Genomic DNA, 57,671 nt, shown 5'->3' with positions numbered 1-57,671 from the left:
GACCACGTGGCCAAGGACGGAACATCGAAGATCGTGGAGAAATGCGACCTGCCGCTGACCGGAGTCGGCGTGGTCAACCGCATCATCACCGATCGAGCAGTGTTTGATATAGAGGACTCGAGCTTGACCCTGCGTGCAGTAGCCCCGGGGGAAAGCGTGGAAAGCATCAAGGAAATCACGGCAGCGGAATTTGTCGTGGATATTGTGGAGGATCTGAAAGCATGACCGCAAAGATTGTGGGCTACGCCCGCACCCCGTTCGTGAAGTTCAATGGCGTTTTCGCCGCGGTTCCCGCCACCGAGCTGGGCGCGCACGCCGCCAGGGCGGCACTGGAAGGCGCCGGAGTAGCACCCAGCGAGGTGCAGCAGGTCGTCGTCGGCCAGGTGCTGCAGGGCGGCGCTGGCCAGAATCCGGCCCGCCAGTCCGCTGTGGGCGCCGGTGTTCCATTGGAAGTTCCGGCTATCGCGGTGAATGCGGTGTGCCTTTCAGGTGCCGAAGCAGTGGTGGCAGGTGCCCGCTTGATCAACAGCGGCGAAGCTGATGTCGTCCTGGCCATCGGCCAGGAATCGATGTCGCTGGCTCCGCACGTGCAGCGCGCCCGTGCCGGCGCCAAGTACGGTGCCATCGAAATGATCGACACCTTGGAATACGACGGCCTGACGGATGCCGCCGAGAAGCGTTCGATGGGTGCTTCCACCGAGGAGCACAACGCCAAGCTGTCGATGACCCGCGAGGCCCAGGATACGGTTTCGGCCGCTTCCCACCAGCGCGCTGCCGCTTCCCGCGATTTCGCAGCCGGCGAGATTGCGCCTTTCACCATTTCCAGCCGTCGTGGCGACACCACCATCAGCGAAGATGACGGCGTCCGCGCAGACACCACAGTGGAGTCCCTGGGCAAGCTGCGCCCTGCCTTCGCCAAGGAAGGCACCATCACCGCAGGCAACTCCTCGCAGATCACCGATGGCGCCGCGGCAGTGGTGCTGGCCAGCGACGCGGCCATTGAGCGACTGGGTCTGAAGCCGCTGGCGGAAATCCTCTCTCATGCTTTTGTTGCCGGTCCGGACCGTACCCTGCACGAGCAGCCATCCAACGCAATCAGCGCAGCCCTGCAGAAGGCAGGTGCCGAAGCGAAGGACCTGAAGGCGGTTGAAATCAACGAGGCCTTCGCTGCCGTGTCGGTGCAGTCCACCAAGGCGCTCGGCCTGGATGCCTCCATCGTGAACCCGCATGGCGGTGCCATCGCCCTGGGCCACCCGATCGGTGCTTCCGGTGCACGAATCGTAGGCACCCTGGCCCGTCAGCTGCATGAACTGCCTGCCGGTTCGCTGGGTGCCATCGGCATCTGCGGCGGCGGCGGCCAGGGCACCGCATTGGTCCTGCGCTCGCTGTAGCCACCTGCTAACAAGCCGGTGCGGCCAGGTCCTGCTGGGATCAGGCCGCACCGGCTTTTTCGTTGTCCCAGTGGATCAAGAGCAAGAATTCTCGAGCTGACCGCTTGATGTTTCGATGCTGTGCCTTGCGCTTTGTTTCTAATGCCAGAGCGGCTCACGCGATACGTGATTGATCAGCAGCTGCGGATCCAGTTCGACATAGGTTCCATTGGCCATCCGCGGGTTGCTTTCTGCGGTAAGCGCGGCAATCACCGAGCAGATCAAGGCGCTGTGGCTGACTACCAGCACATACTGTCCCGGATGCTGATGGCAGATCTTGAACAGCGCATTCACTGCACGGCCCACCAGGTGCTCCTCGGTTTCGCCGGTGCCCACCAGCAGCTGGCGCTGCTCATCGGCACCATCGGCAACCAGGGTGCCTTCCAGATTGCCGAAGTCCTGCTCCATCAGTTCCGGGTTCTCGTGCAGGGCGCGGATGCCCATGCTGTTGGCAATGATCTGCGCGGTTTGGCGGGCACGGAACAGCGGTGAGGAATACACCGCATCCCACGGTCCCTGAGGTGCCAGCTCGGCGGCGAGCTGCTGGGCTTGGCGGATGCCCGTGTCGTTCATCGGCAGGTCGCTGCGTCCATGCAGTCGTCCTGCCTTGTTCCATTCGGTCTGTCCGTGGCGGATCAGTACTAGTTTCTGTGCACTCATCGTCTTCTTCTTTCTGGCTTGCACCGCAGCGACACGCGCCCGGTGCTCAGTTCTGTTCTTCGAGTCAGTTGCTGGTCTGCGAACTCTTGACTGGCGCGGGCAGCGCCGGGCATTCGTTCAGCGCAGAGCACTGATCGCTGGACGCAGCGAACGCGTCCACTGTTTTTGCCCCGACATTGATGACGTTGAATGCCGCCGCGGGCTCGGCAACGATCTGGGTCGGGGCGAATGGATTCATGTTGTAGGACACTGCAGGAGCCATGAACACCGGGGTGTTCACCAGCTGGCTGGTGGACGCCTGGTGGTAGTGGCCGCAAAGGATCGCACGGATATCGCTACCGGCGGTAATGGCCGCCAGCTCCATGGGGTCCTGCAGTCCACGTCCGGCACGGGCCTCATTGGTGGCCTCCACCGGAGGATGGTGCAACAGCAGCAGGGATCCGCGCGGTGCTGGCGCCGCCAGGAGCATGGAAAGCCAATCGAGCTGCTCGCGTTCAAGGTTCCCCTGGGCCAGTTGGAATCCCCCGCTATCCAGGCCGATGATTCGAAGCCCGTGGACCTCGTGCACCGTGTCGGCTGGACGGGGACCGGTGGACAGGCGCCTGGTGTTGAAGGATTCCCCCACCGTTCCCAACGGGTCATGGTTGCCCGGCACGCTGATGACCGGGCAATCCAGTACACGCTGCGTCCGGTTGAACAGCTCGGCGGCCCGCTCATGGACGGGCGAACCGCGATCGGCGATATCGCCGGTCACCACGATGGCATCCGGTTCCAGGTATGCGGCCGCTTCCAGCGCCTGCTCGGTGCGCTGCCACGAATCAATGGTCCCGTGAAGCAGCTGCCCTTCGGGGTGCAGGTGGGTGTCGCTCAATTGGATGATCGTCAGAGGCTCCATCTTCTTCCCTCCCGTGCGGCTGCTGCATTTCATCCCATTGAACGCCGGAGGTCTGGCCAGCAGGTGAACAGGGCGCCGACACCATATGAAGTCCTGAAGAATCAAGGTTCCTCGAATACCGGACAAATGGGCTATCCAAGACAGGGAAAACCCCGTATTACATGCTTTCTGGCGCATATGAACAGCGAGTAGCATTCAAAACGACTAACCTTGAAGAGAGAAGTTTTGAATCCACCGAGGAGCTATATCCATGACCGGCAGCAAAGTCGTCGCCTTTGGCCACTTCCAGCCAGAGCGCATCGTCCCGAATACCGAGCTGGAAAAGCTGGTGGAAACCAGCGACGAGTGGATTACCCGCCGCGTCGGCATCGAGGAACGCCGCTGGGGCACCGGTGTTGAAACCGTCGACTCCATGGCCATCAAGGCCGCAGAGATGGCTTTCGGCAATTCGGCAGACATCAAGGCAGCAGATATCGATTTGATTGTTGTCGCGACCTGCACCGCCACCGACCGCTCGCCGAATATGGCGGCCCGTGTTGCCGAGGCACTGAACATGGAGCAGGGCCCTGCCACCATGGATGTCAATGTGGCCTGCTCTGGCTTCGCCCATGCAGTGGGCATCGCCCAAGGCGCTATCGCGGCAGGCACCGCCACCAACGCTCTGGTTATCGGCTCCGAAATGCTCACCGATTACACCGACTTCACCGATCGCACCACCTGCGTGCTCACCGCCGATGGCGCTGGCGCCTTCGTGATCACCGCTTCGGAAGACAATGGCATTTCGCCAGTCGTCTGGGGTTCGGTCCCGTCGCTGTCCGATGCCGTGCGCATCGAGGCCGAGAACGACATGAAGTTCGCGCAGAACGGCCAGAGCGTCTACCGCTGGACCGTGACCCAGCTGCCGAAGATCGCTTCGCAGATTATCGAGCGTGCGGGCATGAAGCCGGAAGAGCTGGATGCCATCGTCCTGCACCAGGCCAACCTGCGCATTATCGAGCCGCTGGCTGAGAAGATCGGCGCCCCGAACGCACGCGTGGCCACCGACGTGGTCTACTCAGGCAACACCTCGGCCGCCTCGGTGCCGCTGGCACTGTCCAAGCTGATGGCTTCGGATGAGCCGCTGCCTTCGGGGTCCAAGGCGCTGCTGTTCGCCTTCGGCGGCGGCCTGGCCTACGCAGGCCAGATCATCACCATTCCTTAAGCATTTTCCTCGCGAAAGGCGCACCGGCAACTTGCCGGTGCGCCTTTCGCGGTTAATCTCCCGGCAGCCCTTATGCAATGCGTAGCAACGGCTAACCTATTGCACATGCTCGATGTACTGGAGGTCGCCGCTGAACCGACGCGCAAGCGCCTGGTACAGCTGCTCGGCTCCGGTGAACGAACGGTGACGGAGCTGGCCAGGCATTTTCCGGTCAGCAGGTCCGCAATCTCCCAACACTTGCTGCTGTTGATCGAAGCCGGTTTGCTCGACGCCCGGAAGGACGGGCGCCAGCGCTACTATTCGCTCACCCGTGCAGGCATCGCCCGGCTCAAGAAAGAAATCGAGTCGTTCTGGAATACCGAATTGGATCTGCTTGCAGCCGAGGCCAGCCAGCTGGCCGCCGGCGGGCAGCCCACCGCTTCCCCGATGGCACACCCAGGAGAACAGCCATGAGCTCCGAGAGAACCGTCATCCTCCCTGTCAACCCGGACACCGCCTTCACCCTGGTCACCGATCCCGAACGCCTGCGCCGCTGGCAAACTGTCGCCTGCCGCATGGACCTGAGGGTCGGTGGCAGCTACCGATTCACCATGGGCCCCGGCCTCCATGCCGCAGGCACAGTCACCGAAATCGAGCCAGGCCGCCGGCTGGTGCTCAGCTGGGGCTGGGAATGCTCCGACGCGGTGCCTCCCGGTGATTCCGCCCTCTACATCACCATGGAAGCGCATGCGGAAGGCACCGCGCTCACCCTGCGCCACGAAGGCCTGGACGCCGGGCAGCCCTCCGGCCATGCCGAGGGCTGGAACCACTTCCTGGACCGCCTGGTGCCCTTCGCGAAAATCGGCCATGCCGTCCCCGATGAATGAAACGCCACGCCGGAACCCGCAGATGCCATCACCGCGGCCGAGGCCTCCCTGGCCGCGCTGCAGCTGGTGCTGCACCACCTTCAGGAAAAGGACCTGCAGCGCCCAACCCCCTGCACGGAGTTCAACGTCAGCCAGCTCGTGGACCACTTGGCCGGCAACCTCGCACTGGCTTGCAAGGCGATGGGCTCTGAACAAGCAGATGACCCGTCGCTGGCACCGGAACCGCGCATTGCCCAGCTCGCGCAGGCGGCCCTGGAGTCTTTCTCCGCACGTGGGCTGGAGGGCACGCTCGATCTGGGCTTCGCAGAGGTTCCGGCCAGCGTCCTGTCCGGCATCCTGAACCTCGAATCCATGGTCCACGGCTGGGATTTCGCCCAGGCCACGAGCCAGGAATTCGACGTGGATCCGGGCCTGGCCGAGTACGTCCTGGAACTGGCGCGGGCCACGGTTGGCGAACAGCAGCGCGCTTCGGGCTCACTCGGCCCCGAGACGGCCATCGCCGAATCCGCCGGCAGCCTGGAACGGCTGATCGCCTTCACCGGCCGCGTGCCGGCCGGCGCCCGAGCGGCACCGATGGTTGATGCCGCCACCAGCATCGTGATCCGCCGGCCGCTGCACGAGGTGGCCGGCTCCACGATGGATCCGCTCAATGCCCCGGTGTGGTATCGGAACATCAGCACCGCGCGCCGGCTCGATGAGGGCAACTTCGGCATCGGAGCGCGTGCCGCCTTCGAAGCCCGCTTCCGGGGCCGGGCCCTGTCCTACACCTACGTGTTCAAGGAATATGTGCCCGGCCGGCTGCTGGTCATGGCCACCGCGCAAGGACCGTTCCCGATGCGCACCAGCTACCGCTTTAAGGCGGTGGATGGCGCCCGCACCCGGGTGCACCTGCGCAATGACGGGCGGCCCTCGGGATTCAGCAAGCTGCTGGCACCGCTGATGGCCCCCGATGATGCGCCGGGCGAAGACCGCCGATCTGCGGATGCTCAAGCGCGTCCTGGAGGCAGGACAACGCTCAGCCAGGCCGGGGATGCAGATGTTTTTCTCCTGCGCTCCATTCCTGCACTCCGTCGCTGACTTGAGTGTTCCCAGTCACCAAAAACTCGACTTGACGTTAAGTGGCTCACAGTCGCACACTGGTACACGTGAACCTGTCAGACAGCTGGACACCCGGACAACAGCCGATCGAACGCCGATCCGCTGCCGAAGGCGTCTTCCATGCACTCCGCTTAGCCATTGAAGCCCGGGAAATCGCCATTGGTGCGAAACTCGGATCCGAAGCAGCCCTCGCGGCCGACTACGGCGTGAGCCGTTCGGTCATCCGCGAAGCCCTGCGCTCCTGCGCAGCCCTGGGACTGACCCGCACCGAAACCGGGCGCGGCACCTTCGTGGTCTCCCACCGGCCCACCCGCGAGCTGAAGCTGGGCAGCTTCTCCTCCGATGACCTGCACGAGGCCCGCCCGCATATCGAGATCCCGGCCGCCAGCTTCGCCGCCACCCGGCGCACCGCCGAGGACCTTGAGCGGATCAGCGGCCTGATCGAGGCCATGGAGCAGGAAGATGACCCGGCCGCCTGGGTGGAGCTGGATGCCGCCTTCCATGCGGCAATCGCGCAAGCCAGCGGCAATTCCGTGTTCACCAAGGTGGTCGCCGACATCCGCGAGGCCATGGCCCGCCAGTCCGAGACCGTGAACCTGGTCGCCGGCCGCCGCGCCCCTTCGAACACGGAGCACCAGGAGATCTACCAGGCCATCGCAGCACAGGATGAGCAAGCCGCCACCGCTGCCATGGCCAAGCACCTCAACGCAGTGCAGCACGCAGTATCCACCATAGTCAGGAGCAAGAAGTGACCCCCGCCGATCCCCAGACCCTGCGCGCATCGCTGGCCAATCAGGCACTGCCCCAGCACGAACCGCTGGTCATCGCCACCCGCGGTGACGCCGTCGAGTCCATCCACTACGGCTCGGCAGTGCTGCTGGATGCCTCCGGCTCCATCGCCGCCAGCCGCGGCGATGCCCAGGCCGTGTTCTACCCGCGCTCGGCGCTGAAGCCGCTGTTCGCCGTGGGAATGCTGCGCGCCGGGCTGCAGCTCGATGACCAGCAGCTGGCCCTGGCCTCGGCCAGCCACTCCGGCGCAGAACGCCACCAGCAGGTTGCCGCCTCGACGCTGGCAGCGGCCGGGCTGGACGAACACGCGCTGCGCAACTCCACCGACCTGCCCTACGGCGCCGCCGAGCGCCAGCGCCACCTGGCCGCCGGCGGCAAGGCCACCCAGCTGGCGCAGAACTGCTCGGGCAAGCACGCGGCACTGGCCGCCCTATGCCAGCTCAAGGGCTGGGACACCGCAGACTACCTGAATGACCAGCGCCTACTGGATCTGCTGCAGGACACCGTCGAGGAGCTGGCCGGCGAAGAGATCAGCGGGGTGAGCACCGACGGCTGCGGCACCCCGGTATACCGGATGAGCCTGGCCGGACTGGCCCGCGCCTTCGGCAAGCTGGCCAGCGCCGCCGAAGGCACCGCTGAGCACCGCGTGGCCGCGGCCATGTCCGGCTACCCGGAACTGGTGGCAGGCGAGGGCCGCGATGTCACCGAGCTGATGCGCGTGCTGCCCGGCGCCGTGGCCAAGGACGGCTTCGAAGGCATCCAAGCCGTGGGCCTGCCCGATGGCAGCGCGCTGGCCGTGAAGATCGCCGATGGCTCGGACCGCGCCCGGATGCCGATCACCGCCAAGCTGCTCGCCGAGCACCTTGGCTCCGAAGCGGCTCTGGCCCTTGAGCCGCTGGCCACCAGCCCGGCCCTCGGCGGCGGACAGCCCGTAGGCCTGCTGGCCGCACTGTGAAGTTTCCCGTTCCCACCCATTCAATGAACACTGGAGAAGAATCCACCATGCCTGAAACCTTGCTCAGCGGCACGTACCGCACCGAGCATGACCTGATCGGCGACCGCGAGATCCCGGCGGAAGCCTATTGGGGCGTGCACACCCTGCGCGCCAAGGAGAACTTCGACATCACCGGCACCGCGCTGTCCGGCAACCCGCACCTGATCCGCGCATTGGCGCGCGTGAAGCAGGCTGCCGCCCGGGCCAACCACGAGCTCGGCCTGCTCGACGCCCAGCGCGCCGCGGCCATCGACTCAGCCTGCGAGCGCATCGCCGCCGGCGAGCTGCATGACCAGTTCATCATCGACCCGATCCAGGGCGGGGCTGGCACCAGCACCAACATGAACGCCAATGAGGTCATCGCCAACCTGTCGCTGGAGATCCTCGGCCATGCAAAGGGCGAGTACCAGCACCTGCACCCGAACGACCATGTGAACCTGTCGCAGTCCACCAACGACGCCTACCCGACCGCGGTGAACATCGCCACCCACTTCGCTACCCAGCCGCTGCTGGCGGCCATCGAGGTGCTGCAGGATTCCTGCAACGCCAAGGCCGCAGAATTCCGCACCGTGGTGAAGATGGGCCGCACCCAGCTGCAGGATGCCGTGCCGATGACCGTAGGCCAGGAGTTCCGCGGCTGGGCCGTGACCCTGGGCGAGGACCGGGCACGGCTGGAGGAATCGCTGTCGCTGGTCACCGAGATCAACCTCGGCGCCACAGCCATCGGCACCGGGCTGAACGCCCCGGCCGGCTACGCCGAGGCCGCCTGCCGCCACCTGCGCGAGCTGACCGGCCTGCCGCTGACTACCAGCCCGGATCTGATCGAGGCCACCAGCGATGTGGGTGCCTTCGTGCACCTCTCGGGCGTGCTCAAGCGAGTGGCGCTGAAGATCTCCAAGATCTGCAACGACCTGCGCTTGCTTTCCTCCGGACCCCGCGCTGGCCTGAACGACCTGCAGCTGCCGGCCGTGCAGTCCGGCTCCTCGATCATGCCCGGCAAGGTCAACCCGGTGATCCCGGAAGTGGTCAGCCAGATCGCCTACCAGGTGGTGGGCCACGATTTGACCGTGACCATGGCCGCCGAGGGCGGGCAGCTGCAGCTGAACGCCTTCGAGCCGGTCATCGCCCACTCGATCGGGCTCTCGCTCAAGCACCTGGCCAACGGCTGCCTGACGCTGGCACGCAAGTGCATCGACGGGATCACCGTGGACGAGCAGTCGCTGCGCCGCGAAGTGGAGAACTCCATCGGCCTGGTCACCGCGCTGAACCCGCGCCTGGGCTATGCGGCGTCCACCTCGGTGGCCCTCGAAGCGCTGCACACCGGACGCGGCGTGGCCGAACTGGTGCTCGAACGCGGCCTGCTTTCGGCCGAAGACCTCAATGAGCTGCTCTCCCCCGAGCGGCTTGCCAACCTCACCGACTAGATCCAAGGAATCCTATGGATAATTCCACCCCGCACGCCACCGCGGCGCACGTCCCCGATGCCGCGCTGACTGCCGGCGACAACGATTACCACAAGGGCCTGTCCTCCCGGCAGATGCAGATGATCGCCATTGGCGGAGCGATTGGCACCGGCCTGTTCATGGGCGCCGGCGGTCGCCTGGCCCAGGCTGGCCCGGGCATCGTGATCAGCTACGCGGTCTGCGGCTTCTTCGCCTTCCTGATCCTGCGGGCGTTGGGCGAACTGGTCATGCACCGTCCGTCGACCGGCTCCTTCGTCTCCTACGCCCGCGAGTTCTACGGCGAGAAGGCGGCCTTCGCCACCGGCTGGCTGTACTGGCTGAACTGGGTGATGACGGCCATCGTGGACATCACCGCGGTCGCCCTGTACATGGGCTTCTTCGGCAAATACGTGGGGTGGATCAGCTCGGTGCCGCAGTGGCTCTGGGCGCTGGCGGCGCTGGCCGTGGTGCTCACCATGAACCTGATCTCGGTCAAGGCCTTCGGCGAGATGGAATTCTGGTTCGCGCTGATCAAGGTCGTGGCCCTGGTGGCCTTCCTGGTTGTCGGCTGCTACTTCGTCATCTTCGGTACCCCGCTGGACGGGCATGAGGTCGGCTTCTCGCTGCTGGCCGATAATGGGGGGCTGCTGCCCAACGGCCTGCTGCCGGTGCTGGTGCTGATGCAGGGCGTGGTCTTCTCCTACGCATCCATCGAGCTGATCGGCACCGCCGCAGGCGAAACGGCAAACCCGGAAAAGGTCATGCCGAAGGCGATCAATACCGTGATCATCCGCATCGCCGTGTTCTACGTCGGCTCGCTGGTGCTGCTCTCGCTGCTGCTGCCCTATTCGGCCTACAGCGCCGGGGAATCGCCGTTCGTGACCTTCTTCGGATCCATCGGCGTGCAGGGCATGGACGTGGTGATGAACCTGGTGGTGCTCACCGCGGCGCTGTCCTCGCTGAACGCCGGGCTCTACTCCACCGGGCGCATCATGCGCTCCATGTCGTTGAACGGGTCGGCACCGAAATTCGCCGGACGGATGAACAAGGCAGGGGTGCCCTACGGCGGCATCGTGATCACCGCCGTGGTGGCAGTGCTCGGCGTGGTGCTCAACGCCGTGGTCCCGGCCAAGGCCTTCGAGATCGTGCTGAACTTCGCTGCCATCGGCATCATTGCCTCCTGGGCGATGATCGTGCTGTGCCAGATCGCCCTGATGAAGTCGGCCAAGCGCGGGGAGCAGGATCGACCGAGCTTCCGGATGCCATTCGCCCCGGTTTCCGGCTGGGTCACCCTGGGCTTCCTTGCCCTGGTGCTGGTGATGATGGCCTTCGACAATCCGGTGGGCACCTGGACCATTGCCTCGCTGGTGATCATCATCCCGCTGATCATCGGCGGCTGGTACCTGTGCCGCGGACGGATCAACGAGATCGCCGAGGCACGGCTGCGCAACGAGCAGCCGGCCAACCAGCCGTAGCAGGATCACCGAACCGGCCTGGATGCAGCATCGCGCAGCGTCCGGGCCGGTTTTCTTCGTTCCGAGCCTGTCTAGCCGGTGATCTTGGCCTTGAGCAGCACCTGCGCCAGGTGCATTCCGCGGGCCTCTGTGCCCTCGGCGATCTGCGTGCGGCAGGAGAATCCGTCGGCGAGCACCACATCGTCCTGCGCACGATTGCGGATGGCCGGGAAGAGCTCGCGTTCGCCCAGCGAGCGGGATAGTTCCGCATGTCCGGGTTCGAATCCCCAGTTGCCGGCCAAGCCGCAGCAACCGGTTTCGATTTCGCGCTCGTCAATGCCGATGCTGCGCAGCACGGCCGAGGACGAGCCATGGTCGCCCTGCGAACGCTCATGGCAGTGGACCTGCGACACCGCGCCGACATTCAGCTGTTCGAAGGGCCAGCCGGCGCTGGGCTTGCCATCGGCCGGAACGTGCTTGGCGATCAGATCCGCGAACGGCACGACGGCTGCCGACAGCGCAGCCGCGCGCGGGTCCTCGGGAACCAGCTCGGTGATTTCGTGGCCGAGCATAACCGTGCATGACGGTTCCAGGCCGATCACCGGGTAGCCTGCCTTGACCAGGGGTTCCATGACGTCCAAGGTGTGCTTGATGACCTTGCGCGCGGTATCCAGCTGGCCGGTTGAGTGCCAGGTCAAACCGCAGCAGACGAATCCTTCGGGAATGATTACCCGGTAGCCGAGGGTTTCGAGCACTTCGACTGCCGCCTGGCCCGGCCCGGTATCCAGGTGGTTATTGAAGGAATCTGGCCAGAGCACCACGGTGCCCTGCGGCGATTCGGCTTCTGTTTCCTTCCGCTTGGCCGCCCAGCGCTGCAGCGATTCGCCCGAGAACGTGATCATCTTGCGTGTCGGTTCAATGCCGCCAACCTTCTTGACAAGCCGTTGCACCGCGTCGATGCGCAGCACCGTGTTGGCCAAGGATGCCGCACCTGGCACCTTGTGCATCCAGTGGGTGAGCTTGGGTAGCCACCCCATGGTGTAGTGCGCCATCGGGCGGATGCGACCCTCGTAGAACTTGTGCAGGAACTCCGACTTGTAGGTCGCCATATCCACATTGACCGGGCATTCGGAAGCGCAGGCCTTGCAGGACAGACAGAGGTCCAGGGCGTCCTTCACCTCTTCGGACTTGTAGGCATCGGGCAAGGTGGTGCCGCGGAACATCTCGGAAAGCACCCGGGCACGGCCGCGCGTGGAGTTGACCTCGTCATGGGTGCCCTGGAAGGACGGGCACATGGCCCCCTCGTCCGAACGGCACAGGCCTACGCCCACGCAGCGGTTGACCGCGTTGACCAAGGAACCCTTGTCGCGCGAGAGCGCATGAACCGGCGTCAGCTCGAAGCTGCGCTGCCCGGGTCCGGGACGCAGCGACTCATCGATGCGTTCCGGATTGACCAATACCCCGGGGTTGAACAGGCCCTCGGGGTCAAAGGCCGCCTTGAAGCTGGCGAATGCCTTCATCATCTTCGAGCTGTACATGCGGGTGAGCAATTCCGAGCGGGCCCGGCCGTCCCCGTGTTCGCCGGACAGGGAGCCGCCATGCTTGGCCACGGTGTCGGCGGCCTGTTCCATGAACTGGCGGAAGATCGCCACGCCTTCATTGGTGCCCAAGTCGAAGGAGATGCGCACGTGGACGCAACCCTCGCCGAAGTGCCCGAAGGGGATGCCGCGCAGTCCATGGGCGTCCATGAGCGCGTACAGATCGCGCAGGTATCCGGCAAGATTCTCCGGCGGTACGGCTGAATCTTCCCAGGACGGCCAGGCCTCGCCGCCATCTGGCAGGCGGGTGACAATACCGGCGGAGGCTTCGCGGATCTTCCACAGCGTGCGGGCCTCGGCATGGTCCGTAACGACCACGGCATCGATCGCGGCCCCGGCCGCTGCATCATACGCTGACTGCACCAGCTCATCGGCGATGCTTCGTGCTTGTTCGATAGTTTGCCCGGCTGTCTCGCAGAAGAGCCAGCCGCCGGCCTTGGCGACGCCACCGCGGTTGGCGGCACCCATGCCAGGCAGATTGGATCCGGCACTCTGCTGACCGGGGCGGCTGCGCAGCGCATCGAGCAGATCTCCGCCCATGCCTTCCGCAGTGGCAAGACCGGGACGGCGCAGGGATGCTGCCGCGGCCGCGGCATCGAAAACAGTTTCAAAAGCCAGGACTGCCAGCGCAGTATGCTTCGGCTTCTCGACAAGGCGCACCACCAGCTCGGTGATCACCCCGAGGGTGCCTTCGGACCCAGCCAGCGCCTTGGCGACATTGAACCCGTTTTCCGGGAGCAGATAGTGCATGCCGTAGCCGGAGACCTGGCGGGCGAAGCGGCCCAGTTCGGTGCGCAATTCCTTGAGGTTCGCATCGCGAAGCGCCTTGAGCTTTCCGTCAAGCTCTTCGCTGCTGGTGCCATCGGAGTTGACCTCGACCACGGATCCGTCGCCCAGCATGATCTTCATGGACACGACGTTGTCCGCGGCGGTGCCCCACGCCAGCGAGTGCGAGCCGCAAGCGTTGTTGGCCACCATGCCGCCTACGGTGCAACGGCTATGGGTCGACGGGTCCGGGCCGTAGGTCAGCCCGTATTCAGCAGCCGCATCACGCAGCTGGTCGCAGATGACCCCAGGCTGGATGCGCGCGGTCTTCGCCTCGGGATCGATGTCGAGGATCTTATTGAAATAGCGGGAGGTGTCCAGCACCAGACCTTCGCCGATGGCATTGCCCGCAACCGAGGTGCCTCCACCTCGCGACGTGATCGAAAGGCCTTCGGCCTTGGCATACTCGATGCCCAAGGCGATGTCGGCCTCACTGCGCACTTCAAGTACAGCCTGCGGCACCCGGCGGAAAATCGAGGCATCGGAAATATATGCAGCCCGAGTCGTCAGATCGGTCCGTAGCCGTTCCCGCATCTCAATTGCCTCAGGGGTCAGGGTCTGGATGCTCGACTGAGCTGACATGGTGAGCGCCTCTCGTTGATTCGTCTCATCAGAGTAACATGTTACACACTGTTTAGGTTCTTGATTACGTGAAAACTCCGCAGTCGATTTCAATGAGAGAATCAGTTCATGACCTCCGATCCCCAAGTCCCCGCCCAACATGGGCGCACATTGACCGAACAAGTGATGGACTATGTCCGTTCAGCTGTCATTTCTGGGGAATTGAAGACCGACACCCTCTACAGCGTCTACCAGCTGGCTGATCGCCTGAAGATATCCCGCTCACCGGTGCGCGATGGCTTGTTGCGCCTGGAGGAAGCCGGCTTGGTTGAATTTGCTCGTAATCGCGGCTTCCGCATCATTCCGACCCAGCCAAAGGATGTCGCAGAAATTTTCTCGCTCAGGCTGGCGCTGGAGGTTCCCGCCGCATTCAGGGCCGCGCAGGCCTGCACCCCGCAGATCGCGGCGCGGCTCAATGACATCGTAGCCGGCTTGGCCCGATGCGCCGAAGCGGATCTGACCGAAGAGTTCTTCGATCTGGACCAGCAGCTGCACGACTTCATCCTTGAGGTCGCGCAGTCGAACCGCGGGCGCAACATCGTGAACCGCCTTCGTGTCGCAACGCGGCTGCTTGGTGTTTCCACCGCAGGCAAGCAGCGCACCCTGGGTGACATCATGGCCGAGCATGAACCGATCATCACCGCCATCTCCAGCGGCAATGCCCCGGCGGCTGCGCTTGCCATGCGCCAGCACCTGGTCGCGACAGGAAAGCTACTGCTTGTACAAGCAGTTCAGGGCCAAGGCTTGGACCTTGACCCTGAAAACTTGTGGACTGAACTGACAGCTGGCTACTAGTCCTGCTCGTCTTCCTTGTATTCCTTTGAATACTGCAGCACGAAGGCGCACAGTGCGCACGCGGTCGCAAAACTGAAGGTCCACGGATACAGGATCTGCTTGGCTCCGCTGACCAGATCACCATTCAGTGACAGCACACCGGCCAGCTGGGTACCGACGATTGCAGTGCCGCCGATCATGAACAGCGCCAAGAAGACCAGGAATAGTATTTTCATGAGTCGCATGTTTTTCTCCTACGAAATCGGAATCGGCAGCCAGCCCATGCCGACAAGCCAGGCAATGACGATCATTGGCAGCACGAAATAGCCCAGCAATGGCATGAACATCTTGGTTGGATTGGTTTCGGCAAAGCCGGCAGCCAGATAGATCGGCGCACCGACCGGTGGAGAAGAACCCTCTGTCGAGGTGCACAACAGGACCGTCACCACGGCGATGACTGGATCGATACCCACGCTGGTCAACGCCATCACTGCCGGCGCACCCACGGCCGCGGCGGTTGCCGTCGAGGACAGCGGGGTGGCTACGACAACGGCCATGACACAGACGATTGCGACAATCGCCGCCTTTGGCATATCCAGAGAACCCAGGAAATCCGAAAGCTGCGGACCGACGCCAAGCGCTTCCATGATGTTCGAAGCGCTCAGCGCAGCGAACAGCGAAACACCAACAGTGGCGAACTGCGGCAGCTCGCGATTCAGGATCACCTTGAACTTCGAATCCGGCGCGAAGATCCGCTTTCGGCCCTCGATCAATGCGATCGCCGAGATGAGAATCGGAACCCAAACAATGATGGAGATCGAGCCCATCGAGTCCTTGCCCACCAACTCCGGGCGGGACAGGAATTCAAACAGCGGGCCGAAGGTCAGTGCAACAGGGATCGCGATGCCAAGGAAGATCAGTAGCGAGCGCCATCCTTCGCGCAGCGCTTGCCCTAACGTCGCCATGCCCTCCCGATTCGCTACGGGAATGCCGTCGGCACGAGCCCAAGTGAACACCAGGATCATGCGGTAGAGCACGCAATAAGCACCGCCAATGGCCAGTGCAACATATACGTCGCCAGCAGAAATTCCAGCGGCGGCCGGCATGGCCAAGAGGATGAACATGGTGCTGTTCGGCGGGAGCGCGACGCCCAAGCCGGAGTTTCCCGCTACCAGCGTTGCGGCGCGATTGGACGACCAGCCGTTTTCCTTCATCCACGGAATGGTTACCGAGCCGACCGTCGCCGTGTTGCCTGCGGTAGATCCTGCCACCAGCCCGATTGCGGCCGAGCCCAGGGTCGAGACGTAGGCCGATCCACCGCGAACGCGCCCGAACATCGAATTCAGGATATGGATCAGGCGCTCGATCAGGCCTGTCGCCGAGACGATCACCCCCATGAACACAAAGGCCATGCCCGCGAAGGTCACGTCTGATTGGAAGCCGTCAACTACGGCTGCGCTCAACAGGTTCAGCGCATCCGCGCCGCCGACCAGCGAACAAGCTATCAGCGCTAGTACAAGCGCCTCTGAAATACGCCGTTTCAGTACGACGTTAACTATGACTGTCACGGCGATGAATACGCCCAGTGCCAGCACGCCCATGTGTGCACCTTTCACGTTATGACTTTGTGTGCCTACACACAGTAGCATGTTACAGGCCACACAATGTGACAGAGGAGTCTTTTTGGGCTTTGGTTACACCGCTCGAACGGCACAGCCAAGCCTGCTTGTCGTGGCCAAGAGGCTTGCAGTGCACCCTGCAGCTTCGCTGCTCAGCGGCAATTTCTCCTGCCCGTTTCCTCGGCCTTCAGCATCTGCACCACTTCCGCGCCCTTGCGCGGAATGCAGTTTTTTGAGGCGTGAAGAAAGACAACAGAAGCCAGGGCGATTGCCTGATTTCTGTTGCCTTTCCTATGTTCCGGCTTGGCTAGCCGACGGCAGGTTCCACGCTGAGCAAGATGTCGCGCACCAACGCGTACTGCCCGGTGTCCAGGAACTGCTGCGCTTGCTGCTTGGTCGGTTCGTCAGGAACACCATGGCCTTCCAGATAGTCCTCTTCAACCCACATCATCGGCGACTGCTCGCCGATCCTGAAGAAGTTCAGGTCCGGGTTCTCATCGCGCTTGGCGAGCTCTTCGTCATCCATCAGGGCAATGTCGAATCCTGAATCCTTCTCCCCATCTTCTTGGTCCGTCGATTCCCAGAACTCGGCAATCAGGCTCGTCGGGCGGAATCCGGTATCCGCTCCGGGATTTTCAAGTTCCTTGCGATCCAGCAGCTCCCGTTCATACAGCGCCATGTCTCCATCCGGAGAGGTTGCCGTGGTGGGAATCAGGGTCAGCACGTGCTTGCCTTGCGCGTCCTTGATCTCCCATTCATCCCATTCGGTACACTCGCCGTCGCAGTCGTCCCCGGCGGCAGTCCACTGTTCCGGGGTAAAGAAGCGGATGCCATGCACTTCATGCATCTGGCTCAGCTCTGGCGCCGCCGAGCTTGGCGCATCCGGGCTTGCGGTGCTTTGCGTTGGGCTGGATTCGGGACTGGAAGCAGTCGGCGCGCTGGCACTTGTCGATGGCGACGTTCCGCTTGGTCCTGCGCTCTGGCTTTCGGCCGGTTCCGGCTCGGCTCCCTGGCAGGCAGCCAGCATCAGCGCTGCCGCGCACATCATCGGGAGCGCCCCAAGACGGGTTCTGGCACGGTTCATCTTTTCCAACTCCTTGATCGATTATCCGGTCATGCAGCTGACATCGCGAGCTCCCCCATGGAACCCATCCTCCACGGCCTTGCAGGTTTTTCCAATAGCTGTGCCATAACTCCTTGGTTGCAAGTTGCACCGGCCTTTCGTTCCGATGCCGCGTAATTTTCGATATTCGGTAGTGCCCGGCCGCGAACAGTGGCAAGATATGTGAAGTGGAACACTCTAAGCATTCATTTCATAATTTAGATTCTTTTATCGGCCTGGGCCGGCTCAGCGGCCTGGCGCTCTCCCCCGACGGCACGAAGCTCGTCACCACTCTCAGCACCCTGTCCGAGGATGAGACGAAATACGAAAGCGCCCTCTGGTCGCTGGACCCCAAAGGCCAGGAACCGGCACGCCGGCTGACTTTCGGCGAGCACGGCGAATCGCAGCCGCAGTTCACCGCCAACGGCGACCTGCTCTTCGTGTCCAAGCGCTCATCCAAGGAAGACGCCAAGGCCGAAGGATGGATCCTTCCGGTGGCAGGAGGCGAAGCCCGCTCGGTGATCTCCCACCCGGCCGGGGTGCAGTCCTTACGGATCTGCAAGCAGTCACCGCAGACCATCGTGCTGCGCACCTCGGCCTTCAGCCGTGCCAAGGACCTGGAGTCCGAAGCGGCGCTGCGCACCGGCCGCAAGGACAAGAAGGTCTCGGCAATCCTGCACACCGGCTACCCGGTGCGCTTCTGGGACGAAGACCTGGGCCCGTCCACCCCGCACTTCTACACCGGCTCCCTGCCGGACCCCCAGGACACCAGCGGCACCCAGCTCACCGATCTCACCCCGGGCATCGGCGCGAACCTGGAGGATACCTACTACGATGTCGCTGCCAACGGGGCCTTCCTGATCACCGAATGGCAGGTTCCCGAAGGCCGGGCCTCCTCGGCCCCGGGATTGATGCGCATCGATCTGCACACCGGCGCCCACGAAATGCTGCTCGCCCCCGACGACACGTACGAATACACGCTGGGCAAGATCAGCCCGGACTCCACCCAGCTGGCCTATGCACGTTGGGAGCGTTCCACCGCCGAAACCGCCCCGGTCTTCGAGCTGTGGCTGATGGACCTGGCCGACGGCGCCACCCATCGGATCGCCGCCGGCTGGGACCGCTGGGTCAGCGACCTGCAGTGGGTTCCCAATGGACGCTCGCTGCTGCTGGTCGCGGACGACAACGGCCATGCCCCGGTCTTCCACCTGAGCTTGTACAACGACAAGATCACCCGGCTCACCGAAGACGGAGCGTTCACCGACGTGGTCATCAGCAGCGACTCGCGCACCGCCTACGCGTTGCGCTCCAGCTACCTGCACCCGGCCGAACCGGTAGCCATCGACCTGGCGCACACCGGCGACCTGGAGCCGGGCGAATTCGCCGCCTTGACCGAGCTGCGCTCCCCGGTTGCCCGCCCGGCCTTGCCGGGCACGCTCACCGAGGTGACGACCACGGCCGAAGACGGATCGAGCGTCCGCGCCTGGCTGGCCCTGCCGGAATCAGCTTCTGCCGCCAACAAGGCGCCGTTGCTGCTGTGGATCCACGGCGGACCGCTGGGCTCGTGGAACGCCTGGAGCTGGCGCTGGAGCCCATGGCTGCTGGTAGCCCAGGGCTATGCGGTGCTGCTGCCGGATCCCGCCCTGTCCACCGGCTACGGCCAGGCGTTCATCCAGCGCGGCTGGGGCCGCTGGGGCCAGGAACCGTACACGGATCTGCTGGCCATCACCGATGCCGCCGAGGCGCGCGCCGACATCGATGAAACCCGCACCGCCGCGATGGGCGGCTCCTTCGGCGGCTACATGGCCAACTGGGTGGCAGGGCACACCGACCGCTTCAAGGCCATCGTCACGCACGCCAGCCTGTGGGCACTGGAAGGCTTCGGCAAGACCACCGACGCAGCGTTCTACTGGACCCGCGAGATGAGCCCGGAAATGCGCGAGCTGAACTCGCCGCATCATTCGGTGGGCAGCATCGTCACCCCGATGCTGGTCATCCACGGCGACAAGGACTACCGGGTGCCCATCGGCGAGGGCCTGCGCCTGTGGTACGAGCTGCTGGCCGATTCGGGGCTGCCGCAAAAGGAAGACGGCAGCACCGAGCACCAGTTCCTCTACTTCCCGGATGAGAACCACTGGATCCTCACCCCGCAGCACGCCAAGATCTGGTACCAGGTCGTCACCGAGTTCCTCTCCCAGAAGGTGCTGGGCAACGAGGCGCAGGAACTGCCCGAGCTGCTGGGCTGAGTCCGAGCAGGATCCGGCTGCCGGGGCGGAAGCACTACCGTCCCGGCAGCTGGACTTCCGCTGGCGCATCCCCGCCGGCACCGCGGCTGGCCAGCACCAGCGCCTTGGCCCGCCGCGCCACATCGGCATCGCGTTCGCCCAGCAACGCCACCAGCTGGGCCAGATGCGCCGCACGCTGGGCATAGCCGGCCTGCAGGCGCTGTCCCAAGGTCATCGAGGACAATTCCTCGGCCTCGCGCCACGCCATCATCAGGGCGCGCTCGAACAAGCGCTGGCCTGCCTCGTCGGCAGTCCCCGCCTCGCTTGCACCGAGCACTGCCACCGCATTGATCTGCGAATCCTCCAGGCCCTTGGCCAGCTGCTCCAGCTGCCGGCGTGATTGCTGCACCGACCGCGAACCGCGGGAGAACCGGGTCAGCTGCGTGCTGGCCCCCAGCAGGTACTGGATCACCTGGAGAACGTTGATTACCGTGAAGAACAGCATGAACACGAGCATCCAGTACAGCAAGGTGGTGTTGTAGTCCGGCTGCTCATAGCCGGCCCGCTTGAGCACCACGGCGAAGTCCTCGGCCGCACCGGCCGCTTCCATCGCCGGATAGTTCGACTCGTAGATGCTTCCGTGCTCCCACCCGCCGGTCGTTCCCCACGAGGCGGTACCGCTGATGACCGCACCGGAAATCAGCCCGGGCATGATGCCCTTGCCTTCATCCGTGATCAGCAGCGGAATGATCGTCAGGTCCTCGGGTAGCTCCCCGTTGGCAGGATCAGCGCGATCAGAATATTCGTCCTTGATCCGCAAGATCGCCGAGCGCACGCTCTCGGGTGTCGATTCGCGGAAGTCATAGCCTTCGACCTCGTTGAGATCCAGGTAGGCCTCCGCATCGCGCACCGCGACCAGAATCCGCTGTGTGGTCTCGAAGTCTTCCTCCATGTACCGGCGGATCTCTGACTCGTCAACCAGCTGGCCCTGGTCATCGATTTCAAGTTCCATTCCCCGGCCGGACCCCTCATAGGTGCGTTCGGGTTCGTTGGCTATCGAGGAGACAATGAGCCCCGAGGCGATCAGGCTGCCCACCAGCAGGGCCGCAAGCAGTCCAAACTTCCACGCCCGGCGCAGCTTCGGCGGTTCATCACCAGCTGCCTTGCGGGTGCTGGCGAGCCGCGCCAGCATGCGCTGCCAGCCAGCAGGTTCGCCCGATGCCCCTCCGGCAGCCTGGTCGGTCTGCAGCGTGTCGCCGAGCACCCCGCGGGCCAGCGCATTCGCCGTGGCGATCTGCTGCAAAGCGCTCTGCTTGGTGACCGGCGGCAGCCCCAGGCTGGCGCGCAGCTCATTGTGCTGGGCACCAATCGGCGGCACCTCCTGCTTCTGGCCCCGCGGATAACGGCGCAACCGGGTCGAGATCTTCGCGGCAAGCTTGGCCAGCTGCTTTTCGGCGTCGGCCCAGCGCTCTACGGCCGTGCGCTGGCCGGTGTCGCCGTGGGCGGCGTTGAGCAGTTCGCCCAAGGCGCCGCGGAAATCCTCCAGGTCCTTGCCGGCAACCATGGTGCCCGGAGCTGTTTCCAGCCGGATCAGCAGCGCCGTGGCAGCATCGTTGATCGGGGCGCTGAGCTTGTCGAAGGTGGACCCGGTCCCGGCCAGCTGGGCATGCACCGAGCCGGCGCCCATCAGGGAGTCAGCCAGTTCCGTCAGCTTGCGTGCATCGGCTTCGAAAGCGGCCAGCTGCTGACCGGTCTTCTTGTCCAGGCAGGCGGCGCGGTCGAAGATCAGGCGCACCAGAGGGTCCTCGCGCCGGGCGGCATCAAGGGAGAGCGCTTCGAGCTGCCGCCAGGCCTTGGTGAAGCCGGCCGGGCGGTGCCCCGGATCAGCTGCCTGGTAGGTGGCTTCCAACGCTTCGAGATCCAGGACCACGCGAGCCAGCTTGCGCTGGGCCGCGGCCAGCCGCCGGTGCCGGGAAGCCCACCGGGAGCGGAAGCGCAGGGCGCTGGCCAGCAGCGCGGCGGTGAGCATGGCGCTGGCGCCCACTACGGCGAACCAGAAGATCGCCGAGTTGCTGGGCGAATCATCCAGCAGCACGGCGGCGGTATGCGCGGCGGCCACCGCAGCCTTGGGGCCATGGCCCACCGAGATGTTCTTGATGAAGGCATTCTCGATATCGAAGCGCAGGTCGTCATGCGCGTCGTCGGAGGCGACCAGATTCCGGTCCACACCCACCCCGGAGAAGCGCTGCTCGGCCTCGCTTTGCCCGGAATCCCGGTTGTCCATCTTGGTCGAAACGATGATCTGGTTTTCGTGCACTTCCCCGCGCAGCAGTTCATCGCCCGTTAGCCAGCGGTCGGCAATGACCAGTTCCAGCGGGGCCGTGGCCCGCACCGGGTGCCGGGCCAGCTCGGCGTCCACCGTCTGCTGGGTGATGTTGAAGCCGTTCTCCCCCTGGACCACTACCGTGACCTCATAGGGTGCAGGGACGTTGGCTGCCTGCACCGCAAGCACGGCGCGCACGCCCAGGGCCGTGGTCACCAAAGCCATGAAAATGGCAGCGATGGCGGTCCAGTGGAAGGGGCGGCGCAAGCGCCGTCCGGTGGAATCATGCATCAAGCGGGCAGGCATCAGCGGGCCTCGCTTCCCGGCAGGAAATTCCTGAGCAGCGCAATGGGATCATTTTCCAGCGCAGCGTCAGCCGGTTGCCTGCCTGCCATCCGCTCACCCAGCCCCTGCGGAACCTTGAGCCGCGCCTGCCCGGCTTGCGCCAGCGCATCGCGCAGCACGCTATCGAGCTCGTCGCGCAACTCCCAAAGCCGGTCCAGAATGCCCGGAGCATCCTGGGCTCCGGTGTTCCGCCGGCCCACCCGGGTTCGCAGCAGCTGCAGCTCATCGGTATGGGTGATGATCACGGTGCGCGCGGCCTGGGCGCAGCCCAGCTGCCCTGCACCGGGAAGATCGAGGAACAGCGCCAGGTCTTCCAGCCGCTCACGGTGGTATTCGAAAATCGATGCCCAGGATTCGCGAGAATCCCGTGGCCGTCCTGCGAAGTCGTGGGCCAGCTGGACCGCGCCGCGCAGCAGCGAGAGTTCGCGTTCGCGGTGGCGCAGATCTGCCAGTTGCTTTTCGGAGACCTGCTCCTGGACGGCGATTCCCGGATCCAGGTCCTGTGCGTGCTGGGTACCATGCTGGGTGCCGGCACGCTGCTTTTCCAGTTCCGCCATCGCCTCGGTCAAGCGGCCCTGTTCCGGCAGGCCCAAGTCGGGCACCGGTTTGCGGCCGAGGTAGCGGCTTGCTTGCTGGATCCGCGATTCGAGCAGTTCGGCCTGCTTGAGGCGTTCGGCAGCCGCCGCCTTCTTGGCCTTGCGGCGCTTGGCGCGCCACGCCCAGGCGAGCATGAAGACGATTGCCACAGCGAGCACGACCACGGCGATCACCTTGGACAGCGTCCGGTCCGGCGGCGCCTGCAGCTGCTGGGTCGTGGCCAGCGCGACCTCGGTGATGCCTGCGGTGTAGTCCCCCGCCCTAAATGCCTCGTCGCCGGCTGCCAGGATCTTCTGGCTGGACCCGGGGTCCGTTTCGCTGATATCGCGCCCGGGATCCACGAAGACCTCGACCTCATCGGCGGGGTCCTCGGGCAGCATCACGCCGATGGCAATCCACCCTTTGCCCACGTAGCCCAGGGTCTTTCCGTTCTCCAGCCAGTCATCGCTGAGCGCGTCGCTGTCCCCGAACATCAGCATCCCGCGCACCAGCTGCGCGGCTCCCTTGAGGTTGTTCGGCTCCTGGTCCACCCCGAGCAGGATCTTCGCATCCTGCTCGCCTACGGCGTGCCGGACCTGGTCCATGATCTTTTCCGAATCCACGTCATCCAGTGCCGCGTCGGTCACCGCAAGGTAGAAGTTGCCTTCCTGGGATGTCACCGACGGGATGAGGACCGTGCCCTCGTCTTCGGCGCCATCGCTGGGTGTCGCCGAGGGGTACACCGGTGCCGGTGCTTCGGATTCCGTGGCCGCGGCAGACGCGTGGGCTGGGACGGTTGCGGTGCCGAGGCTGAGCACAACGGCGGCCAGCAGGCACGCACACTGGATCCTGCCCAGTGCCAACGGACCAAAGCTGCGGGGTCGATTCATGGAAACTACTGTATCAACAAGGATTTGAACAACTCCGCTCCACGTGGAACAGTCTTCCGCTACCCGTCCAGAATGGTCCACTGCGCACTGGCGTGGGAAAGCTTGTCCGGGTTGGACACCAGCAAGATGGTTTGAATGTGTCCTGCGGCCACCTCGATCGCCACCACGTCCTGCCGGCCCGCCAGCTTGAAAAGCAGTGCAGGCGCCTGATTCATTTCTCCCAAGAAGACGCTTCGCCCTGGATTTTTCCGCTCAACGCCAACCAGGAAGCGGGCAATGCGCTGCGCGCCAAGCACCGGGTTCAACGCGGCCCGGGCCTTGCCTCCGCCGTCGGAGTAGAGCACCGCATCCTTGGCCAGCAACTGGACCAGTTCCTCGGCGTCGCCATGGCGTATGGCTGCCACGACCTTCGACAGCAATGAGGATATTTCGCTTGCTTCCCTGCTGGGTGCTTCGGTGTGCCCCAGTTTCTTGCCGGCCCGGCTCAGCAGCTGCCTGACCGCGGCCGGCGAGGCCTCCAGCACCTTGGCAATCTCTGCAGCCTTGTAGCCCAGGGCATGGTGCAGCACGTAGGCGGCCCGGGCCTGGGGCGAGAGCTCTTCGAGGAGGAAGAGCACGCCGAGGCGTAGCATGGATCCAGTCAGGGCCTCATCTTCGGGAAGCGCCAGCTGCCCTACCGGTTCGGGCAGCCATTCCCCGACATATTCGGTCCGCTGGCGCTGAGCCGAGCGCAGGACGTCAATCGCCCGGCGCGTGGCAAGCGTGGTGAGGAACGCCGGCCAGTTCCGCACCTGTTCGGTGGCTGCCGGGGTGAGCTTGAGCAGCTGCTCGGCCACTTCGCTGACCACGTCTTCGGCCTGCGCCCACACGCCGAGCATGTTGTAGGCCAGGACGGTCAGCCGGCGCTTCTCGGCGTCCCACTGCGCCAACGCTGCAGATTCCGTTGGTTGCTCCACGCGCCAGATTCTACCTGCGCTTCCCGGCACTAGTCGCGCACTGGCGGTTCGAGCTGGGTCGGAATGGCAATGCGGTTCCAGACATTGATGGTGGCGATCGCCAGGATCAAGTTGCCGATTTCTTCCTCGCTGAACTCGTCAGCGGCCGCGTCCCAGACTTCGTCGCTGACCCCGGTGGCAGGATCAAGCCGGGTCACCGCATCGGTCAGCCGCAGGGCAGCGCGCTCGGCGTCGGTGAACAGTGGGGAATCGTTATAGGCAGCCACGGCAAAGAGCTTCGCGGTGGACATGCCCATCTCCATGGCGTCGTGGGAGTGCATATCGGTGCAGAAGGAGCAGCCATTGAGGATCGAAGCGCGCAGCTTCACCAGCTCGTAGAGCTCCTTGGGCACCGACTGGCTGGCGTAGGCTTCCAGTCCCAGTACGGCGGCGTACCCCTTCTTGTGCGTTTTGCTCAAATTCATGCGCATGGCGTGTCTCCTGTCATTCGATTTTCCAGGCAAGTTCCTGCCCTTCAAAAGCACGTCGAAACCGGAGCTTAAATTGTGACACCCCGGAGAGAACTTTTTTCAGAAGTTCTCTCCGGGGTGCTGTTATCCGCAGATCAGTCCAGCAGCATGGCTGGTTCCTGCAGGATCGATGCCACATCGGCCATGAAGCGGGCCGAGAGATCGCCGTCAACCACGCGGTGGTCGAAGGATCCGCCCAGGGTGGTGATCCAGCGCGGAACCACTTCGCCGTCGACAACCCACGGCTTCTGGCGGATCGTGCCGAAGGCGACGATGGCCACCTCGCCCGGGTTGATGATCGGGGTGCCGGTGTCGATGCCCAGCGCACCGATATTGGTGATGCTCAGCGAACCGTCGCGCATGTCTTCCGGTCGGGTCTTGCCGGCACGCGCGGTCGTGGCCAGCTCGTTCAGCGCGATGGCCAGTTCCTTCATGTTCAGGTTCTGCGCGTCCTTGATATTCGGCACCAGCAGGCCGCGCGGGGTGGCTGCGGCGATGCCCAGGTTCATGAAGCGCTTCTGGTGGATCTCCGCGCCGTTCTCGGTTTCCACCCAGCTGGCGTTTACCGAAGGGTTGCGGGCGGCAGCCCAGATCACGGCCCGGGCCAGCACCAGCAGAGGCGAGACCTTGATTCCTTCGAAGTCGCGGGACTTCTTCAGTCGTGCCACGTATTCCATGGTGCGGCTGGCATCCACGTCCACGAAGATCGAGACATGCGGTGCGGTGAACGCGGAGTCCACCATGGCCTTCGCGGTGGCTTTGCGCACGCCACGCACCGGAGTGCGTTCGACGCGGGCGTCGGCCAGCTGGCCGTGGGCCCAGTAGGTTGGTGCCGCCGCGTGCTCGGCTTCGCGCTGGGCCTGGTAGCTGTTGACATCTTCGCGGGTAATTTCGCCCTGAGTGCCGGTGCCCACCACATCGTTGATGTCGATTCCCAGCTCCTTGGCCAGCCGGCGTACCGGCGGCTTGGCCAGCACGCGGTCCACGAAGTTCGCCATTGCCGGCTTGCGGCGATCCACTTCGCGAGTCACGGCGGTACCCAGGGACTGCGCGCGGCGCGAGATGGTCTCGGCCAAAGCGGAGCCGGAGGCACGGACCGCTGCGGTGCGGGCACCGGCTGCCGAAGGTGCGGGGCGGCTGGTGCGCTTGCGGCGCACGGAGGAATCAGCGGTCGGGCCCGAACCGACCAGAGGGCCGGGTTCCTCGCTGGCCTGCGGCGCTGCGGTGGCCAGCGCCTCGGCTGGTTCCGGGGTGCCGGTCGGCGCCGGCTTGCCGCCTTCCTCGTCGATGGTGATCAGCGGGTTGTCCACCAGCACGGTGTCGCCTTCATCCGCGTGCAATGCGGTGACCACCCCGGCGAAGGGGCAGGGCAGCTCGACCAGCGACTTGGCGGTTTCGATCTCGACGAAGATCTGGTTGACCTCAACGGTGTCCCCTACTTTGACCTTCCAGGAAGCGATATCCGCTTCGGTCAACCCTTCGCCCACATCGGGGAGATTAAAGACTGTCATTTCTACTCCTTGGATTCCGCTCAGTAAGCGAAGGACCGGTCGAGGGCTTCAAGCAACTTGTCGATATCCGGCAGGTACTGGGATTCCACCTTGGAAATCGGGTACGGCATGTGGAATCCGCCCACGCGCAGCACCGGTGCTTCCAGCGAGAGGAAGGCGCGCTCGGTGATGCGGGCGGCGATTTCGCCACCCAGGCCGCCGAAGGTCGGCGCTTCGTGGGTGACAATCAGCCGTCCGGTCTTCTGCACCGATTCGGTGATGGTGTCGAAGTCGATCGGCGAGAGCGAACGCAGGTCGATGACCTCGATGGAGCGTCCGTCTTCCAACGCGGCATCCGCGGCGGCCAGGGCGATCGGCACCAGCGGGCCGTAGGCCACGATGGTCGCGTCGGTGCCCGGACGGACCACCTGCGCCTTGAACGCATCCAGGGCCGGGGTCCCGGTGTCCACTTCTCCCTTGAGCCAGTAGCGGCGCTTGGGCTCGAAGAAGATCACCGGATCTTGGCAGCTGGCTGCCTGCTGGATCATCCAGTAGGCGTCATGCGCGTTGGACGGAGTGATGATGCGAAGGCCAGCGGTATGGGCGAACAGCGCTTCCGGGGATTCGGAGTGGTGCTCGATGGAGCCGATGCCGCCGCCGTACGGGATGCGGATGACCACCGGAGTGGTCAGCCGGCCTTCGGAGCGGGCGTGCATCTTGGCCAGCTGGGTGGTGATCTGGCTGAAGGCAGGGAAGACGAAGCCGTCGAACTGGATTTCCACCAGCGGGCTGAAGCCGCGCAGGGCCATGCCCACGGCGGTGCCGACGATGCCTGCCTCGCCCAGCGGCGAGTCGATGACGCGGTGCTCGCCGTACTTGTCGATCAGCCCGTCGGTAATCCGGTATACGCCGCCGAGGCGTCCGATGTCCTCGCCCATCAGCAAGGACTTGTCGTTGGTTTCCAGCACCTTGTCCAGGCCGCTGGTAATGGCCTTGGCCAGGGTCATCGTGGTGGTCATTTAGTGCTCTCCCTCAGCCGCATCGGCGAATCCTGCTTCGTATTCCAGATGCCAGGCCAGTTCTTCCTGGATCAGCGGATGCGCTTCGGCGTACACCTGCTCGAACGATTTGGCAAGCGGCGGGACTGGGAAGGCCATGGCGTCTTCGCGGACCTTGGCAGCCATTGCGTCGGCGTCGGCGGACAGCCGCTCGAAGAAGGTGTCATCAACCAGGTTGTTATCGCGCAGGTAGGTTTCCAGGCGAATCAGCGGATCCTTCGGAGCCCACTGGGCTTCTTCTTCGCTCATGCGGTATTTGGTCGGATCATCGGCGGTGGTGTGCGCTCCGAGACGGTAGGTGACGGCTTCGATGAGGACCGGGCCCTTGCCGCTGCGTGCGTGTTCCAGCGCCCAGCGGGTGACGGCCAAGACTGCCAGCACGTCGTTGCCGTCGACGCGGACTCCGGGCATGCCGTAGCCAGCGGCTCGGTTGACCAGAGGCACCTTGGACTGGACCTCGAAAGGCACGGAGATCGCCCACTGGTTGTTCTGGCAGAAGTAGACCACCGGTGCATTGAAGGAGCTGGCGAAGACCATGGATTCGTGGGTTTCGCCCTCGGTGGAGGAGCCATCGCCGAAGTAGGCGACAACAGCATTGCCTTCCTTGGCACGGCGGGCTTCATCCCATCCGCGCTGCTCCATGTTCAACGCCATGCCGTAGCCGGCGGCATGCGGCATCTGCGCGGCCAGCACCATGGTGTACATGTGGAAGTTGTTTTCCCGGGGATCCCAGCCGCCGCCGGAGATGCCGCGGAACAAGCGCAGCATTTCCGAGAAGGAGACGTCACGGGTCAGCGCTACGCCGTGCTCGCGGTAGGTGGGGAAGATGTAGTCGCTTCGGCGGGTGGCGCGGCCGGAACCGATCTGCGCCGCTTCCTGCCCGCGCAGCGGGACCCAGAGGCACAACTGCCCCTGGCGCTGCAAAGCTGTGGCCTCTTGGTCGAATCGACGCGTCAATGCCATGTCGCGGTAGAAACCGCGAAGCATGTCATCATCAACGTCGCCCAGATACGCATCGTACGTTTCATGGGACTGACGCTGGCCGTCCGGAGTCAGGATCTGAATCAGATCCGGTTCCGTCGCCTCGGTCGCAGCTCGCGTCATTTATCATCCTTCGGTCATAAATATGCCCCACGCGGAATACATTCCGCATGGGACATATACGGCTTGTCCAGTTCCTAAGCCTATAGGCTTTGACCGCCAAAACGCGAGAAATCAGCGCCCGTTACCCCTATGCCAGGTCGAGTGATTCCTTGCACAGTTCAATAAAGCGATCGTTTGCCTCAACTTCGCCGATGGAGACCCGCACTCCCTCGTTCGAGAAGCCGCGCACAGACAACGCCACGGCGTTGGCCCGCTCGACAAACTGGCCGGTCTTTTCTCCCAGCGGCAGCCAGACGAAGTTCGCCTGGGTGGAAGGAATCTTCCAGCCCATCTCGGCCAAGGCCGCCGCCACTCGTTCGCGTTCGGCCACCAGCCCCTCGACACGCTCAAGCACCAGGTCGATATTAGCCAGCGAAGCGACCGCGGCATCCTCGGCCACGCTGGAGACGGCAAACGGGGTGGCGACCACGCGGATGTTCTCGGTGATCTGCGGATGGGCCACCGAGTAGCCGACCCGGAGATTCGCCAGGCCGTGGGCCTTCGAGAAGGTGCGCAGCAGAACGACATTTTCGTTCTCGTTGTAGGTGTGAATGCCATCCACCGATTTCTCATCACGGACGAACTCGATGTAGGCCTCATCCAGGACCACCAGCACGTTCTTCGGAACGCGTGCCAGGAAATCATCGACCTCGGCCTGGGTGAGTACCGGTCCGGTCGGGTTATTCGGGGTGCACAGCAAGATCACTGAGGTGTTCTCGTTCACCGCGGCGATCATGGATTCCAGATCGTGGCGCCCATCTTCCAGCAGTGGAATCTCCACCGGCAGCGCACCGGCGGTCTGCACGATAATCGGGTAGGCCTCGAAGGAACGCCACGCATAGATGACTTCATCCTGGATGCCGTCCTCGTTCTGGCCCGCGAAGGTATTCAGGATTTGCACCAGCGCGCCGAGGGAACCGGCGCCGGTCACGATATCTTCAGCCGGCACGTCCAAATAATCGGCGAGGGCCATGCGAAGCTTGGTCGATAGCGGGTCTGGGTAGCGATTCAGGCTGTCCTGCTCGACGACTGCCTGATGCACAGCGTCCAACGGGCCAAAGGGAATCTCGTTCGATGACAGCTTGTAAGCTTGGACGCCTTCAACTGGAGCAGGCGGCTTGCCCGCAGCGTATTTTGGCAAACGTGCAACTACAGAGCGTGGCTGCACCTGATCTTGGGTCACCGGGTTCTCAGTCATACCTCAAAGCGTAGTCCTCACTATGGGTTTAGCGATATCCGAGGTTCATCCGAATCCCAGATTTCTGTGCCAAAGTTAAGCCATGAGCTTTCTGATTCGAGTCATCGTCAATGCGCTTGCCCTCGCCGCCGCCGTTTGGGTGGTGCCCGGTCTCAAGATCGTCGCGGCAGGCGAAGGCACCATGAGCACGGTCATCGCCTATCTGGTCGTTGCAGTCATCTTCGGCTTGGTCAACGCCTTGGTCCGTCCAATCGTCAAGCTTTTCTCCTTGCCGATCACCTGTCTCACCCTGGGCCTGTTCACAATCGTGATCAATGCCCTGATGCTCTTGCTGACGTCATGGCTGACGACCTTCACGCCCATCGAACTGGTCATCGAGCAGTTCTGGTGGGATGCCATCGCCGGCACGATCATCATCTCCATTGTCTCGGCGGTCCTCGGACTATTCGTCAAGAGCGATCGCGACTAAGCGGACTACCGCTCACGGCTAAAAGAAGACGGCAACCGGCAGGTGCCGTCTTCTTTGGTTAGTTCCCAATTGGCCGGCCCGGTCATCTCCCCGTTTCCGCTGCCTTTTACTGTGGCGTCGGAAGATACTGGCCTTGGATAGCGCGCTGCAGCTTTGGGCATCTTAATGGGGCGGCGCCACATGCTTGAGCCGACGCTTCTCCTCTTCCGTGATGGGCCGAGGTTCTTTCGGCTTCCGCTCCAGCTTGAACATGCGGATTTTCACCAGTGGTTCGGGGAGGTAGTACTTCTCCAGATGCTCCCTGATTTCCAGCTTCGGATTCTCATCGAGTTCCAGAAGGTGGTCACCGTAATTCTTGAGGTTATGCGGAGCGCCAAAGATGCCATCGTCGGGCAAGATGTCCTCCATGTGCTCCCGCGGGCCCGCGAAGGTGGTCGTGTAATGCTCCCCCTTGCCGGGGTTGGGCCCGCCATCGGTACCCGGCACCATATCCTTCTGGTCTTCAACCGACAGGCTGCGTACGTCTTCTGGCAGGTCAATCGTGCCGATGGGCGATCCAAGGGTCAGGACTTTATTCAGCTTGTACTTGTGCTTCAAGAACTTGTTCTTCGACAGCTGGGCCACATGAATGCCCCCTTGCGAATACCCGGAGAGGATGAGCTCATCGCCCTCTTTCGCTCCGCTGATCTCCAGTGCCTCATCAAGCGGTTTCGCGAAGTTCTCGGATTCGACCCCGAACCCGTCGGCGATGCCTTCCGGGCCAAAAGGCGAAGGAACTTCCGAGTCATTCTGTGTACCCGGGAAGATCGCAATGTACGTATCCTCGTCAGCCTTCACGATCATGATCTTCCCGTTATTCTCCGTCCCTTCGCCTTCCAGCATTTGGTGCAACTGGAAATAGCTTTGCATCTTTCCATCGACTTCAACCGTTTGCGTTGGATCCTGCCGGGTGAGCTGTATTCCGGTATTGCGATCTGCTCCCAGCCGCCGGATAAAGCCCGACAGATCCTTGGCTGCACCTTCGATCTGCTCGGTCAGCGTCAGGTTCGATCCAAAGGGCCAGCGCGGCAGGTACGAAAACATCAAGCGCAGGAACATTTCCATGCTTTCCAGAGGCGGACGCCAGCCGTTGTCGCGGGTCTCGGAAATGAAGTCTCCCACCAGCACGGCTCCCGTGCTGGCTAGCACCATCCGTTCAGCAGCGGACTCGGCAACTTCATAGTTCCGCATGGCTTCGGAGACTTTTGCGGTCAGATCGAACGCTTTAATTTGCCCCTCTCTGGACTGCTGATAGGCGTCCCTGATCAAGTCGCCCAACAGCCCGACGTTATACCCCCTGGCACCGATGCCTGACACCATGCACTGCAGATCCAGGTCGCGCTGGCAGCTATCAGCTGCCTGCGCGGCTTTGAGCAGTACCTCGGATATGCCATCGATATCGTTGGCAACCCGCTGGCAGATCTCCCCTGCCTCGGCGTAATCCAACGAGTTGTAATTGACTTCATATCCCATGGCTACGAGGCCATTCGCTGGTTCATGATTTGTGCTTCGAGGTTCTGGATCTCCCGCATGGCTACCCCTACGTACTCCTCCGCGTCGCCCAGCTCGCTGTTGAGCATTTCCAGCCGGCGGCTCAGCTCGTCGACATTCTCCAAAAACGCCTTGCCTGCCTTGGAATTCCAAGTCAATGAATGGATTGACCCCAACTGCGCGATGGCGAATTGAGTGGTTTTCCGTGCGTCATCGAGTTGGCTCGCCACCGTCAGCAGCGTCGCTTGAAACATCATTTTCCTGCTCCGCATCCTTGAGAATTTGTCCACCATCATGGACAGCCGCGATTCGGTGCCAGCAGGATTTGGGCCCAGTTGTGGAAACAGGAACGGTGTAAAAGATGTGATGTAGCGCCGGGGATGGAAGAATATGAGCATGGCTGAGATTGCGCGCACTTCCCTTGCTAATGAACCACTGGCTTTGACTGCCCTCGACGGACGCTACCGCAGCGCCGTGGCACCACTGGTCGACTACCTTTCCGAAGCGGCTTTGAACCGCGACCGCGTTCACGTCGAAGTTGAATGGCTGATCCATTTAACCGACAACTCCGTTCTTCCAGGCACCTCCCCGCTTACTGCGGACCAGAAGGCGGCACTGCGCAAGATCGTCACCGATTTCAATGCTGACTCGGTGAAGGAACTGGCAGAGATCGAAGCTGTCACCGTTCACGACGTTAAGGCAGTGGAGTACTACATCGCCAACCGCCTGGAAGCAATTGGCATCGGCAACCTCAAGCCGCTGGTGCATTTCGGCTGCACCTCCGAGGACATCAACAACCTGTCCTACGCGCTGGGCGTCCAGGGCGGCGTGCAGCAGGTATGGCTTCCAGCAGCCCGCGACCTGGTGGCCCAGCTGTCCAAGATGGCCGAGGATTCCCGCGACGTGCCGATGCTCTCGCGCACCCACGGCCAGCCAGCCACCCCGACTACCCTGGGCAAGGAACTGGCAGTGCTGGCATGGCGCCTGACCCGCCAGCTGAACCGTGTCGAGAAGACCGAGTACCTGGGCAAGATCAATGGTGCCACCGGCACCTATGCGGCCCACTATGCTTCGGTTCCAACTGCCGACTGGCAGAAGGTTGCCAAGGACTTCGTCGAGCACCTGGGCCTGACCTGGAACCCGCTGACCACCCAGATCGAATCCCACGACTGGCAGGCAGAGGTCTACGCAGACATCGCCCGCTTCAACAGCATCCTGCACAACCTGTGCACCGATGTCTGGAGCTACATCTCCATCGGCTACTTCGCGCAGATCCCAGTGGCAGGTGCCACCGGCTCCTCGACCATGCCGCACAAGGTCAACCCGATCCGCTTCGAGAACGCAGAAGCCAACCTGGAGATCTCCAACGGCCTGCTGAACACCTTGGGTTCCACCCTGGTGACCAGCCGCTGGCAGCGCGACTTGACCGACTCCTCCTCGCAGCGCAACATCGGCACCGCCATCGGGCACTCGGTGCTGGCGATCTCCAATGTCGCCAAGGGCCTTGACCGCCTGGATGTTGCCGAGGCCGTGCTGGCCGAGGATCTGGACCACAACTGGGAGGTCCTCGCCGAGGCCATCCAGATGGTCATGCGCGCCGAGGCCATCGCCGGTGTCGAGGGCATGGACAACCCGTACGAGCGCCTGAAGGACCTGACCCGCGGCCACCGCGTGGATGCAGCCCGCCTGAAGGAATTCGTTGGCGAGCTGGGCCTGTCGGCCGATGCTGAAGCCCGCCTGCAGTCCCTGACCCCGGGCACCTACAATGGCATCGCTTCGCAGCTGGTGGACCACCTGAAGAAGTAGCCGTACGGCACAAGCCGGGCCCGGTACGTCGAGTTCGACGTACCGGGCCCGGCTTTCCAGTTAAGGAACAGCCACCGGGCTACGGCGTTAGCGCAGCTGGCTGACGAATCCGGTGCGCGCATGCAACGAGGACAGCACGTGGTCGCGGGCGGCCTGTTCGATGCGGGCCGCGGGCGCGCCGTCGCGGATCAGCCGCAGCAGTTCGCGGTGCTCATCCACAGCGGCGTGCGCCCGCTCCGCATCCACCGCACGCTCCGCCGCATGCAGTGCGGAGAACTTGCGCCATTCTGCCTCGACCAGCTCTCGCAGCCGCGCGTTCGGGCACCCGGCATGCAGCACCGCGTGGAACTTGGTGTTCAGCCGGGTGTATTCGGCCGGGTCGAAGTCCCCCAACAGACCTGCGAGCCGCTCATTGATCTGTTCCGCCCGATCAAGCGCGGCGCCACCCACTGCCAGCGCGGCCAGCGCTGTAGCCGACCCGTCGAGCAGCGCCAGCGCCTCCATGCCCTCGCGGTAGGCGCGCTCGTCGAGTTCGGCGACCCTTGCGCCGACGTTGCGCTCGATCTGCAGCAGGCCCTCGGCGGCCAGCCGGTGGATTGCCTCGCGCACCGGCACGGCGCTGATCTCAAGGTGTGCGGCAATAGGCCCGGCCAGCACCCGCTGGCGCGGTGCCAGCGCGCCGTCCAGCACCTGTTTGCGCAGGTAGTCGTAGGCCAGATCGGCCTTGCTCCGGCCGCGCTTGCTTTCCGCTTGCGCTTGGCTTGCCGTCATGGTTCCTGCTTTCACTCGCGGGTTGACCCTCAGATTTTATAATATAAAGTGTGTAACGGGAATCACCCAGCGGCTCCCCTGCCGGACCGCGCATGCAAAGGAGCACCCATGACCCAGCACGCAGCACCGACGCTGCCGCTCGATGAACTGGCCGCCGTCTTCGGTCCCCGGCTGAGCACCGCAGCGGATGAATTGGACCGCGTGGCCCGCGACCAGTCGCGCTACCAGCCCGAGGGGCGCCCGGCAGCGGCCGTCTTCCCCGAATCCACCGACGAAGTCTCGCAGGCGCTGGCCTGGGCGCACCGCCACGGCGTGACGGTCTCGGTGCGCGGGGCTGGGACCGGGCTCTCCGGCGGTGCGGCGGGCTACCCGGGCGGGCTGGTCATCAGCCTGGAACGGCTGAACCGGATCGTTGACATCGACGCGGTGAACCGCCTGGCCGTGGTGCAGGCCGGGGTCATCAACTCGGACCTCGACGAGGCGGCTCGGGGACACGGCCTGTTCTTCCCGCCAGATCCTGCCAGTGCGCGGATCTCCACCGTGGGCGGCAACATCGCCACCAATGCCGGAGGGCTGCGCTGCCTGAACCACGGGGTCACCCGCGACTCGGTCGCGGCACTGACCGTGGTGCTGGCCGATGGCCGCGTCGTGCACACCGGGGCACGCACCCGGAAGAACGTCGTCGGCCTGGACCTGACCAGCCTGTTCGTCGGATCGGAGGGCACCCTCGGGGTCATCACCGAGGCCACGGTGCGGCTCAAGCCGGTGCCCGAGGGCGCCGCGCAGACCTTCCGCGCAGGATTCCGCACCGTCGAGGACGCCGGCCGCGCGGTCACGGCAATTGTCAACGGCGAGTACCTTCCGGAGGTGCTCGAACTGCTCGACGCGCACAGCGTCCAGGTCATCGAGGCCTTCCACCCTTCCGGGCTGCCGGTGGACGGGCAGGCGCTGCTGATCGGCCAGTTCACCGGCCGCCATGCGCTGCAGGCCGCGCAGTCGGTCGCCGCGCTGTGCCGCGGCTTCGGCGCAGCGGACGTCGTGATCGGCGAGGGCGATTCGCTGCTGGAAGCGCGGCGGCTGGCCAATCCGGCGCTCAGCGCCCACGGGCTGCGGGTCTCCTGCGATGTGGGGGTTCCGGTGGGCGAGCTGGCCGCGGTGTTCCGCGGGATCGACGAGATCGCGCAGCGCACCGGGCGGATGATCTCCGTGGTGGCGCACGCCGGGGACGGCAACCTGCACCCGACCGTAGACGCGGAGGACACCCCCGAAGGCCATGCGGCCGCCGAAAAGGTCATCGATGAGATCACCCGGCTGGCCCTCTCGCTGGGCGGCACCATCACCGGGGAGCACGGCATCGGCAAGGTCAAGCAGCACGAGCTGTCCTGGCAGCTGGACGAGCCGACCCGTGCGGCGCAGCTGGCGGTCAAGGCCGCGCTGGATCCGGCAGGAATCCTCACTCCGGGGCGCTCGCTGTAGCGGGCAGGGGCGGGGACCAGTCCCTCCGGCTAGGCTTGCATCCACTTCTTCCGGTGCTTCACCGGGATGCGCTGGCGCTCGAACTCGTCCAGCAGCGACTCATAGAGCCCGAGGTAGTCCACGGCCGGATAGCGCACCAGGTCGACGCGCAGCGTCCCGGTTTCCGGCTGCTTCAGCTGCACCTCCAGCCGGCGGTGCAGTTCAGCCCGGTCCCAGAGCAGCTGCACCTTGGCATCATTCTGGAAGCTGATCGCGGTCACCGAGCCGATTTCTTCCCAGGCCACCTTTCGCCCGCCACGCAGGATGAGCCCGGACGCGCGGATCTTCGCATCGATGGCATCGACACCCTTGCGGCGCATGGCCAGCACCGCGGTCCCCACGCCCCAGGCACCGAAGAGCAGCAGAATGGCACCGAAGAACGTCGGCGTCCAGCTCGCCATGAGTTGCGCACGCCGGACGGAGGTCTCGGGCAGGTCGTTGGCCACGAGATACAGCCCCAGCGGCAGCAGGATCCAGGCCATCATCAGCAGCTGGGAACTGCGTTGCACCCGCGGCCAATGGTGGGCCTTGGCGGTGATGAAGTGCTTGGGCAGTTTGCGCCGAGTGCGGCCGTGGGCCATGAGTGTGCGTTCCTGACGTCGTCGGGTCCCATTCAGAACTGCTTGTGCTTGAACCGTTCCTTGGTGTGGAAGCGGCGCTCCTTGAGCGTGGCGACCAGTGCATCGAGGTGCTCCTGGTATTCGGCCATCGGATAACGCCGCAGGTCGATCTCCAGATAATGCATTGGCGCGCGCCCGCGCACTCCGGGAGACGTCGGATCGACCTCGGAGTTGTCCAGCAGGCTGATCCGCACCACGCGGTTGAGCACCGAGTAATCCCAAAGCAGCGGCACCATCGAGTCGTTGATGTAGCGGATGATCTCGGCGCGGCCGATATTCGACCACGGCACCTCCCGGCCGCCACGGGTCACCAGGCCCTGCTCGGTAACGATTACGTCGATCGAATCATCGCCGACGCTGCGGCTCGTGCCCTGCCGGCCGGTGACGATACCCACGATGCCGAAGGTCAGCAACGCCGCGGCGATCACGATCAGGCCGTAGTTCAGCCAATTGGTGGCAATGCTGCTCTCGCCGACCCGGATGTTCTGGCCCAGGATCCAGAATCCTGCGGCGGCCGAGGCAAGGCCTAGCACGGTCAGGATGATTCCGCGCTTCAGGCGTTTGGCATGCAGTTGCGGGGTACTGATGAATTTCACTAATCGGCTTTCGGTAGGTGGCAGATCTGCGGTCATGAGGTGATGGTGATCGATTCGAGCAACTCAACCATTGGATCCACCATGATTGCCAATGTCACCGTGTCCGAATCGAAGGCGTTGAGCACGAAGAGTCCGCGCCCTGCCCGTCCTGCCATCCTGATATGCCCCACCACCGACTGCGCCGGTTCGCCAGGGACGATCTGCTCCGTGGAAAAAGTTGTGAACGACTGGATGATCTCGCCGAAAGTTTCCGAGGCGACCGAATCGAGTTGCTGGCGGGACAACGACTCATAAGGCGGTGCGACGACCTCTTCAAGTGTCATGCCGGGTTCGTCGACATAGACATTCAAGGTTGCCACGCCCATGTTGCTGCCGTCTTCGGGAGCAAACCAGAATGAATGATCCGCTTGGTCATTCCGATGCTGGATAACATCGATTGCGTACTTCCTGAACAGCCCTCGGGTTTCCTCGTCGTCCTTGATCGCGGCTTCCGCGATCGAGGACGCCCACTCTTCAGGAGTTTGCCACGTTTCGTTCGGGAACACCCCGGGAAGGGGAATCCAATCAGCCAGATTCGGCTCCACCGTGTAGTTTGTCATTCGAGCCCCACCCACTTGAACGTGCCGATAATTCCGTAGCCAAGGTCTCGCAGCAACTCGATCTCCTCCGAGCCGCGTTGGGATTCGAGGAATCCATAGGTGTAGATGATGCGCAGGCCAACCTCGGGTGCCGGGTCAATGGAGCCGTCCTGTCGAGGCCGCGGCACAACAAAATTCACTTCCGCCTGCACGAATTGGCCATCTTCATGCCTTTTTTCGGCACCAAGCCAGTGGAACCATTGCGCTCCGTCAATCTCCTCGGTAGCGACGTGCTGCCCCATTGCCGCCCTGGCCACTGCCGCCGCCAGACTCGTGCCTGCATTGGCACGCACCGGTGTGATGATCAAGGACGACGGAATGACCGAATTCTCGCTGATGGTCTCAGTGGGCACGACGGTCGAAATCGCCCCCTGCCGGCGCAATCGTTCGAACGTGTCGTGGACGCTCCGGCGAATGAGCAGGACGATATCGGCCCGACCTAGCTTCTTGGCTTTGTCAGTCGCGACCTTGGCCAGCTGCGCTTCACCCTCCACGGTAACTGGATACTCACGCCAGCCTTTGGGATAGAGCATTCCATATCCGATTCCGCGATTGTTCTTGGGCGTCGGTCCAGTCATCGTGTCCTTTCCTCGAGCCTGCTCAGGATGCTTCATGAACGTTACACCGTCATGTTCTTGGCCGTTTGGCCTGTTCCGTAAACGGTGAAGAAGGTGCCACCCAAGAAATCAACAGTACCGGTGAGCAATGCTTCGTCGCGACCTCCGCGGACTTTCGTGGCCCATTCAATAGCTTCCGGACCGGCAATTTTCGAATTCTCGACGATGTAATCTGCAAGCACATAGTTCCGCGAGTCCTTGTAACCCACAAGTATGTTTTCCGTGAATCGTTCGGTGAACTGGCGGTTCTGGAATTTGTGCTGGTAGCCCTCGATGAATTCCCGGCCGGCTTGCCACTGCCGGTACGGGTGCACCATCTCACTCCAAGAATTCGAGAAGCTTGTCTTGACCTTGTTCCATGTGCTTCCCGTCGGCTTCTTGTAGGCCACCGGGAGGGCATCGCCGACCGAGTTGCGCACGATCCCCTTGGCCTTCGAGAAGGGCATGGCGAAGCCCTTCAAATCCTTGAAGCTCAAGTTCTTGATGGCCTTGGGTAGCCCCTTGGCTTTGCCAAAGCCGTTGACAAGTGACTTGATTGGCGTCTTGGCGAACTTGAAAAGCGCGCCCCCAGCCTTGCCAAAGGGGATAATCGAGACTGCCGCGATGATCAATGATGTCCAATCGCCGTCGCCGATAGCCATTTTGTATATCTCGATGCCCAGCGCCGCGATCCCGACAACCAAGGCCAGAGCGGCTGCTACAAGGGCCAACGGCCCGGTCGCCACAATCGCAACAACGAACAGGACCAAGCCGGCAATGCTCAGCGCATCAGCCAGGTGGTCGTACCATTTGTCCTGGTTGTCAGCGATCTCGAACGCTTTCTCGATATCGGACACCGCATCGTCGAAGGCGTCTTCCCAATAGGAAACTCGGCCATCGAACTTGCCCCAGAGCTTGTTGAGTTTGGATTCGGCCTCCTCACGCGCCGTGGTAGCCGTGGTCAGGTCACTGGCTGCCTGCTCTTTTTCCTCATCGGTGCCCTCGCCAATGCCGAAGAGCCCTCCGTCGGCATCATCCACGGAATCTTGTGCGGTCTCCTCGGCGTCCCTCTTGTTCTCAGCCGTTTGGTTGGCTTCTTCGATGGCGTTGATCAAGGAGCTCATGGACGGGTACCAGTCCGCGCCGCCCCGCGGGGTCGATTCGCCATTCATCGAGTTCTGGACATTATCGAGTTTCTTGGCATACTTCTCGAGCGCCGTGCCAGTGAGGCGGTAGCGGTCTGCGGCCTTGCGCAGATCCGGGAACACCTCACCCGCAGCCTCGCGAACCTTGTCCACCGCGTCTGACTTCAGGTCGCCAGTTCCCTCGCTGATCGCTTCCAGGCGGTTGGCGGAGACGTCCATCCGTTCGCCCGATTCTATGAGGGATTGTGCGCTTGTCAGGAGGCTACCGGCGTCCCCCTCAATGAGCTGGAGGGTGATCTGGGTATATGGTGACTGCAAGCTCATTCTCGATGCAATTCCCGTCTACTTCTTGGGTTTGGGTTGATCATCAGCGGCGGAGTTCAGGAAAGCTTTCATGGTGTCCTCGTCCCACTTTTCGAACCCCTCCTTGATGTCCTTCAAATGATCATGAACGGTGGTGAGATTATCCACGAGCTCACCGCGGTTCTTGTTCCAGTCATTCTCGAAGTCCCTGACGCGATCCTTGAGATCGGATTTTCCCATGGGCGAGCCTACGGATTCGGCGATGCCCTTGGCGATGTCGGAGGCATCCTTGAATTCCTGGATGCCGGTGTGCAGGTTGGTCACGATCTCGTCAAGGCGAGCCAGGTATATCTCATCGGCCACGGGGCAACGACTCCTTAAAATCCAAACGTCCACTTCGACTCATGCACGCAGCATGATCAGAAATGTGGTCGCCCCGTGAATAACGAGGCGACCACATCAGCCGGAAAATTGCGTCCGGCTACTGGCCGGCCATGCCGCGGTCGGTGTCCTGGATCTGGGTCATCATGTCGCGCAGCGCGGTGGCCATGTCGTTGATGCCATCGAATGCGGTCTTCAAGCCGTCGTTCAGGTCCTTGTAGCCTTCGCCGAACTGGCCCGAAGCGTGCTCAGTGGTGAAGTCCTCGCCGAGCAGCTTGTCCACGCCGGACTGCAGCTGCTCAAGCACGCCGTCCAAGTCCTCGCGCCCGGTGTCAAGCTTCGATGCCATGGCTTCCATTTCGCCATAATTAGCCTTGAAATCAGTCACAACAATGCTCCTCAACTTGTCGACTGGCCCGGATGCCGGGCCACTTTTTTCGTCCACAGACTAGACTAGTGTGGCAGCCGACCTGCTCTCAATGGGGAGAACTCCCCGTGGCAAGCCGGCATCGAACTGAAGTAGAAAGATCCCATGGACGTAGTTTCAGCAGCAGCACTCGCCAGATCCTCCATGCTCGGAATGCATCCAGCCGAAGCACGCCTGCGGATCTGGTCCTACCTCATCGACTACGCCGTTTCGCTGGCAGCGCTGCTGCCCGCAGGCATCGGATACATCATTTTCCTGGTGACCGGGCACTACTCCACGGTCCCGCTGGTCCTGTCCGGGGTCAGCGCACTGCTGCTGCTGGTCTACCTGGTGGTCCTGCTCATGATGAACAGCCGGAAGGGCTCCTCGCCCGGCAAGGCCGCGATGCGCCTGCGCGCCACCCGGCTGGATCCATTCGCCGCCCCGGGTTTCGGCCGTATCCTCCTTGCCTCGTTCGTCTTCCTGCTCAGCCATCTGATCCCGGTCATCGGCCCGCTCCTGATGCTGCTCTCCTGCTTCTTCGACCGGGACCACCACCGCAGCTGGCTGGACAAGATCGCCCAAACCTACGTGGTTGATATCCGCAAGGGCCTGGATCCGACCAACTCGCGGGCGCTGGCCCGCACCGAATACCTGCTCTCCCGCCCGGACCGGGACATTTCCGAGCATCTGCCATCGCTGGGCACGTCCGCCGAGGACGACATATACGATGACGCTGCAGTGCCCGCGCGTCCCCGATCCACAGCGGGCATCGTCGGAGCGCAGAACAGCGACTGGCATTCGCCAGCTGCGCCGCAGACGGGAACCGTCCGCCGCGCGGCCTTCGCCTTTGACGACGGGTCCTATCTCCCCGTTCCGGAATCCGGGCTGATCGGGCGTGCGCCCCAGGCCACGGAAGAGTCCGGCAATGAGCTGCTGGTCGCGCTGAAGGACCCGGAACGGCTGCTGTCCAAAACGCACCTGGCCTTCGGCTGCGACGGGGCGAATGCCTGGATCATGGATCTGGGTTCCAGCAACGGCACGCAGGTCACCGCCGCCTCCCGCGCCCCGCGCAATGCACCACCCAATGTCCGCCTGCATCTGAATGACGGGGATGTCGTCCAGATAGGCAGCCGTACCTTCCGCATTACCTTCCAGGAGACCGCGAAGTGAAAATCAAGGCCACACTCAGGCGACCGGACACCAGCACCATCGACGTGGTGTTGACCTGCGATGCCACCGCCACCGTGGGAGATGCAGCCCGCGCCCTGGCCGGGGAGCAGGTTCCCGAGCATCCCACGCTGCTGGCCACCGCCGCTGGCACCGCACCGGTGCAGCTCGATCCGCACACCCCGCTGGCCGAGGCCGAACTGGGTTCGGGCTTCAGCATCGAGGTCGTGCCGACCACCGATGCCTTCGTCTCGGGAGGCTCGGCGGCAGCGGTGCTGCGCGTGGCCAACGGCCCGGATGCGGGCATGGCCTTCGCGCTGCCCGCCGGCACCTCCTATGTGGGGCGATCGGAGAAGGCCACCGTGGTGCTCAACGACCGCATGGTCTCCACCCGGCATGCGCGCATCGAGGTGGGAAGCAAGATCGAGCTGGTGGACCTGAACTCCGCCAACGGCATCCTGGTCGATGGCGGGCTGGCCCAGCGCGTCGCGGTGATCCCCGGCCAGCTGATCACCCTGGGTGCTACCGAGGTCTTCTTCGAGCTGCTGCCCGGGACCGCCACCGGCCATTCCCCGGTCTATGAGAAGGGCGGCTCGATCCTCTTCAACCGTTCCCCGCGGGTGGAGGTCCGCTACCCCGGCGAGGAACTGCCGCGCCCGGCGATCCCGCAGGAAGCCAGCCCCAAGCTCTTCCCCTGGCCGATGATCTTCGCTCCGCTGATCATGGGCCTGACAATTTTCTCGCTCACCCAACGCGCGCTGTCGCTGATCGTGGTGCTGATCTCGCCGCTGATGATGCTGGGCAACCTGATCGGCCAGCGCACCCAGAGCAACAACAAGCTGCGCCTGGAAATCGAGACCTTCGAACGGCAATTCGAGGCGCTGGAAGATAGCCTGCTGGCCGGGGAGGAAGCCGAACGCGCGCACCGGCGCAGCGAGGCCCCGGCCACCGCGACCGTCTTCGAGCAGGCCGAATCGCTGGGCCCGCTGCTGTGGACCCGTCGCCCGGAGCACTGGAACTTCCTCTCGCTGCGGCTGGGCTCGGGAACCGCGCGCAGCCGCACCACCGTCGCCGAGCTGGCCGACCGGACCGGGATGCAGGAATATGTGGAACGGGTCGACGAGCTCACCGCGCAATACCGGATGATCGAGGATGTGCCGATCATCGAGCTGCTGCCCTCGGCCGGCGCCATCGGCATTGCCGGGCCGCGGTTGCACTCCGCCGATGCGCTGCGCGCGCTGGCGGTGCAGCTATTCGGCCTGCACGCGCCCAATGACCTGTGCACCGCCGCGATCATCGACCCGGCCTGGACCGAGGACCTTGAATGGTTCAAATGGCTGCCGCACACCACCGGCCCGCGCTCCCCGCTGGCCCAGGTGGCGCTGGCCGATACGCAGACCTCCGGCACCGTGCTGGTCAACGCGCTCGAAGAGCTCATCGCCCGGCGCAACGACCCCTCCGCCTACCGGCTGGGCCCGCTGTCCACCCGGCACACCTCCATGGAGCTGGGCAGGGAAGCCGGCGAGCAGTCCACCGGCGTGCCCACCGCCAAGGACCTTTCACTGGTGCTCTTCGTGACCAACGACGCCCCGGTGGACCGCGCCCGGCTTTCGCAGATCATCGAGCGCGGGCCAGCCGTGGGCATCTACACGATCTTCGTGGCCCCCACCGTGCAGTCGCTGCCCGCCGCCTGCCGCACCTTCGTGGACGTCACCGACGGCCTGGATGATGCCCGCGTGGGCTGGGTGCGTGCCGGCGAGGAAGCGGTCAAGGTGTCGGTGGAAGGGGTCTCGCGCGAGCATGCCGAGCACTTCGCCCGCCGCCTGGCCCCGATCGTGGACTCCAGCTCGCTGGTCCCGGATTCCTCGGACATCCCGGATTCGGTGTCGCTGCTGCGCATCCTCGGCCCGGACCTGGCTGAATCCCCGGATGCGGTGCTCGAACGCTGGAAGCAGAACAACTCGGTGATCGACCGCGCCGCCACCGGCCCCCGGCCGCGGCTGAAGCGCGCCGGGACGCTGCGCGCCTTCATCGGCCAGGGCACCCCGGATGCGATGAGCCTGGATCTGCGCACCCAGGGCCCGCACGCCCTGGTGGGCGGCACCACCGGCTCGGGCAAGTCCGAATTCCTGCAGGCCTGGGTGCTGGCAATGGCCGCCGAATACAGCCCCGACCGGGTGACCTTCCTGTTCGTGGACTACAAGGGCGGCTCCGCCTTCGCCGACTGCGTGGAGCTGCCGCACTGCGTCGGGCTGGTCACCGACCTCTCCCCGCATCTGGTCCGCCGCGCGCTGACCAGCCTGCGCGCCGAGCTGCACCACCGCGAGAAGCTCTTCCACCGCAAGAAGGCCAAGGACCTGCTGGAACTGGAAAAGCGCCAGGACTCGGAAACCCCGCCGGCCCTGGTGCTGGTGGTCGACGAGTTCGCCGCCCTGGCCGGAGAGGTTCCGGAATTCGTGGACGGCGTGGTGGACATCGCCCAGCGCGGCCGCTCCCTGGGCATCCACCTGATCTTGGCCACCCAGCGCCCTGCGGGCGTGATCAAGGACAATTTGCGCGCCAACACCAACCTGCGCGTGGCGTTGCGCATGGCCGATGCCGCGGACTCGAACGACGTGGTGGAGGACCCGATCGCCGCCGGATTCGACCCGTCGCTGCCCGGGCGCGGCATCGCCAAGACCGGCCCGGGCCGGCTGGTGCCCTTCCAGTCCGGGTACGCCGGCGGCTGGACCACCGACGAGCCCGAAGCCGCCGAAGTGCGCGTGGAGGACCTGCGCTTCGGCGGGGCGCGCGTCTGGGAGCAGCCCGAATCCGGCTCGCCGGACATCGAGGAGAACAACGGCCCGAACGACCAGAAGCGCCTGGTCTCCAGCTTCATCGCCGCCTCGAACGGCGCCGGGATCCCGGCCCCGCGCCGGCCATGGCTCGATGACCTCTCGGCCACCGTGGATTTGCGCGAGCTCGCCCCGGATTCGGACAGCCGGATCCCGCTGGCGCTGGCCGACATCCCCGAGCACCAGGCCCAGGAAACCGCCTGGTTCGAACCCGACACCGACGGCCACCTGCTGGTCTACGGCACCTCCGGCGCCGGCAAGTCCGCGGCGCTGCGCAGCATCGCGATCGCCGCGGGAGCCAACCCGGCGGCCGGCACTGCGGCGGTGTACGCGCTGGACTTCGGGACCAGCTCGCTGCGCTCGCTTGAACCGCTGCCGCATCTCGGCGCGGTGATCGGAGGCGATGATGTGGAGCGCATCCAGCGCGTCTTCCGCATCCTGGCCGAGCACCTCGATGAGCGTTCGGCCCGGTACGCGGACGCGAATGCCGCTTCGCTGAGCGAGTACCGCCAGGTGACCGGCAACCTGTCCGAACCGCGCATCTTCCTGCTGATCGACGGTTTCGGCCAGTTCCGCAACGACTGGGAACTGGGCCACGGCCGCGGCGAGTTCTACCAGGTGTTCATGCGCATCGTCGGCGAGGGCCGCCCGCTGGGCATCCACGTGGTGGCCACCGCTGACCGCTTCGGCGCGGTGCCCACCGCGATCAGCGCGAACATCACCCAGCGCGTGGTGCTGCGCATGGCCGACGAGCAGGCGTACAACGTGCTGGGCGTGGCCAAGGATGTGCTCAATGAGCGCAGCGTGCCCGGCCGGGCCATCATCAAGGGCCACGAGGCGCAGATTGCGGTGCTTGGCGGCACCGCCAACGTGGCCGAGCAAACCGCGCTGACCACCAGCTGGGCGCAGGAGCTCACGGCTTCCGGTGCCCCGCAGGCGGCCGGTGTCGAAACCCTGCCCCAGGAATTCGCGGCGGCGTCGCTGCCCGACACGGTCAACGGGCTGCCGGCCATCGGCCTGTCCGACACCACATTGGGTCCGTGCGGCTTCGAGTCCATCGGCACCTTCGTCATCGCCGGCCCGCCGCAGAGCGGGAAGACCAACGCGATGCGCGCCATGGTCACCGCGCTGGAACGCGCCAACCCGGCCACCCAGTTCTTCCACCTCGGCGGCCGGCGCGCCGAGCTGCGCGGCTGGCGGCAGTGGAATGGCACCGCTTCGGGCCCGGCCGAGACCCGGCAGTTCGCCAAGGACATGCTGGATCTGGTCTCGGATGATTCCATGCCGGGCAAGATGGTGTTTGTCGTGGAGAACTTCACCGAGTTCGCCGATTCGGATGCGGAGCGTCCGATGAAGGAACTGCTCAAGGCCATCAACCGCTCGGATCATTTCCTGATTGCCGATGGGGATATCAACTCGTTCTCCTCCAGCTTCGGGCTGCTCGGCGAGCTGAAGTCCAACCGCCACGGCATCGCGCTCAAGCCCGACGCCTACGACGGGGACTCGCTGTTCAAGGTGCCGTTCCCGCGGGTCAAGCGCCACGAATTCCCGCCGGGCCGCGGTTTCATGGTGCAAAACGGACAACGCACCCTGGTGCACCTTCCGCTCGTGGAGCAGTAGGCGCGAAAAAGCCGGCAGCAACGTGCAGTTGCTGCCGGCTTCGCTGTGCTGGGGCTAGAACTCGAAGTCGCCGAAGTCCCCGCCAGCGCCGCCGAGGAAGTCGCCGAACATGCCCTCGGCCTGGCCGCCGAGCTGTTCCCCGGCACCGGCCACGGTTTCGCCCAAGCCATCGGCCATGGAACCGAATTCTTCGCCAATGCCGGCAAAGCCGTCAAGCAGCGGCCCGGCAATGGCGGTGCCGATGAACGCGCCTGCCACGCCGCCGAGCAGGCCAACGCCCAGGCCGCCGGCCGCCCCGGCAGCCATGCCCAGACCGCGGCCCTTGCCGCCGGAGCCCAAGAGCTTGTCCATGAATCCGGGACGCGAGATTTCCGCTCGGGTTGCCGAGCGGGCCAGGTCCCGCGGATCCTGGGTCCTCGGGCGTTCTGCCGGCGGCAGCTGCTCGTTCAGCTCGTGGTGCAGCAGTTCTCGCTGCTGCGGGGTCAGCCGGGCGAAGGCTTCGGCATGAGCGCGTTCCATATCCTGCGGCGGAGCGGTGCGCAGCATGTAGCGGTACTTCTCGATCGCCGCCTGGTCTTCGCGCGAAGGGGCTGAAGCCTGCGAATTGCTGTAGCCGCGGTTGCCGTAGTCCTGGCGCTGCTGCTGGTAAGGCTGCTGGTAGCCGGAAGTGTTCTGCTGGTAACCGCGCTGGTCGCGATCATAACCGCGCTGATCGCTGCTGGAGCTGCGCTGGCTGAGCTGTTCCCGGACATACTGGCCAGCCATTTGCTTGCCCTTGCGCAGCAGCTTGTCGAACATGGACATGAAATCGGCCTCCTAGGCTTTGCGGGCGCGGTGCGCTGGGGCACCGCTCTCACATCATTAAACTCCCCAGCAGTGCTCCTTGTTCCCCGCATTAGACTATTCTCATCTTCGCTTCGCTCCGCGCAGGCTCTGGGTTCTGCGCGGGTTCTGCGTCGGGCACCGGCTGCTTCGCGGCACCCGTGATGCGCGCCAGCAGCTCGGCAGCCACGGACACGGCAATCACCGCCGGCTGCTTGCCGCGCACCTGCTCGATCCCGATGGGGCACTGGATCGCGGCGATCTGCCGATCGCTGAAGCCGCTGGCGCCCAGATTCTTCTGGAAACGCGCCCACTTGGCGCTGGACCCGATCAGCCCGATCGACCCCAAGCCCGGGTGGCGCAGGGCGGCATCGCACAGGTGGAAATCCTCGGCGTGATCATGGGTCATGATCAGCACGTGGGCACCGTCGGGCAGGGCGCTGAGCACCTGCTCCCCGAGCACCGCCACCGCCGGATGGATCTGCGCCACGCTGGGTTCAAGCACGGGAAGCTCCTCCAGGAATTCCGGGCGCGAATCCACCAGATGCAATTCCAGGTCATGGCGGGAGAGGATGCGGGCCAATTCCATGCCCACATTGCCCACCCCGAAGATCGCCACCGTGGCAACAACCGGCAGCGGCTCCAGCAGCACCGTGACTTCGCCGCCGCAGCATTGGCGGCCGAACTTGGCTGGAGCCTTGTCGCTGAGCTTCATGCTGATGCTCTGCGGCTGGCCCTCGCCCACGGCGATCATCTGGCGGGCCCGTTCCATCACCGCCATCTCCAGGTTGCCCCCGCCAATGGTCCCGAAGATTTCCTGGCTGGAGATCACCATCTTTGCGCCCGGCTCGCGCGGGGCATGCCCGCGCACCGCGGTGACGGTTGCCAGCACGCCCGGCCGCCGCTCATTGCGCAGCGCGGTGACCGCTTCAATCCACGAGAGCATGGCTACTGCCCCTCCCGCACCGATTCGATCGCCCAGAACACCGCTTCCGGTGTTGCCGGGGACGCCAGCTGCACGGAGCGGCCGGCGGGCCCAAATGCGGCCACTGCCTGCCGGATCGCCTCGCGCACCGAGAAGGCGAGCATCAGCGGAGGCTCCCCCACAGCCTTGGAACCGTAGACCGCGCCTTCCTCATGCGCTTTCTGTAGCAGGCTGACGTTGAAGATCTCGGGCATCTCGGAGAAGCTCGGGATCTTGTACGTGCTCGCGGCCTGGGTGGCGACCCGACCCCGGCCCGGCCCATCGGAGGTGTCCCAGCGCAGGTCCTCCAAGGTCAGCCAGCCGGTGCCCTGCACGAATCCGCCTTCGATCTGCCCCAGATCCACCAGCGGCGACAGGGAGTCCCCGACGTCATGGACGATATCCACGCGGCGCAGCACGTAGGAGCCGTCAAAGCGGCTGACTTCCACCTCGCTGGCCGCCACCCCGTAGGCGAAGTACTTGAACGGGCTGCCGGTCATCCGCGACAGGTCCCAATGCAGCCCCTCGGTGCGGTAGAAACCGGAAGCTGAGAGCTGGATCCGTTGGAAGTACGCGGTCTTGACCACGTCCGTCCATTCCAGGGTTTCGCCCTTGCCCAGCGCGGTGACCCGGCCGCCGCCGAAGCGGACGTCCTGGGCTGGAACTCCGAGCATGCCGGCGGCCACCTGCGCCAGCCGGTCCCGGATCTGCTCGCAGGCATCCTTGACCGCCCCGCCGTTCAGGTCGCTGCCCGAGCTGGCCGCGGTGGCCGAGGTGTTGGGCACCTTGTCGGTGCGCGTTGGCGCGTTGCGCACCATGGACAGCGGCACGCCCAGCGCGGTGGCGGCCACCTGCAGCATCTTGGTGTGCAGGCCCTGGCCCATCTCGGTACCGCCGTGGTTGACCAGTACCGAACCGTCCTTGTACACCAGAACGAGGGCCCCGCCCTGGTTGAAGGCGGTGAGGTTGAAGGAGATTCCGAATTTCACCGGGGTCAAGGCCAATCCCCTTTTGGCGTGCTCATGGGTGGCGTTGAACTGCGCAATTTGTTGTTCGCGTGCGGCGATGCCTGCCGAGTCGAGCACTTGGTTCCAGGCGGCTTCCAGCCGCTCGGGATGCCTCACCGGCTGGTAATACGGGGTGTCCTGCCCTTCTGTGTAGAAGTTGCGCCGGCGCAGTTCCTTGGGATCCAATCCCAGCTGCGGGGCCACCCGGCCGAGGATGTCTTCCATGACCAGCATTCCCTGCGGACCGCCGAAGCCGCGGAACGCTGTTTGCGAGGTCTTATGGCATTTGGCGATGCGTCCGGAAACCTTGATGTTCGGGATCCAATAGGAATTGTCGATATGGCACATGGCGCGGGTCAGCACCGGTTCGGACAGATCCAGGCTCCACCCGCCGTCAGCTGTCAGTTGGGCCTGCAGGGCGAGGATCCTGCCCTGCTCGTCGAAGCCTATTTTCCAGGTGGCATGGAAACCGTGGCGCTTGCCGGTCATGGTCATGTCCAGGGTGCGGTCCAGCCGCACCCGCACCGGACGCCCGGTGAGCACCGAGCCGAGGGCCGCCAGTGCGGCATAGCCGTGGGGCTGCATTTCCTTGCCGCCGAATCCGCCACCCATGCGCAGCACTTGCACGGTCACCTCATGGGCGCTGATGCCCAGCACATGCGAGACAATGTCCTGGGTTTCGGTGGGATGCTGGGTGGAGCAATAGATCATGATCTGTCCGCTGTCATCCAACATGGCCAGCGAGTTCTGCGTTTCCAGGTAGAAGTGCTCCTGTCCGGAGAATTCGAATTCTCCGTCGAAGACATGGTCCGACTGCGCGAAGCCTGCCTCGGGATCCCCCTTGGCGATCTCGGGCTGGATGCCGTGGAAGCTGCCGGCCGCGATGGCCTCCTTGATGGTGATCAGAGAATCCAGCTGCTCATAGTCGACGTTCACCGCCTTGGCTCCGGCCTTCGCCGCTTCCAGGTCTTCGCCCAAGACCCATGCTACGGGTTGTCCGAAGAACATCACCTCGTCCACCGGCAGCAGCGGCTCGTCATGCTTGGCGCCTTGGTCATTGACTCCGGGAATATCTGCCGCGGTAATCACCCGGACGACCCCGGGCACATCCAGCGCCGCACTGGCATCCAGGCCCAGGATTCTCGCATGGGCGCAGGTGGACTGCACCGGGTAGGCATGCAGCACCCCGGCCAGGCGCTGCGCGAGGTCATCGGTATACAGCGCGGTGCCGGTGACGTGCGCGGCGGCGGATTCGTGGCGGTGGCGCTGGCCGACCACTGCGGTATCGGGGCGTTGGGATAGCTGGCTCATGAGTTCTGCTCCTGTCCTGCACCCGAGCGCGTCAGCTGCTCGGCGTAGAACCGTTCCAGCGAGGAGGCCAGCATCGCCTTGCGGTAGCTGGCGCTGGCCCGGTGGTCATCCATCGGGGTTCCTTCTTGGCCCATGATGCTTGCGGCAGCCCGGATGGTGTCCAGGGTCCACTCCTTTCCTTCCAGCATCTCTTCGGTAGCCTTGGCACGCAGCGGGGTGGCTGCCACGCCGCCCAACCCGATCCGCGCCTTGGAGATCACGCTGTCTTCCACCGTGACCGCGTAGCCGACGGCCACCGATGAGATGTCGTCGAAGCGACGCTTGGAGATCTTCTGGAAGCTGGTCAGCTCGGCCAGCGGCAGCGGGATGCGGATCGCGGTGATCATCTCCCCCGGTTCCCGCACGGTCTGCCGGTAGCCGGTGAAGTACTCGGCGAGCGCCACTACCCGGTTGCTCCTGATGCTGGAGAGCACCAGTTCGGCGTCCAGCGCCAGCAGCGCCGGAGGGGTGTCGCCGATGGGCGAGCCGGTGCCCAGGTTCCCGCCCAGGGTGGCGCTATTGCGGATCAGCCGGGAGGCGAATTGACCGAAGAGCTTTCCCAGCAGCGGGACCCGTCCGGCGAGGTTCCGTTCCAGTTCGCTGAGCGTGCAGCCTGCACCGAGTTCCAGGTACTGCTCATTGAACTGGATCTGGCGCAGCTCGGGCAGCCGGTCGATGGCCAGCACCGAACGGGCGCGAGCACCCTTGATGTTGACTTCCACGCCCCAGTCGGTGGCACCGGCCACCAGCACGGTCTGCGGTTCGGCGGCCAGGATCTGCAGTGCCTGGTCCAGGTCGGTGGCTCGGCGGTAACGGCCGAGTTCCCCGGTGGGGGTGTCGGCCCGCAGGATGTCGGTGGCTACCGGGTGCGGGGCGCTGCGCTGTGTCCGGGCGGCCAGCGGGTCATCTTCCTCGGGCGCGCCCAGCGCATAAGCGGCGTCGCGGATCGGGCGGTATCCGGTGCAGCGGCAGAGATTGCCCGACAGTGCGTGCAGATCGAATCCATTGGGTCCGCACTCGTGCTCGCCGCCGTCCTCCGCGCTGACTGCGGGATTGGCGGTCCGCTCGGCGCGGTAGTATTCGGCGGCCATGGAGCAGATGAATCCGGGGGTGCAATAACCGCACTGGGATCCTCCGCGGTTGGCCATCTCTGCCTGCACCGGATGCAGGTCCGCGACGCTGCCCAGCCCCTCGGCGGTGATCACTTCCTGGCCGTCAAGCGAGGCGGCCGGCAGCAGGCAGGCGTTGACCGCGGTCCACCTGCTGCCCTCCCCGTCGCCGCGGGCGACCAGGATGGAGCAGGCGCCGCATTCGCCTTCGGCGCAGCCTTCCTTGCATCCGATCAACCGCTGCCCGCGCAGGAAATCCAGCGCGTTGGCATGGGGCGGTCCGTCGAATTCCCGGACCGTCCCGTTGACGGTAACCAGGCACTTTGTCTCTTGCGTTGCCTCGGCGCTCATGCCGCTGACACCTCCTGCGCCCGGGTATCGCCGGACGCACCATGTATGAATTGGATGATGGTCGGGATCTGGCTCCCTGCCGGGGATTCAAGGCTCGGCAAGGTGCCGCCGCATGCTGCGGCGCGATCAGTCTCCGTGCGCGATCTGGCCCTCGGACCAGGCGAGGCATCCGCCCATGATTGCCCTCCAGAATTCGGATTTTCTACATGCATCCAACCCGTCGAAGTGAGCCAGCCCACCTCGATGGATCCTTACTATAGCCCGTATCGGCTCAGGCCAGTAGGGCTGTGATGGGCCCTCGGGCGAAGTACACCAGGAACCCCAGCGCCACCACCCACAGCAGCGGATGGATCTTTGAATGGCGCCCGGCCGCGGTATTCACCACCACCCAGGCGATGAACCCCGCGCCGATGCCGTTGGCTATGGAATAGGTCAGCGGCATGGTGATCAGGGTGAGGAACGCCGGCATGGCGCTGGAGAATCGCTTGAAGTTGATCTCGCGGATCTGCGCGCACATCAAGGTGCCCACCAGAACCAGTGCCGCGGCGGCCACCTCGATGGGAACCACGGAGGTCAGCGGCGTGAAGAACATCGAGCCGAGGAACAGCACCCCGGTGATCACCGAGGCCAGCCCGGTGCGCGCCCCTTCCCCGATGCCGGCAGCCGAATCCACGTAGACGGTATTCGAGGAAGACGAGCCCATGCCTCCGGCCACCGCGCCCAGGCCCTCGACGACAAAGGCCGCCTTCAGCCGTGGGAAGGTGCCGTCCTTGCGGGCCAGCCCGGCATTCTTCGCCAGGCCGGTCATCGTGCCCATGGCGTCGAAGAAGTTCGTGAACACCAGGGTGAACACCAGCATGGTCGCGGCCAGCGCGCCAATCCGGCTGAAGGAGCCGAAGAGGTCGAAGTCCCCGGCCAGCGACAGGTCCGGCAACGAGACGATATTGCCCTGCAGCACCGGCATGTTCAGGTGCCAGCCATGCGGATTGCTGGTGCTGGCCGGACCGATCTTGAAGACCAATTCGGCAATCACCGCCAGCGCCGTGGAGATCACGATGCCGATCAGGATCGCGCCCTGCACTCCGCGGGCCACCAGCGCGCCCATGATCAGCAGGCCCACCACGAAGATCATGGTAGGCAGCGAGACGATCGACCCGCCATCGCCCAGCTGCACCGGCGGTCCGCCCGCGGTGCGGGTGACGAAGCCCGAGTCCACGAACCCGATGAAGGTGATGAACAGGCCGATCCCCACCGTGATGGCGGCTTTCAGGTCCTTGGGGATCGCCCGGAAGATCGCGGTACGCACCCCGGTCATCCCGAACAGGACGATCAGCGCGCCGTTGATCACCACCAGACCCATGGCCTCGGGCCAGGTGACATCCTGGACCACCGAGACGGCCAGGAAGGAGTTGATGCCCAACCCGGCGGCCAGGCCGAAAGGCAGGTTGGCGACCAGCCCGAACAGGATGGTCATCGCCCCGGCGGTCAGCCCGGTCATGGCACCGACCTGCGCGGCCGGAAGCCAGTTGCCTGCCACGTCCACGGGCGCGGCATCGGCACTGAATCCGCCGAGGATCAGCGGGTTGAGGATCACGATATAGGCCATCGTGAAGAAGGTGACGATCCCGCCGCGCAATTCCCGCGCCAGCGTGGATCCGCGTCCGGAGATGCTGAAGAACTTGTCCAGGATGCTGCCCGGCGTGCCCGGACGCGGCGTGTTCGCACCACGCGGCGCATCCTTGGGGCCAGCCCGCAATCGGCTTGTCGTGGTCATGGTCCCGGGCCTTCTAGTAGTCGGTCCGGGTTTCCTGGGCGTCCCAGGCCGTGAACGGCTTGAGATGCTCGTTGCCTTCGGACTGGAAGCACTTCACCGGCATCAGCGAGCGGTTGGATTTCGCCTCGAAGTAGTCGTAGAACACCGCGTCGTCGAATCCGGCCGCGGCCGCATCATGCCGGCTGGCCGCGAAGAAGACCTTGCCGATGCGGGCCCACAGCGAGGTGGCCAGGCACATCGGGCAGGGTTCGCAGCTGCTGTAGAGCACGCAGCCGCTCAAATCGAAGGTCCCTAGCGCAGCGGCCGCGGTGCGGATGGCCATCACCTCGGCGTGGGCCGAAGGATCGTTGTTGGCTGTGACGCGGTTGACCCCTTCGAAGACCTGTCCATCGGGTGTGACCACGACGGCGCCAAAGGGCCCGCCGGAGTTGTGGACATTTGTGGTGGCAATATCGATGGCCATCGAAAGATAGTCTTGGCCAGTGGTAGTAACGCTCATCGCGCAGCTCCTCATGCTTTGGACAAGACCACCGCAGCGCATTGCTTGGCGCTAGCTTCCGGTTGCGCTTGTCACCTGAAATCGATCAGTTGCATGCCCGGTAGATAGCGACCCATCAGGTGGGTGCCCGCCATAGACAGCTACGAGATTACCAACGGTTTGTGACCTACGCAACACTTCTTTTGAAATCAATTTTTCGCATCATGAACATGAAGTACTAGCGTTTTCACTCAGCCAGAAGCGTGCGACGTGGACCAGACAACCCCTTTTGCTTGCTCGCTCGAAGTGACGGCAACGAAACATTTGACGTGACTCAAACAGGACTTGATCCTGCCAATAGAAATCGCTTGGGGATAACAAGTGCTGTCCACACGGACATGCATAACTACCTCTGTTGGATCGTACTTCTGCACGAATAATGAAGTTGAAGTTTCTACTGTAACGAAATTCCTCAGCTGCTTGGGGAATGGAGTAGTGTCGCCGAACTCGGTTGCGGTATTTGCTTTTGACCTGCAATATCTCTTCGAATCACATGAACGCGTGAGTGCGCTATTCAACAAACTCCAAGCATGCCATAGCATCGCTGTCCGTGCACGCCTCGAGGCAAGGCCCTGTTAGGTAGACTGCCGTACGCTACGCAGACATGATTCGAAGACCTCTCACGCCACTTGGGCGATCCCATTGGCTACTTTGCGACGTGCACCGACCTTGATCACTACACTTCGTGCGTCGATTATATGAAATTCTACTCCCTATTCTGAGTAAATTTTATTCGCTGTCATTGTCAATGACAGATCATGATCACTTCTTCCGCGAGAGCCTCTTGGTACTTATACCTGCGGCTCTAGCCCATGCGAAAAACGATTTGCCTACGACATCTTTTGTCGACGGTGACCAATTGGCCTGATTTGCGCTCTCGAAAATTGTTCCCATTTCCTGAGTCCTAATTGACGGGTTAACGCGTAGAGCTTCAAGACCCTCTGAACCACCAGGTACACCTTCGAGTAGTTTAAGGAGCATAGTCGAATCAATCTCGCCGTCTACGACCAGGCCGGGTAACACAGATGCCTTTGATCTGTCCGCTTCAGAAACCTTTACAGCTCCCAACGCCAAAAGTTGTGCGAAGTACTTTCGCTTATCTTGTGCGACAATTAATTCATTATCAGTACTTGACCTCAGCATTTTAAGTGCGGGTCCTGGCGCCGATGTCGGGAACACAGTACCGCGAAAAAATGATGACGGCTTGGAGGTCAGCGAGCCAACTCCAGGGCTCCCATCCGGGGCCACTGTATATACACTCCCTTGCCCAACTGCCAATCCGGCATACTCCAACCACGCGGCGAAAGTCCGGGCATATGTCGCCCATGTGTTGCTTGTACCTTCGACAGCTGGAAATGCCTCACGCAGGCGATTCGCCAGGGAAGCCAACTCCACCCGGCCTTGTCCACGCTCGCTCAGCCCAAGGAATTCACTGAAGGCTCGGTGTCTACGGAGAGCGGTAGCCACTCGTTGCCGCAATTCATGCTCCGGATCTTTAGCAGCGACGACTTCCGGTATGAGCGAAACTTGACCTGACTCATTGGCCGCAAGGCCCAATTGGCGCAACTCACGTGCTGAGTTCCAAACAACATTGTCAGTCGTATCCCACGCATCCCGGATTTCAGCCGTTGTGGCTCTGCCATCATGAGCTAGAAGTTCGGACACTAAACGGGCAACTGATCTAGGCGACAAACGCAGAATGTATGAATCTTCGATAGGAACGCGACCGGTGTTCAAATAATCGCGAAAGATATCCCAATAAGTATCGAGTTTCTCGCCTACCTGGACTACTAATCTCTGGTTCAGCAAAGATTGCACGAGGCCAGCAGTGAATTTCTCAGTAACTTCACTAGCTTGAATTGGCGCGAAACGGGCCACAAAACTCAGGGCCTCCCGCTCTTTGGGGCTGAGCGAACTAAGATCTGAGTCAAATAAGTCTTGAACGTTTAGAGCTTCACCGATGAGCTGTTCTTGCGTTTTCTGGCCCTGCAGTTCGCGGATCACATGTCCCGACAGTTTCTTTAGCAGCCAAGGGAGACCTTGACTGTACTCACGAAGACGTTGGCGTAGCTCTCGTGAAAGTTTCATCTCTACTTCGCCCTCTAAACGGCGAAGAATCGTTTCTACCTCTCTCGAGCCAAAAGGTACAAGGTTTACTATCTTGGACGCTCCCCGGATCTGATCCCGCAATCGGTAAGGATGGTTTTCGATCCAGTCGACATAGTCGGTCTTCCATGCAAAACCGAGCGTCACGTGATTTGGATTTTCGGCATTCCACAGTGCGGCGTCTCTGAACTCTGTTGTAAGAGCAGGATCGGAGAACACGTTTTCAAACTGGTCGAAAATAATCAGCAAATTGGCGGCTTTAGTCCAAGTTGCTTGTTCCAATGAGCGAAGAGCACCGCTAGTCGTTGCCCAGCTGGCATCATCCGGAAGGATAAGGAGTCCGTCTTTGACGGCAGCCAGTGCAGCGTGTCGCAGTGAAGCGGCAACATAGGAAGGTGCTCCCGCAGTACGTGTGTCGAGCACGAGTGCCAACCCAGAATTCTTCGAGGCCACCTTTAGAGCGAGCGAACTCTTTCCCCAGCCTGACTGAGCGTTTAGCACAAATGGACCACCCCGATTCGTCAAATGACTTTCAAGTTCCCGTACTGGCACGTTTCGGCCTATGAAGTACTTTGGGGACGCAGGCAATTGATACTCAAAGTCTGAATGGGAGCCATGGACTTCAATCACAATTGGTGCAGGATGGGGTGCTGAAGGCAGCGTAGGTGGCTGCTGGCCTGACATCTCAACTACGGGTAGCCCCTGCGCATATGTGTGTTCACGCAGTAAACCGAGAGCTTCTGCGTTCACACCACCTGACCGTGCTTTCACAAGGACCTGGGATGCCGTGCGCGTCGTCGGATCAATCTGCAACGCTGCGCAGAAGTACCCGCTTTCGTGAATCACGAGAGCATGATCACTAACAAGATCAAGATCGACGGGCGATATCATCTTTCGACTCTGAAGAAGGTCGAAAATCTTGCTTGCCGTCAATAGTCGAAAACGGCTGTCCTTGCTCTCGATAGCCTTAGCCTTCTCAGTCGCATCGGCAGTCAGACGGGGGATGGCAAAAAAGAAACCGTGAAGTTCGCCTTCGTCGTTCAATCGTTCGGCAGCCAGCCGACCGTAGAATGCGGTCAGTAGGGGTGGTTGGGTCCCCGGAAAGTAGTCCAGTGACTATGCGAGTACTCGTGTCCGACAATGGACACAGGAGGAATCACAGAAACAAT

Annotated in this window: 48 protein-coding genes (1 of these 48 running past the window's edge); 17 read left to right on the top strand and 31 right to left on the bottom strand. The window is 63.6% G+C overall.

What is annotated here, in order from left to right; all coding sequences use genetic code 11:
• Both BKX98_RS14350 and BKX98_RS14345 read left to right on the top strand, forming a co-directional pair.
• Nucleotides 1-225: the final stretch of a CoA transferase subunit B gene (locus tag BKX98_RS14350; RefSeq protein ID WP_073707759.1), read on the top strand. 426 nt of this gene lie to the left of the window's left edge; only the last 225 of its 651 coding nucleotides appear in the window; the start codon falls outside the window, past its left edge; its stop codon occupies nt 223-225.
• A complete protein-coding gene (locus BKX98_RS14345; protein ID WP_073707758.1) occupies nt 222-1,391 on the top strand; it encodes an acetyl-CoA C-acyltransferase in 1,170 nt (389 codons plus the stop codon). The genes BKX98_RS14350 and BKX98_RS14345 overlap by 4 nt, the downstream gene beginning before the upstream one ends.
• 138 nt (nt 1,392-1,529) lie before the next feature.
• Here BKX98_RS14345 and BKX98_RS14340 read toward each other — a convergent pair whose 3' ends face one another.
• Together BKX98_RS14340 and BKX98_RS14335 are read right to left on the bottom strand one after the other, a co-directional pair.
• On the bottom strand, nt 1,530-2,090 hold the full coding sequence (locus BKX98_RS14340; RefSeq protein ID WP_073707757.1) for a histidine phosphatase family protein: 561 nt from the start codon (nt 2,088-2,090) through the stop codon (nt 1,530-1,532).
• Between the two features lie 64 nt (nt 2,091-2,154).
• On the bottom strand, nt 2,155-2,985 hold the full coding sequence (locus BKX98_RS14335) for a metallophosphoesterase (RefSeq protein WP_073707756.1): 831 nt from the start codon (nt 2,983-2,985) through the stop codon (nt 2,155-2,157).
• A gap of 250 nt (nt 2,986-3,235) precedes the next feature.
• Here BKX98_RS14335 and BKX98_RS14330 point away from each other — a divergent pair, with 250 nt between their 5' ends.
• The 8 genes from BKX98_RS14330 (at nt 3,236) to BKX98_RS14295 (ending at nt 10,850) form a co-directional block, all read left to right on the top strand.
• The gene (locus tag BKX98_RS14330) at nt 3,236-4,186 is read left to right on the top strand and encodes a beta-ketoacyl-ACP synthase III (protein ID WP_038993253.1); all 951 of its coding nucleotides are present in this window, start codon (nt 3,236-3,238) and stop codon (nt 4,184-4,186) included.
• Between the two features lie 105 nt (nt 4,187-4,291).
• On the top strand, nt 4,292-4,639 hold the full coding sequence (locus tag BKX98_RS14325; RefSeq protein WP_198934385.1) for a helix-turn-helix transcriptional regulator: 348 nt from the start codon (nt 4,292-4,294) through the stop codon (nt 4,637-4,639).
• Nucleotides 4,636-5,052 carry an SRPBCC family protein gene (locus tag BKX98_RS14320; RefSeq protein ID WP_073707754.1) on the top strand — a complete coding sequence of 139 codons (417 nt, stop codon included), beginning with the start codon at nt 4,636-4,638 and terminating at the stop codon, nt 5,050-5,052. The genes BKX98_RS14325 and BKX98_RS14320 overlap by 4 nt, the downstream gene beginning before the upstream one ends.
• 27 nt (nt 5,053-5,079) lie before the next feature.
• Nucleotides 5,080-6,129: a TIGR03086 family metal-binding protein gene (locus tag BKX98_RS14315; protein WP_143181144.1), complete on the top strand. Its 1,050-nt coding sequence runs from the start codon at nt 5,080-5,082 to the stop codon at nt 6,127-6,129.
• Between the two features lie 68 nt (nt 6,130-6,197).
• A complete protein-coding gene (locus tag BKX98_RS14310; protein ID WP_073707752.1) occupies nt 6,198-6,902 on the top strand; it encodes a FadR/GntR family transcriptional regulator in 705 nt (234 codons plus the stop codon).
• Complete coding sequence (locus BKX98_RS14305) at nt 6,899-7,894, top strand: asparaginase (RefSeq protein ID WP_233125395.1); 996 nt, start codon at nt 6,899-6,901, stop codon at nt 7,892-7,894. Before BKX98_RS14310 ends, BKX98_RS14305 begins: the two co-directional genes overlap by 4 nt.
• A 47-nt stretch (nt 7,895-7,941) precedes the next feature.
• On the top strand, nt 7,942-9,357 hold the full coding sequence (locus BKX98_RS14300; RefSeq protein ID WP_073707751.1) for an aspartate ammonia-lyase: 1,416 nt from the start codon (nt 7,942-7,944) through the stop codon (nt 9,355-9,357).
• Between the two features lie 14 nt (nt 9,358-9,371).
• Complete coding sequence (locus tag BKX98_RS14295) at nt 9,372-10,850, top strand: amino acid permease (protein ID WP_073707750.1); 1,479 nt, start codon at nt 9,372-9,374, stop codon at nt 10,848-10,850.
• A gap of 71 nt (nt 10,851-10,921) precedes the next feature.
• Here the strand turns inward: BKX98_RS14295 and BKX98_RS14290 are convergent, their stop codons facing one another.
• Entirely contained in the window at nt 10,922-13,834 is a 2,913-nt protein-coding gene (locus BKX98_RS14290) for an FAD-binding and (Fe-S)-binding domain-containing protein (RefSeq protein WP_073707749.1), read from the bottom strand.
• A 108-nt stretch (nt 13,835-13,942) separates the two neighbouring features.
• Here BKX98_RS14290 and BKX98_RS14285 point away from each other — a divergent pair, with 108 nt between their 5' ends.
• Entirely contained in the window at nt 13,943-14,668 is a 726-nt protein-coding gene (locus BKX98_RS14285; RefSeq protein WP_073707748.1) for a GntR family transcriptional regulator, read from the top strand.
• Here BKX98_RS14285 and BKX98_RS14280 read toward each other — a convergent pair.
• The 3 genes from BKX98_RS14280 to BKX98_RS14270 all read right to left on the bottom strand — a co-directional run bounded on the left by BKX98_RS14280 (nt 14,665) and on the right by BKX98_RS14270 (nt 17,350).
• Nucleotides 14,665-14,883 (bottom strand): hypothetical protein, encoded by a 219-nt coding sequence (locus BKX98_RS14280; RefSeq protein WP_198934384.1) that lies wholly within the window; start codon nt 14,881-14,883, stop codon nt 14,665-14,667. The two genes, BKX98_RS14285 and BKX98_RS14280, sit on opposite strands and share 4 nt — an antisense overlap.
• A gap of 18 nt (nt 14,884-14,901) precedes the next feature.
• Complete coding sequence (locus BKX98_RS14275) at nt 14,902-16,263, bottom strand: TRAP transporter large permease subunit (protein ID WP_233125394.1); 1,362 nt, start codon at nt 16,261-16,263, stop codon at nt 14,902-14,904.
• A 310-nt stretch (nt 16,264-16,573) separates the two neighbouring features.
• A complete protein-coding gene (locus BKX98_RS14270) occupies nt 16,574-17,350 on the bottom strand; it encodes a hypothetical protein (RefSeq protein ID WP_143181143.1) in 777 nt (258 codons plus the stop codon).
• A 206-nt stretch (nt 17,351-17,556) separates the two neighbouring features.
• On the opposite strand from BKX98_RS14270, the gene BKX98_RS14260 reads away from it, so the two are divergent.
• A complete protein-coding gene (locus BKX98_RS14260) occupies nt 17,557-19,614 on the top strand; it encodes a S9 family peptidase (protein WP_083586944.1) in 2,058 nt (685 codons plus the stop codon).
• Between the two features lie 34 nt (nt 19,615-19,648).
• Here BKX98_RS14260 and BKX98_RS14255 read toward each other — a convergent pair whose 3' ends face one another.
• From BKX98_RS14255 to BKX98_RS14220, 8 genes are all read right to left on the bottom strand, one after another.
• Nucleotides 19,649-22,222: a hypothetical protein gene (locus BKX98_RS14255; protein WP_073707743.1), complete on the bottom strand. Its 2,574-nt coding sequence runs from the start codon at nt 22,220-22,222 to the stop codon at nt 19,649-19,651.
• Nucleotides 22,222-23,727: a hypothetical protein gene (locus tag BKX98_RS14250; protein ID WP_143181142.1), complete on the bottom strand. Its 1,506-nt coding sequence runs from the start codon at nt 23,725-23,727 to the stop codon at nt 22,222-22,224. Before BKX98_RS14250 ends, BKX98_RS14255 begins: the two co-directional genes overlap by 1 nt.
• Before the next feature lie 59 nt (nt 23,728-23,786).
• Entirely contained in the window at nt 23,787-24,683 is an 897-nt protein-coding gene (locus BKX98_RS14245) for a sigma-70 family RNA polymerase sigma factor (protein ID WP_073707741.1), read from the bottom strand.
• A gap of 29 nt (nt 24,684-24,712) precedes the next feature.
• On the bottom strand, nt 24,713-25,153 hold the full coding sequence (locus BKX98_RS14240) for a carboxymuconolactone decarboxylase family protein (RefSeq protein WP_038993240.1): 441 nt from the start codon (nt 25,151-25,153) through the stop codon (nt 24,713-24,715).
• Between the two features lie 134 nt (nt 25,154-25,287).
• Nucleotides 25,288-26,703 (bottom strand): dihydrolipoamide acetyltransferase family protein, encoded by a 1,416-nt coding sequence (locus BKX98_RS14235; protein ID WP_038993239.1) that lies wholly within the window; start codon nt 26,701-26,703, stop codon nt 25,288-25,290.
• 20 nt (nt 26,704-26,723) lie between these two features.
• Nucleotides 26,724-27,701, bottom strand: a complete 978-nt coding sequence (locus BKX98_RS14230) for an alpha-ketoacid dehydrogenase subunit beta (RefSeq protein WP_038993237.1) — start codon at nt 27,699-27,701, stop codon at nt 26,724-26,726.
• A complete protein-coding gene (pdhA, locus tag BKX98_RS14225; RefSeq protein ID WP_073707740.1) occupies nt 27,702-28,844 on the bottom strand; it encodes a pyruvate dehydrogenase (acetyl-transferring) E1 component subunit alpha in 1,143 nt (380 codons plus the stop codon).
• Nucleotides 28,845-28,971: 127 nt separating this feature from the next.
• Nucleotides 28,972-30,081, bottom strand: a complete 1,110-nt coding sequence (locus BKX98_RS14220; protein WP_073707739.1) for a histidinol-phosphate transaminase — start codon at nt 30,079-30,081, stop codon at nt 28,972-28,974.
• Between the two features lie 82 nt (nt 30,082-30,163).
• Here BKX98_RS14220 and BKX98_RS14215 point away from each other — a divergent pair, with 82 nt between their 5' ends.
• Nucleotides 30,164-30,550 carry a phage holin family protein gene (locus BKX98_RS14215; protein ID WP_073707738.1) on the top strand — a complete coding sequence of 129 codons (387 nt, stop codon included), beginning with the start codon at nt 30,164-30,166 and terminating at the stop codon, nt 30,548-30,550.
• A 162-nt stretch (nt 30,551-30,712) separates the two neighbouring features.
• On the opposite strand, the gene BKX98_RS14210 is transcribed toward BKX98_RS14215, so the two are convergent.
• Together BKX98_RS14210 and BKX98_RS14205 are read right to left on the bottom strand one after the other, a co-directional pair.
• The gene (locus tag BKX98_RS14210) at nt 30,713-32,062 is read right to left on the bottom strand and encodes a hypothetical protein (RefSeq protein WP_073707737.1); all 1,350 of its coding nucleotides are present in this window, start codon (nt 32,060-32,062) and stop codon (nt 30,713-30,715) included.
• Nucleotides 32,063-32,064: 2 nt separating this feature from the next.
• The gene (locus BKX98_RS14205; protein ID WP_073707736.1) at nt 32,065-32,478 is read right to left on the bottom strand and encodes a hypothetical protein; all 414 of its coding nucleotides are present in this window, start codon (nt 32,476-32,478) and stop codon (nt 32,065-32,067) included.
• Between BKX98_RS14205 and purB the strand changes: the two genes are divergently transcribed.
• Nucleotides 32,477-33,886, top strand: a complete 1,410-nt coding sequence (gene purB / locus BKX98_RS14200; RefSeq protein WP_073707735.1) for an adenylosuccinate lyase — start codon at nt 32,477-32,479, stop codon at nt 33,884-33,886. The genes BKX98_RS14205 and purB overlap by 2 nt on opposite strands.
• Nucleotides 33,887-33,973: 87 nt before the next feature.
• Here the strand turns inward: purB and BKX98_RS14195 are convergent, their stop codons facing one another.
• On the bottom strand, nt 33,974-34,657 hold the full coding sequence (locus tag BKX98_RS14195; protein WP_073707734.1) for a GntR family transcriptional regulator: 684 nt from the start codon (nt 34,655-34,657) through the stop codon (nt 33,974-33,976).
• Nucleotides 34,658-34,765: 108 nt separating this feature from the next.
• Here BKX98_RS14195 and BKX98_RS14190 point away from each other — a divergent pair, with 108 nt between their 5' ends.
• Nucleotides 34,766-36,133 carry an FAD-binding oxidoreductase gene (locus BKX98_RS14190; RefSeq protein WP_052254039.1) on the top strand — a complete coding sequence of 456 codons (1,368 nt, stop codon included), beginning with the start codon at nt 34,766-34,768 and terminating at the stop codon, nt 36,131-36,133.
• A gap of 29 nt (nt 36,134-36,162) precedes the next feature.
• Here the strand turns inward: BKX98_RS14190 and BKX98_RS14185 are convergent, their stop codons facing one another.
• From BKX98_RS14185 to BKX98_RS14155, 7 genes are all read right to left on the bottom strand, one after another.
• Nucleotides 36,163-36,753, bottom strand: a complete 591-nt coding sequence (locus BKX98_RS14185; RefSeq protein ID WP_073707733.1) for a hypothetical protein — start codon at nt 36,751-36,753, stop codon at nt 36,163-36,165.
• A 32-nt stretch (nt 36,754-36,785) separates the two neighbouring features.
• A complete protein-coding gene (locus tag BKX98_RS14180; protein WP_143181141.1) occupies nt 36,786-37,388 on the bottom strand; it encodes a hypothetical protein in 603 nt (200 codons plus the stop codon).
• Between the two features lie 32 nt (nt 37,389-37,420).
• Nucleotides 37,421-37,987 carry a hypothetical protein gene (locus tag BKX98_RS14175; protein WP_073707731.1) on the bottom strand — a complete coding sequence of 189 codons (567 nt, stop codon included), beginning with the start codon at nt 37,985-37,987 and terminating at the stop codon, nt 37,421-37,423.
• Nucleotides 37,984-38,640 carry a hypothetical protein gene (locus BKX98_RS14170; RefSeq protein ID WP_143181140.1) on the bottom strand — a complete coding sequence of 219 codons (657 nt, stop codon included), beginning with the start codon at nt 38,638-38,640 and terminating at the stop codon, nt 37,984-37,986. Before BKX98_RS14170 ends, BKX98_RS14175 begins: the two co-directional genes overlap by 4 nt.
• Nucleotides 38,641-38,645: 5 nt before the next feature.
• Nucleotides 38,646-39,986: a hypothetical protein gene (locus BKX98_RS14165; protein ID WP_073707729.1), complete on the bottom strand. Its 1,341-nt coding sequence runs from the start codon at nt 39,984-39,986 to the stop codon at nt 38,646-38,648.
• A 123-nt stretch (nt 39,987-40,109) separates the two neighbouring features.
• Nucleotides 40,110-40,433: a hypothetical protein gene (locus tag BKX98_RS14160; protein ID WP_073707728.1), complete on the bottom strand. Its 324-nt coding sequence runs from the start codon at nt 40,431-40,433 to the stop codon at nt 40,110-40,112.
• Nucleotides 40,434-40,551: 118 nt separating this feature from the next.
• Nucleotides 40,552-40,839, bottom strand: coding sequence for a WXG100 family type VII secretion target (locus BKX98_RS14155; protein WP_038993214.1), 288 nt, complete (start codon nt 40,837-40,839; stop codon nt 40,552-40,554).
• Between the two features lie 144 nt (nt 40,840-40,983).
• Between BKX98_RS14155 and BKX98_RS14150 the strand changes: the two genes are divergently transcribed.
• On the top strand, nt 40,984-42,030 hold the full coding sequence (locus tag BKX98_RS14150; RefSeq protein WP_083586940.1) for an RDD family protein: 1,047 nt from the start codon (nt 40,984-40,986) through the stop codon (nt 42,028-42,030).
• Nucleotides 42,027-46,481: an FtsK/SpoIIIE domain-containing protein gene (locus BKX98_RS14145; protein WP_073707726.1), complete on the top strand. Its 4,455-nt coding sequence runs from the start codon at nt 42,027-42,029 to the stop codon at nt 46,479-46,481. Before BKX98_RS14150 ends, BKX98_RS14145 begins: the two co-directional genes overlap by 4 nt.
• Nucleotides 46,482-46,535: 54 nt before the next feature.
• Here the strand turns inward: BKX98_RS14145 and BKX98_RS14140 are convergent, their stop codons facing one another.
• From BKX98_RS14140 to BKX98_RS14110, 7 genes are all read right to left on the bottom strand, one after another.
• On the bottom strand, nt 46,536-47,285 hold the full coding sequence (locus BKX98_RS14140; RefSeq protein WP_073707725.1) for a hypothetical protein: 750 nt from the start codon (nt 47,283-47,285) through the stop codon (nt 46,536-46,538).
• 91 nt (nt 47,286-47,376) lie between these two features.
• Nucleotides 47,377-48,249 carry a xanthine dehydrogenase accessory protein XdhC gene (gene xdhC, locus BKX98_RS14135; RefSeq protein WP_083586938.1) on the bottom strand — a complete coding sequence of 291 codons (873 nt, stop codon included), beginning with the start codon at nt 48,247-48,249 and terminating at the stop codon, nt 47,377-47,379.
• 2 nt (nt 48,250-48,251) lie between these two features.
• Nucleotides 48,252-50,585 carry a xanthine dehydrogenase molybdopterin binding subunit gene (gene xdhB / locus BKX98_RS14130; protein WP_073707724.1) on the bottom strand — a complete coding sequence of 778 codons (2,334 nt, stop codon included), beginning with the start codon at nt 50,583-50,585 and terminating at the stop codon, nt 48,252-48,254.
• A complete protein-coding gene (locus BKX98_RS14125; protein WP_073707723.1) occupies nt 50,582-52,084 on the bottom strand; it encodes a xanthine dehydrogenase small subunit in 1,503 nt (500 codons plus the stop codon). Before BKX98_RS14125 ends, xdhB begins: the two co-directional genes overlap by 4 nt.
• 271 nt (nt 52,085-52,355) lie before the next feature.
• Complete coding sequence (locus tag BKX98_RS14120) at nt 52,356-53,858, bottom strand: NCS2 family permease (protein WP_073707722.1); 1,503 nt, start codon at nt 53,856-53,858, stop codon at nt 52,356-52,358.
• Between the two features lie 13 nt (nt 53,859-53,871).
• Complete coding sequence (locus tag BKX98_RS14115) at nt 53,872-54,357, bottom strand: nucleoside deaminase (RefSeq protein ID WP_073707721.1); 486 nt, start codon at nt 54,355-54,357, stop codon at nt 53,872-53,874.
• Nucleotides 54,358-55,158: 801 nt separating this feature from the next.
• On the bottom strand, nt 55,159-57,546 hold the full coding sequence (locus BKX98_RS14110) for a hypothetical protein (RefSeq protein ID WP_143181139.1): 2,388 nt from the start codon (nt 57,544-57,546) through the stop codon (nt 55,159-55,161).
• Nucleotides 57,547-57,671 lie beyond the last annotated feature (125 nt).

It is taken from the genome of Glutamicibacter sp. 0426, from assembly GCF_001906485.1.
Classification (GTDB): Bacteria; Actinomycetota; Actinomycetes; order Actinomycetales; family Micrococcaceae; genus Glutamicibacter; species Glutamicibacter nicotianae.
The sequence above is the reverse complement of the archived record's forward strand: the minus strand, read 5'-3'. Positions and strand labels throughout refer to the sequence as shown.

Excerpts from the sequence above, each read along its gene's own strand:
- BKX98_RS14285 (WP_073707748.1), top strand. The coding sequence starts at position 13,943 with ATGACCTCCGATCCCCAAGTCCCCGCCCAACATGGGCGCACATTGACC.
- BKX98_RS14205 (WP_073707736.1), bottom strand. The coding sequence starts at position 32,478 with ATGCTCATATTCTTCCATCCCCGGCGCTACATCACATCTTTTACACCG.
- BKX98_RS14325 (WP_198934385.1), top strand. The coding sequence starts at position 4,292 with ATGCTCGATGTACTGGAGGTCGCCGCTGAACCGACGCGCAAGCGCCTG.
- BKX98_RS14165 (WP_073707729.1), bottom strand. The coding sequence starts at position 39,986 with ATGGACGTCTCCGCCAACCGCCTGGAAGCGATCAGCGAGGGAACTGGC.
- BKX98_RS14295 (WP_073707750.1), top strand. The coding sequence starts at position 9,372 with ATGGATAATTCCACCCCGCACGCCACCGCGGCGCACGTCCCCGATGCC.
- BKX98_RS14220 (WP_073707739.1), bottom strand. The coding sequence starts at position 30,081 with ATGACTGAGAACCCGGTGACCCAAGATCAGGTGCAGCCACGCTCTGTA.
- BKX98_RS14215 (WP_073707738.1), top strand. The coding sequence starts at position 30,164 with ATGAGCTTTCTGATTCGAGTCATCGTCAATGCGCTTGCCCTCGCCGCC.
- BKX98_RS14175 (WP_073707731.1), bottom strand. The coding sequence starts at position 37,987 with ATGACAAACTACACGGTGGAGCCGAATCTGGCTGATTGGATTCCCCTT.
- BKX98_RS14335 (WP_073707756.1), bottom strand. The coding sequence starts at position 2,985 with ATGGAGCCTCTGACGATCATCCAATTGAGCGACACCCACCTGCACCCC.
- BKX98_RS14185 (WP_073707733.1), bottom strand. The coding sequence starts at position 36,753 with ATGGCCCACGGCCGCACTCGGCGCAAACTGCCCAAGCACTTCATCACC.
- BKX98_RS14190 (WP_052254039.1), top strand. The coding sequence starts at position 34,766 with ATGACCCAGCACGCAGCACCGACGCTGCCGCTCGATGAACTGGCCGCC.
- BKX98_RS14280 (WP_198934384.1), bottom strand. The coding sequence starts at position 14,883 with ATGAAAATACTATTCCTGGTCTTCTTGGCGCTGTTCATGATCGGCGGC.
- BKX98_RS14125 (WP_073707723.1), bottom strand. The coding sequence starts at position 52,084 with ATGAGCGCCGAGGCAACGCAAGAGACAAAGTGCCTGGTTACCGTCAAC.
- BKX98_RS14170 (WP_143181140.1), bottom strand. The coding sequence starts at position 38,640 with ATGAAGCATCCTGAGCAGGCTCGAGGAAAGGACACGATGACTGGACCG.
- xdhC (WP_083586938.1), bottom strand. The coding sequence starts at position 48,249 with ATGCTCTCGTGGATTGAAGCGGTCACCGCGCTGCGCAATGAGCGGCGG.
- BKX98_RS14210 (WP_073707737.1), bottom strand. The coding sequence starts at position 32,062 with ATGGGATATGAAGTCAATTACAACTCGTTGGATTACGCCGAGGCAGGG.
- BKX98_RS14250 (WP_143181142.1), bottom strand. The coding sequence starts at position 23,727 with ATGAATCGACCCCGCAGCTTTGGTCCGTTGGCACTGGGCAGGATCCAG.
- BKX98_RS14240 (WP_038993240.1), bottom strand. The coding sequence starts at position 25,153 with ATGCGCATGAATTTGAGCAAAACGCACAAGAAGGGGTACGCCGCCGTA.
- BKX98_RS14235 (WP_038993239.1), bottom strand. The coding sequence starts at position 26,703 with ATGACAGTCTTTAATCTCCCCGATGTGGGCGAAGGGTTGACCGAAGCG.
- purB (WP_073707735.1), top strand. The coding sequence starts at position 32,477 with ATGGCTGAGATTGCGCGCACTTCCCTTGCTAATGAACCACTGGCTTTG.
- pdhA (WP_073707740.1), bottom strand. The coding sequence starts at position 28,844 with ATGACGCGAGCTGCGACCGAGGCGACGGAACCGGATCTGATTCAGATC.
- BKX98_RS14290 (WP_073707749.1), bottom strand. The coding sequence starts at position 13,834 with ATGTCAGCTCAGTCGAGCATCCAGACCCTGACCCCTGAGGCAATTGAG.
- BKX98_RS14270 (WP_143181143.1), bottom strand. The coding sequence starts at position 17,350 with ATGAACCGTGCCAGAACCCGTCTTGGGGCGCTCCCGATGATGTGCGCG.
- BKX98_RS14255 (WP_073707743.1), bottom strand. The coding sequence starts at position 22,222 with ATGCCTGCCCGCTTGATGCATGATTCCACCGGACGGCGCTTGCGCCGC.
- BKX98_RS14115 (WP_073707721.1), bottom strand. The coding sequence starts at position 54,357 with ATGAGCGTTACTACCACTGGCCAAGACTATCTTTCGATGGCCATCGAT.
- BKX98_RS14345 (WP_073707758.1), top strand. The coding sequence starts at position 222 with ATGACCGCAAAGATTGTGGGCTACGCCCGCACCCCGTTCGTGAAGTTC.
- BKX98_RS14120 (WP_073707722.1), bottom strand. The coding sequence starts at position 53,858 with ATGACCACGACAAGCCGATTGCGGGCTGGCCCCAAGGATGCGCCGCGT.
- xdhB (WP_073707724.1), bottom strand. The coding sequence starts at position 50,585 with ATGAGCCAGCTATCCCAACGCCCCGATACCGCAGTGGTCGGCCAGCGC.
- BKX98_RS14300 (WP_073707751.1), top strand. The coding sequence starts at position 7,942 with ATGCCTGAAACCTTGCTCAGCGGCACGTACCGCACCGAGCATGACCTG.
- BKX98_RS14340 (WP_073707757.1), bottom strand. The coding sequence starts at position 2,090 with ATGAGTGCACAGAAACTAGTACTGATCCGCCACGGACAGACCGAATGG.
- BKX98_RS14320 (WP_073707754.1), top strand. The coding sequence starts at position 4,636 with ATGAGCTCCGAGAGAACCGTCATCCTCCCTGTCAACCCGGACACCGCC.
- BKX98_RS14330 (WP_038993253.1), top strand. The coding sequence starts at position 3,236 with ATGACCGGCAGCAAAGTCGTCGCCTTTGGCCACTTCCAGCCAGAGCGC.
- BKX98_RS14230 (WP_038993237.1), bottom strand. The coding sequence starts at position 27,701 with ATGACCACCACGATGACCCTGGCCAAGGCCATTACCAGCGGCCTGGAC.
- BKX98_RS14195 (WP_073707734.1), bottom strand. The coding sequence starts at position 34,657 with ATGACGGCAAGCCAAGCGCAAGCGGAAAGCAAGCGCGGCCGGAGCAAG.
- BKX98_RS14140 (WP_073707725.1), bottom strand. The coding sequence starts at position 47,285 with ATGTCCATGTTCGACAAGCTGCTGCGCAAGGGCAAGCAAATGGCTGGC.
- BKX98_RS14150 (WP_083586940.1), top strand. The coding sequence starts at position 40,984 with ATGGACGTAGTTTCAGCAGCAGCACTCGCCAGATCCTCCATGCTCGGA.